This is a genomic window from Luteimonas galliterrae (genome assembly GCF_023374055.1).
GTDB lineage: Bacteria > Pseudomonadota > Gammaproteobacteria > Xanthomonadales > Xanthomonadaceae > Luteimonas_C > Luteimonas_C galliterrae.
The window spans coordinates 1,590,674-1,648,344 of sequence record NZ_JAMBEP010000001.1 but is presented as its reverse complement, the minus strand read 5'-3'; the positions used below and the strand labels follow the sequence as shown (position 1 = coordinate 1,648,344).

43 protein-coding genes and 1 pseudogene (2 of these 44 running past the window's edge) are annotated in these 57,671 nt (G+C 66.9%); 32 read left to right on the top strand and 12 right to left on the bottom strand.

The features are described from left to right. The 3 genes in view from M2650_RS07645 to M2650_RS07635 are tightly spaced (at most 6 nt apart) and all read left to right on the top strand, a layout consistent with a single transcriptional unit that may run on beyond the window. On the top strand, positions 1 to 1,347 hold the 3' portion of the coding sequence (locus M2650_RS07645; protein ID WP_249473029.1) for a DUF7927 domain-containing protein. 5,778 nt of this gene lie to the left of the window's left edge; only the last 1,347 of its 7,125 coding nucleotides appear in the window; its start codon lies beyond the left edge, outside the window; its stop codon occupies positions 1,345 to 1,347. Positions 1,348 to 1,353: 6 nt separating this feature from the next. Next, positions 1,354 to 5,064 carry a hypothetical protein gene (locus tag M2650_RS07640; RefSeq protein WP_249473026.1) on the top strand — a complete coding sequence of 1,237 codons (3,711 nt, stop codon included), beginning with the start codon at positions 1,354 to 1,356 and terminating at the stop codon, positions 5,062 to 5,064. Continuing rightward, a complete protein-coding gene (locus M2650_RS07635) occupies positions 5,064 to 6,977 on the top strand; it encodes an isopeptide-forming domain-containing fimbrial protein (protein ID WP_249473025.1) in 1,914 nt (637 codons plus the stop codon). The genes M2650_RS07640 and M2650_RS07635 overlap by 1 nt, the downstream gene beginning before the upstream one ends. Positions 6,978 to 7,044: 67 nt before the next feature. Here the strand turns inward: M2650_RS07635 and recQ are convergent, their stop codons facing one another. Then, entirely contained in the window at positions 7,045 to 8,850 is a 1,806-nt protein-coding gene (recQ, locus tag M2650_RS07630) for a DNA helicase RecQ (protein ID WP_249473023.1), read from the bottom strand. Between the two features lie 605 nt (positions 8,851 to 9,455). After that, a complete protein-coding gene (locus tag M2650_RS07625; RefSeq protein WP_249473021.1) occupies positions 9,456 to 10,016 on the bottom strand; it encodes a Dps family protein in 561 nt (186 codons plus the stop codon). Positions 10,017 to 10,099: 83 nt separating this feature from the next. Between M2650_RS07625 and hrpA the strand changes: the two genes are divergently transcribed. Continuing rightward, positions 10,100 to 14,218, top strand: coding sequence for an ATP-dependent RNA helicase HrpA (hrpA, locus tag M2650_RS07620; protein ID WP_249473018.1), 4,119 nt, complete (start codon positions 10,100 to 10,102; stop codon positions 14,216 to 14,218). Between the two features lie 179 nt (positions 14,219 to 14,397). Here hrpA and M2650_RS07615 read toward each other — a convergent pair whose 3' ends face one another. Beyond that, positions 14,398 to 14,898, bottom strand: coding sequence for a hypothetical protein (locus tag M2650_RS07615; protein ID WP_249473015.1), 501 nt, complete (start codon positions 14,896 to 14,898; stop codon positions 14,398 to 14,400). A 200-nt stretch (positions 14,899 to 15,098) separates the two neighbouring features. On the opposite strand from M2650_RS07615, the gene M2650_RS07610 reads away from it, so the two are divergent. Together M2650_RS07610 and M2650_RS07605 are read left to right on the top strand one after the other, a co-directional pair. Further along, the gene (locus tag M2650_RS07610) at positions 15,099 to 17,252 is read left to right on the top strand and encodes a RelA/SpoT family protein (RefSeq protein WP_249473012.1); all 2,154 of its coding nucleotides are present in this window, start codon (positions 15,099 to 15,101) and stop codon (positions 17,250 to 17,252) included. Between the two features lie 22 nt (positions 17,253 to 17,274). Next, positions 17,275 to 18,867, top strand: coding sequence for a tetratricopeptide repeat protein (locus M2650_RS07605; RefSeq protein ID WP_249473009.1), 1,593 nt, complete (start codon positions 17,275 to 17,277; stop codon positions 18,865 to 18,867). Here M2650_RS07605 and M2650_RS07600 read toward each other — a convergent pair. After that, positions 18,830 to 20,956 (bottom strand): glycosyltransferase, encoded by a 2,127-nt coding sequence (locus M2650_RS07600; RefSeq protein ID WP_249473007.1) that lies wholly within the window; start codon positions 20,954 to 20,956, stop codon positions 18,830 to 18,832. The genes M2650_RS07605 and M2650_RS07600 overlap by 38 nt on opposite strands. Positions 20,957 to 21,045: 89 nt before the next feature. Here M2650_RS07600 and mrcB point away from each other — a divergent pair, with 89 nt between their 5' ends. From mrcB to lepB, 5 genes are all read left to right on the top strand, one after another. Continuing rightward, positions 21,046 to 23,448, top strand: a complete 2,403-nt coding sequence (gene mrcB / locus M2650_RS07595; protein WP_425602536.1) for a penicillin-binding protein 1B — start codon at positions 21,046 to 21,048, stop codon at positions 23,446 to 23,448. Positions 23,449 to 23,453: 5 nt separating this feature from the next. Continuing rightward, positions 23,454 to 23,975 (top strand): tetratricopeptide repeat protein, encoded by a 522-nt coding sequence (locus M2650_RS07590; RefSeq protein WP_249473003.1) that lies wholly within the window; start codon positions 23,454 to 23,456, stop codon positions 23,973 to 23,975. A gap of 200 nt (positions 23,976 to 24,175) precedes the next feature. Beyond that, the gene (yoaA, locus tag M2650_RS07585; RefSeq protein ID WP_249474290.1) at positions 24,176 to 26,167 is read left to right on the top strand and encodes a DNA repair helicase YoaA; all 1,992 of its coding nucleotides are present in this window, start codon (positions 24,176 to 24,178) and stop codon (positions 26,165 to 26,167) included. A gap of 219 nt (positions 26,168 to 26,386) precedes the next feature. Next, on the top strand, positions 26,387 to 27,085 hold the full coding sequence (gene tsaB, locus M2650_RS07580) for a tRNA (adenosine(37)-N6)-threonylcarbamoyltransferase complex dimerization subunit type 1 TsaB (RefSeq protein ID WP_249473000.1): 699 nt from the start codon (positions 26,387 to 26,389) through the stop codon (positions 27,083 to 27,085). Positions 27,086 to 27,341: 256 nt separating this feature from the next. Beyond that, complete coding sequence (lepB, locus tag M2650_RS07575) at positions 27,342 to 27,968, top strand: signal peptidase I (RefSeq protein ID WP_249472998.1); 627 nt, start codon at positions 27,342 to 27,344, stop codon at positions 27,966 to 27,968. A 90-nt stretch (positions 27,969 to 28,058) separates the two neighbouring features. Here lepB and M2650_RS07570 read toward each other — a convergent pair whose 3' ends face one another. The 3 genes from M2650_RS07570 to gshB form a co-directional block, all read right to left on the bottom strand. Further along, positions 28,059 to 28,622: a hypothetical protein gene (locus tag M2650_RS07570; protein ID WP_249472996.1), complete on the bottom strand. Its 564-nt coding sequence runs from the start codon at positions 28,620 to 28,622 to the stop codon at positions 28,059 to 28,061. Positions 28,623 to 28,624: 2 nt separating this feature from the next. Then, positions 28,625 to 29,503 (bottom strand): energy transducer TonB, encoded by an 879-nt coding sequence (locus tag M2650_RS07565; RefSeq protein WP_249472994.1) that lies wholly within the window; start codon positions 29,501 to 29,503, stop codon positions 28,625 to 28,627. Positions 29,504 to 29,598: 95 nt separating this feature from the next. Further along, the gene (gene gshB, locus M2650_RS07560; protein ID WP_249472991.1) at positions 29,599 to 30,546 is read right to left on the bottom strand and encodes a glutathione synthase; all 948 of its coding nucleotides are present in this window, start codon (positions 30,544 to 30,546) and stop codon (positions 29,599 to 29,601) included. 181 nt (positions 30,547 to 30,727) lie between these two features. Here gshB and pilG point away from each other — a divergent pair, with 181 nt between their 5' ends. From pilG to M2650_RS16605, 5 genes and pseudogenes are all read left to right on the top strand, one after another. Then, positions 30,728 to 31,126 carry a twitching motility response regulator PilG gene (pilG, locus tag M2650_RS07555; protein ID WP_249472988.1) on the top strand — a complete coding sequence of 133 codons (399 nt, stop codon included), beginning with the start codon at positions 30,728 to 30,730 and terminating at the stop codon, positions 31,124 to 31,126. A 19-nt stretch (positions 31,127 to 31,145) separates the two neighbouring features. Beyond that, entirely contained in the window at positions 31,146 to 31,517 is a 372-nt protein-coding gene (locus M2650_RS07550) for a response regulator (protein WP_249472985.1), read from the top strand. Further along, positions 31,517 to 32,077 carry a chemotaxis protein CheW gene (locus tag M2650_RS07545; RefSeq protein WP_249474287.1) on the top strand — a complete coding sequence of 187 codons (561 nt, stop codon included), beginning with the start codon at positions 31,517 to 31,519 and terminating at the stop codon, positions 32,075 to 32,077. Before M2650_RS07550 ends, M2650_RS07545 begins: the two co-directional genes overlap by 1 nt. A 51-nt stretch (positions 32,078 to 32,128) precedes the next feature. Beyond that, positions 32,129 to 34,147 (top strand): methyl-accepting chemotaxis protein, encoded by a 2,019-nt coding sequence (locus tag M2650_RS07540; protein ID WP_249472983.1) that lies wholly within the window; start codon positions 32,129 to 32,131, stop codon positions 34,145 to 34,147. Positions 34,148 to 34,226: 79 nt separating this feature from the next. Further along, positions 34,227 to 36,875 (top strand): annotated as a pseudogene (locus M2650_RS16605) (Hpt domain-containing protein); the annotation flags it as partial. Here M2650_RS16605 and M2650_RS16600 read toward each other — a convergent pair. After that, the gene (locus M2650_RS16600) at positions 36,808 to 37,515 is read right to left on the bottom strand and encodes a pentapeptide repeat-containing protein (protein WP_425602535.1); all 708 of its coding nucleotides are present in this window, start codon (positions 37,513 to 37,515) and stop codon (positions 36,808 to 36,810) included. The pseudogene M2650_RS16605 and the gene M2650_RS16600 overlap by 68 nt on opposite strands. A 206-nt stretch (positions 37,516 to 37,721) precedes the next feature. On the opposite strand from M2650_RS16600, the gene M2650_RS16595 reads away from it, so the two are divergent. Genes M2650_RS16595 through M2650_RS07525 form a run of 3 tightly spaced genes read left to right on the top strand, consistent with a single transcriptional unit; the run spans position 37,722 to position 41,991 of the window. Continuing rightward, the gene (locus M2650_RS16595; protein WP_425602534.1) at positions 37,722 to 40,085 is read left to right on the top strand and encodes a response regulator; all 2,364 of its coding nucleotides are present in this window, start codon (positions 37,722 to 37,724) and stop codon (positions 40,083 to 40,085) included. Next, positions 40,072 to 41,469: a chemotaxis protein CheB gene (locus M2650_RS16540; protein ID WP_249472977.1), complete on the top strand. Its 1,398-nt coding sequence runs from the start codon at positions 40,072 to 40,074 to the stop codon at positions 41,467 to 41,469. Before M2650_RS16595 ends, M2650_RS16540 begins: the two co-directional genes overlap by 14 nt. A gap of 54 nt (positions 41,470 to 41,523) precedes the next feature. Continuing rightward, on the top strand, positions 41,524 to 41,991 hold the full coding sequence (locus M2650_RS07525) for a chemotaxis protein CheW (RefSeq protein WP_249472975.1): 468 nt from the start codon (positions 41,524 to 41,526) through the stop codon (positions 41,989 to 41,991). An 11-nt stretch (positions 41,992 to 42,002) separates the two neighbouring features. Here the strand turns inward: M2650_RS07525 and M2650_RS07520 are convergent, their stop codons facing one another. Together M2650_RS07520 and bioA are read right to left on the bottom strand one after the other, a co-directional pair. After that, on the bottom strand, positions 42,003 to 42,737 hold the full coding sequence (locus M2650_RS07520; RefSeq protein ID WP_249472972.1) for a 16S rRNA (uracil(1498)-N(3))-methyltransferase: 735 nt from the start codon (positions 42,735 to 42,737) through the stop codon (positions 42,003 to 42,005). Between the two features lie 184 nt (positions 42,738 to 42,921). Then, on the bottom strand, positions 42,922 to 44,319 hold the full coding sequence (gene bioA / locus M2650_RS07515) for an adenosylmethionine--8-amino-7-oxononanoate transaminase (protein ID WP_249472970.1): 1,398 nt from the start codon (positions 44,317 to 44,319) through the stop codon (positions 42,922 to 42,924). A gap of 53 nt (positions 44,320 to 44,372) precedes the next feature. Between bioA and nudE the strand changes: the two genes are divergently transcribed. The 4 genes from nudE to M2650_RS07495 all read left to right on the top strand — a co-directional run bounded on the left by nudE (position 44,373) and on the right by M2650_RS07495 (position 47,045). Then, positions 44,373 to 44,933, top strand: coding sequence for an ADP compounds hydrolase NudE (nudE, locus tag M2650_RS07510; RefSeq protein WP_249472968.1), 561 nt, complete (start codon positions 44,373 to 44,375; stop codon positions 44,931 to 44,933). Next, the gene (cysQ, locus tag M2650_RS07505; protein WP_249472966.1) at positions 44,917 to 45,726 is read left to right on the top strand and encodes a 3'(2'),5'-bisphosphate nucleotidase CysQ; all 810 of its coding nucleotides are present in this window, start codon (positions 44,917 to 44,919) and stop codon (positions 45,724 to 45,726) included. Before nudE ends, cysQ begins: the two co-directional genes overlap by 17 nt. 70 nt (positions 45,727 to 45,796) lie before the next feature. Further along, the gene (gene mazG, locus M2650_RS07500; RefSeq protein ID WP_345779844.1) at positions 45,797 to 46,624 is read left to right on the top strand and encodes a nucleoside triphosphate pyrophosphohydrolase; all 828 of its coding nucleotides are present in this window, start codon (positions 45,797 to 45,799) and stop codon (positions 46,622 to 46,624) included. Between the two features lie 118 nt (positions 46,625 to 46,742). Further along, entirely contained in the window at positions 46,743 to 47,045 is a 303-nt protein-coding gene (locus M2650_RS07495) for an Mpo1-like protein (protein WP_249472963.1), read from the top strand. 84 nt (positions 47,046 to 47,129) lie between these two features. On the opposite strand, the gene M2650_RS07490 is transcribed toward M2650_RS07495, so the two are convergent. Continuing rightward, on the bottom strand, positions 47,130 to 47,474 hold the full coding sequence (locus M2650_RS07490; RefSeq protein ID WP_249472962.1) for a DMT family protein: 345 nt from the start codon (positions 47,472 to 47,474) through the stop codon (positions 47,130 to 47,132). Between the two features lie 102 nt (positions 47,475 to 47,576). Here M2650_RS07490 and M2650_RS07485 point away from each other — a divergent pair, with 102 nt between their 5' ends. The 5 genes from M2650_RS07485 (at position 47,577) to M2650_RS07465 (ending at position 53,341) form a co-directional block, all read left to right on the top strand. Continuing rightward, positions 47,577 to 48,290: a response regulator transcription factor gene (locus tag M2650_RS07485; protein ID WP_249472960.1), complete on the top strand. Its 714-nt coding sequence runs from the start codon at positions 47,577 to 47,579 to the stop codon at positions 48,288 to 48,290. Between the two features lie 6 nt (positions 48,291 to 48,296). Further along, the gene (locus M2650_RS07480) at positions 48,297 to 49,568 is read left to right on the top strand and encodes a sensor histidine kinase (RefSeq protein ID WP_249472959.1); all 1,272 of its coding nucleotides are present in this window, start codon (positions 48,297 to 48,299) and stop codon (positions 49,566 to 49,568) included. Between the two features lie 274 nt (positions 49,569 to 49,842). Next, complete coding sequence (locus M2650_RS07475) at positions 49,843 to 51,405, top strand: efflux RND transporter periplasmic adaptor subunit (protein WP_249472957.1); 1,563 nt, start codon at positions 49,843 to 49,845, stop codon at positions 51,403 to 51,405. Then, on the top strand, positions 51,402 to 52,109 hold the full coding sequence (locus tag M2650_RS07470) for an ABC transporter ATP-binding protein (protein WP_249472955.1): 708 nt from the start codon (positions 51,402 to 51,404) through the stop codon (positions 52,107 to 52,109). Before M2650_RS07475 ends, M2650_RS07470 begins: the two co-directional genes overlap by 4 nt. Further along, positions 52,106 to 53,341 carry an ABC transporter permease gene (locus tag M2650_RS07465; protein ID WP_249472953.1) on the top strand — a complete coding sequence of 412 codons (1,236 nt, stop codon included), beginning with the start codon at positions 52,106 to 52,108 and terminating at the stop codon, positions 53,339 to 53,341. Before M2650_RS07470 ends, M2650_RS07465 begins: the two co-directional genes overlap by 4 nt. An 828-nt stretch (positions 53,342 to 54,169) precedes the next feature. Here M2650_RS07465 and M2650_RS07460 read toward each other — a convergent pair. Continuing rightward, positions 54,170 to 54,877: a GDSL-type esterase/lipase family protein gene (locus M2650_RS07460; protein ID WP_249472951.1), complete on the bottom strand. Its 708-nt coding sequence runs from the start codon at positions 54,875 to 54,877 to the stop codon at positions 54,170 to 54,172. A gap of 254 nt (positions 54,878 to 55,131) precedes the next feature. On the opposite strand from M2650_RS07460, the gene M2650_RS07455 reads away from it, so the two are divergent. The 4 genes from M2650_RS07455 to M2650_RS07440 all read left to right on the top strand — a co-directional run. Next, positions 55,132 to 55,515 (top strand): diacylglycerol kinase, encoded by a 384-nt coding sequence (locus M2650_RS07455; protein ID WP_249472949.1) that lies wholly within the window; start codon positions 55,132 to 55,134, stop codon positions 55,513 to 55,515. A gap of 12 nt (positions 55,516 to 55,527) precedes the next feature. Continuing rightward, on the top strand, positions 55,528 to 56,277 hold the full coding sequence (locus tag M2650_RS07450) for a TerC family protein (protein WP_249472947.1): 750 nt from the start codon (positions 55,528 to 55,530) through the stop codon (positions 56,275 to 56,277). A gap of 243 nt (positions 56,278 to 56,520) precedes the next feature. Beyond that, on the top strand, positions 56,521 to 57,153 hold the full coding sequence (locus tag M2650_RS07445; protein WP_249472945.1) for a LemA family protein: 633 nt from the start codon (positions 56,521 to 56,523) through the stop codon (positions 57,151 to 57,153). Between the two features lie 21 nt (positions 57,154 to 57,174). Next, positions 57,175 to 57,671, top strand: the 5' portion of a protein-coding gene (locus tag M2650_RS07440; RefSeq protein ID WP_249472944.1) for a TPM domain-containing protein. 421 nt of this gene lie beyond the right edge of the window; the window shows 497 of its 918 coding nt (coding positions 1-497); the start codon lies at positions 57,175 to 57,177; its stop codon lies off the right edge, out of view.

Below are 57,671 nucleotides of genomic sequence, written 5' to 3'. Positions count from 1 at the left end.
GATCCGCTACTCGACGAATCGCTGCTGATCGGCACCGTGTTCGACGACCGCGACGGCGATGGCTGGCAGGATCGCGCCAGCCTGAGCGGCGTGCGCGTGCAGGGCGGCTTCGCGCCGGGCGCCTACGTGGCTGGTTCGACCACGGTCGACCGCGGCGACGGTCCGGTAACGCAGGCCGATGCCAGCGCGCCGCTGCTGCACGGCATCGATATCGGCGAGATCGCGGGACGCCAGTCCGACGCCGAGCCGCTCGACGCGCATACCGTCGTGATCGGCCAGACCTTGAACGCGCTCGCCTTCAGCGACGACTTCGTGCTGACCAACAAGCAAGGCGTGACCGTGCGCATGGATGCGGCCGGCAACACCCGCGTCGAACGCAGCAGCGATGCGGCTAAGGGCCTGAGCGGCGCCGATCCCAAGGTCGAGCGTCGCGTCAGCCAGGTCGGCGACGGTTATCGCGTCGACTACGTCATCCGCAATGCCGGCGTCGACGAACGCGGCATACCGGGCGTGCGCATCGCATCGGTGGAAGGCTTGCTGATAGAGACCGATCAGTTCGGCCGCTACCACCTGGAAGGCGTGGCTGGCGGTCCGTGGGAGCGCGGCCGCAACTTCATCCTCAAGCTAGATCCGGCCACGTTGCCGCCGGGCAGCGTGCTCACCAGCGACAACCCGCTGGTGCGTCGCCTCACGCCGGGCATTCCGGTGCGCTTCGACTTCGGCGTCAAGCTGCCGTCAGGCCTGATCGAAGGAGGCGAACAGGCCGTCGAGATGGAGCTCGGTGAGGTGATGTTCGATGCCGGCAGCGCCGCGTTGCGCAGCCAGTACGCGCCGGTGATCGACAAGATGGCCGAGCAGGTGCGAGCGCACGGCGGCGGCCAGGTCGTCATCGCCGCGAATGGCGAAACGCAGGCCCTGGCCTACGACCGCGCCAAGGCGGTGCGTGCCGCGCTGCTAGAAAAACTCACGCCGGAACAGGCGCAAGCGCTGAGCGTGGATCTGCGCGCCGATGTCGAAGACCCGGACAGCTCGCTGCTGGCGCTCGGCGAATCGGCGGTGCTGGGCACGCTGCTGTTCGACACCGACCAAGCGGCGATCAAGCCCGAGTACGCGCCGTTGATCGACAAGCTCGCGGCCGATATCGAAAGCCGAAAGGGCGGTGCGATCGCAATAGTCGGCCATGCCGACCGGCGCGGCGCCGACAGCTACAACGCCGCGCTCGGCCTACGCCGCGCCAAGGCGGTGTACGAGGCGATCGCCGCCAAGCTCAGTCCGGAGGCGCGCGGAAAACTGCGCGTAGACATCAGCGACAAACCGACAGCCCCTGTCGGCACACGTGGCCAATAAGGGGCGATGACGACCATGAAAATGAAACTGCTCGATTACACCCTGATCTGCCTGCTGGCCGGCGTTTCGCCGCTGGCGGCCGCACAGGAATCGTCATCGCCGCAAGGCGCCAACGGCAAGGCCGACGCATCGCAGAACGCGAACAAGGTCGATTGCACTGGCGTGACCTGCGTGTCCGACGAAGGCGTGCTGCTGCGCGTGCGCACGCGCGGCGAACGCCAGCCGGTCGCGCCGGATAACACGGCATCGTCGCAGGCCTTGCAGCCGGACCGCCGCGTCACCGTGCAGGCCGAAGCGCCGGGCAAAGCGGTCGCGATCGGCAAATGGTCGGTGCAGCTGCCCAATGGCGGCGTGATCTGGGCGACCGAAGATCCCAGCCTGGGCCAGCCGGAACTCAGCGTCTCCGCGCCGAGTTTCGTCGCCTTCGACGGCAGCCGCGTCGCGCAGCCGGTGCAGTTCTATGTCTACAACAACTATCCGGATTTCATCAAACGCGCCGAGATCGCGATCTTCCGCGCGACCGATGCGGACCTGGTGACGCCGCTAGCCGTTGTGCCGCTGCAAGCGGGTGCGGTCAGCAGCGCCGAATGGGACGGCGCCCTGCCGCAAGGGCTGGCGTTGCGCGCCGGCGACGAACTGCAATACATCGTCCGCGCTTACGGCCAGGACGAGAAAGCGGTGGACGAGACCTATCCGCGCCGGCTGCAACTGGTCCGTCCGGAAGAAGCCGAGCGCGGCGCGCAGCAATTGCGCGGCGAGATCGAAAGCAAGTTCGGCACCGCTTTCAGCCTGGCGCAGGCGGAGCAGCAGAGCCTGATCGACGGCGCGTTCGGCGAAAACAGCCTGCGCCAGCAGAATATCGGCATTTACGGCTCGCGCATTCGCATCCAGGGCCGCAATATTCCGGACGGCTATTCGCTGACCATCGACGGGCAGAGCCAGCCGGTAGACCTGGAACGCAAGCTGGTGGCCGAGTATCTGGTGCCGATCGGCCGTCACCGTTTCGATATCGAAATGCAGGGCCCCGACCAGCGCAAGATCGAACACACGCTGGATATCGACGTCAGCGGCCGCTACATGTTCGCGGTCGCCATCGCCGATCTCACCGCCTCGCAGAACGACGTCAGCGGCTCGGTGGAACCGTTGGCCGCGGACGACCGCTTCGACGACAGCTTCCTGCTCGAGGGCCGCCTCGCCTTCTACCTGAAGGGCAAGGTCAAGGGCAAATACCTGATCACCGCGCAGGCCGATACGCAGGAACGCGAAGTCAGCGAATTGTTCAGCGGCTTCTGGGATGCCGACCCGCAGGACATCTTCCGTCGCCTGGATCCGGATTTGTACTACCCGGTGTACGGCGACGATTCCACCACCTACCGCGACGTCGACACCCAGGGCCGCCTGTACGTGCGCGTCGACTGGGACAAGAACCAGGCGCTGTGGGGCAACTTCAATACCGGCATCACCGGCACCGAATACGGCCAGTATTCGCGCGCGCTGTACGGCGGCGCCTTCAGTTGGCGTTCGCAGCGCAATACCGTGTTCGGCGCGCCGGGCAGCGAGTTCCGGGCGTTCGGCTCGGAAGCGCAGACCGCGCCCGGGCATAGCGAGTTCATCGGCACCGGCGGCAGCCTGTATTACCTGAAGCATACCGACGTCCTGCCCGGCTCGGACCGGCTGGTGCTCGAGATCCGCGATGCCGGCACCGGCCGCGTCGAGAACCGCGTCGAGCTGCTGCGCGGCGCCGATTACGAAATCGACGAACTGCAAGGCCGTGTGCTGCTGACGCGTCCGCTGGCCCAGGTGACGCGCGAGAACATCCCCACGCTGACCCGTGACGCGCCGCTCGACGGCTTCACCCAGGTGCTCCTGGCCGATTACGAATACGTGCCCACCGGTTTCGATCCGGATGAACTGACTGCGGGCTTCCGCGGCAGGCACTGGTTCGGCGACCACGTCGCGGTAGGCGCGACCTATGTCGACGAAAACCGCGCCGGCGAGGATTATTCGCTGAAAGGCGCCGACATCACGCTGCAGGCAGGGCGCGGCACGTATCTCAAGTTGGAGCAGGCCAAGTCCGAATCGACCAGCGTGCCGGTGTTCTTCTCCGACAACGGCGGCCTCAGCTTCACCGAAATCAACTCGGGCCTGGGCGCCCGCGACGGCGATGCCAGCAGCGTGGAAGGGCGCGTCAACCTGAAAGAACTGGGCTGGACGAAGCGCGACTGGTCCGCCGGCGCATGGTGGCGCCAAGCCGATGCCGGCTTTTCGGTAGCGCGCTTCGACCAGGGTTACGACATCGAAGAGCACGGCGCCGAAGTGCTGGGCCTGGTTACCGACGATTTCCAGGTCTATTCGCGCTACAGCCGCGCCGAACGCGGCCTGGAATCGCTGACCCAGGCGCAGTTCACGGGCGAATGGCGCATCGATGGCGGCAGCACGCTCAGCGGCGAATTGCGCAGGATCGACGAGGACCAGAATGCCGGCGACGCGATCGGCACGCTGGCCGCGATACGATACCTGCGACGCATCGGCAGCAAGCTGGAACTATACGGCACTGCGCAGGTGACGATCGACGACGACAACGGCAAATACGCCGACAACGATGCGTTCACGCTCGGCGGCAAATACCTGTTCGGCGACCTGTCGACGGTCGGCGCCGAAGTCACCAGCGGCGATCGCGGCGACGCGGCGCAAGTGAATGCCGAATATCGCCTGTCACCGGAGCATTCGCTGTACGGCGCCTACACGTATTCCACCGATACCACCGAATACGACCCGCTGTTCAACAACCGGCTCAATCCCGGCTGGACATTGGGCCAGCGTTGGCGCTTGTCGAACCAGGTCAACCTGTTCAACGAAAGCCAGTACCTGAAAGCACCGAACGAATCCGGTCTGGCGCATACCTTCGGCATGGATTTCTATCCGGGCCAAGGCTGGAACACGGGTTTCACGCTCCAGACCGCCGAGCTCGACAACGGCGCCGGCCAAGTCGATCGCAACGCGATCAGCGTCAACGGCGGCCGCACCTCGGTCGACACGCAGTGGCAGAGCAAGCTGGAATGGCGCCGCGACACCGGCGCCGAGCGCCGCGAGCAGTGGGTCACCACCAACCGTTTGCTGCACAAGGTCAACGAAAGCTTCCGCGTCGCCGCACGCGTGAACTATTCCGAGACCGAGGACCAGCTGCTGGCCGCGGCCGGCGCCAAGTTCGTCGAAGGCAACCTCGGTTTCGCCTGGCGTCCGTTCGACACCACGCGCTGGGCGCTGCTCGGCAAATACACGTACTTATACGACGTGTCTTCGCTGCAGCAGGTCGGCGACAACGTGGCGTTTTACGACCAGCGCAGCCAGGTGCTGTCGCTGGAAGGCGTGTACAACCCCGACAACCGCTGGGAATTGGCCACCAAGCTGATGCGCCGCGAAGGCGAGGTGCGTTTCGGCCGCTTGAGCGGACAATGGGCCGACGCGGCTGCGACGTTCGCCGCAGGCCAGGTCCGCTACGAATTCGGTGACGATTGGCACGGTCTGGCAGAGTACCGTTGGCTCGATGTGACCAGCGGCGGCAGCCGGCAGGGCTTCCTGGTGGGGATCGACCGCGACATCGGCGGCAATTTCCGCATCGGCGTGGGCTACAACTTCACCGATTTCAGCGATGATCTCACCGATTTCGATTACGACCACAAAGGGTTCTTCCTCAACATCGTAGGAAAGTACTGATGTCCGGGCACGCAATGCAGAACACGATCTCCGAAACCGTCTCGCGCCGGCGGCGCTGGCGCACGCTGGTTGCGTGCTTGCTCTTGGCCGCATTGTGGGCGGCGGCCGCGCCGGTCTTTGCCCAGGCGCGCAGCTTCGCGCGACGCTTCCCGGCGCCCATGGCGCAGCCGGTGACGGTGCGTGGCAATATTGCACTGATCGGCAATACCAGCTTGAGCTGCCCCGGCACCTGTACCGCGCAGAACGGCGCGGGCCGCAACAACGGTACCAACATGACCGCGGTCGACGTCGATACGGACGGCACCACGACCAACTCAAGCACCGCCACGCTGAATCTGCCGGCCGGCTCCACGGTGCTGTTCGCCGGCCTCTATTGGGCGGGGCAGACCAGCACTGCGGCCGCTCGCAACAGCGTGCTGTTGCGGACGCCGGCCAGCGCCGGCTATGCCACGGTTTCGGCCACGAACACGGACGTCATCAGCAACGCTTATCAGTCATTTATCGACGTTACAACAACCGTCGCCGCGAGCGGCAATGGCGCCTACACCGTCGCCAATGTCGGCCTGACCCCCGGGGATGGGCAGTGGGCCGGCTGGACGCTAGTGGTCGCCTATCAGAACGCCAGCGGCGATCTGCGCAACCTGTCGGTCTTCGACGGCTTCCAGCTCGCCGACGGCGTCAACTCGACTATCGACGTTGAGGTCAGCGGCTTCATTACGCCGCGTGCACCAAATCCGGTCAACAGCGACATCGGCCTGGTGACCTACGACGGCGACCGCGGCCAGAACGATGCCGGATCGAGTACGGCGTCGCTGCAGTTCGGTCCGAACGATACCAGTCTCACGCCGGTGTCCAACGCGGTCAATACGGTGTTCGACGTTTTCAACAGTACGATCAGCGTTGACGGAACGAACGTGACCGCCGGACGCGTGCCTAGTTACACGAATACGCTCGGCATCGACATCGATGTGTTCCGGCCGAACACGCCGTTGCCGAACGAATCGTCTAGCTTAGTCGCGCGCATCCGAGGCTCGAGCGGCGACGTCAACTATCCCGGCATCATGACCATCGCCACCGACGTGTTCGAGCCGGAAGTGGTCACCAACTTCAGCAAATCCGCGACCGACGCCAACGGCGCGCCGTTCCGTCCAGGCGACGAAGTCACCTATTCGGTCAACGTCGCCAATACCGGCAACGACGACGCCGAGATCGTCGTCGTCACAGATCCGTTGCCCGCCGGCGTGACTTTCGTGCCTGGTTCGATCGTGGTGACCAACGGGCCCAACGCAGGTCCCAAGACCGACGCCGCCGGCGACGACCAGGTCGAGTTCAACGGCAGCCAGATCGTGTTCCGTGCTGGCGTCGGTGCCAATAGCGCCGACGGCGGCGTCTTGGAGCCGTCGCCCACGCCCACACCGACCTCTGCGACCACTATCGAGTTCAAGGTCACGATCAACCCAGATGTGGCCAACGGCACTTCGATTGCGAACGTCGCCAGCATCGGCTACAGGTCGAAGAGCACCGGAATACCGCGCACCGGCAACACGCCGCCGGCGTCGTTCACCGTGGTGAACGAAGCCAACTTGCAGATCACCAAGACCAACACGCCGGCTAACGGCCCTGCCGACGGCAGCGCCGATACGGTCGCGGCCGGGTCGAGCGTGGACTACAGCATCGTGGTCACCAATTTGGGCCCCAGCGCGGCGAACGGCGCGGTCGTGCGCGATCCGGCACCGACGGGTTTGACGTGCGCAACCGCCGTTTGCGGTTCGGCAACGAACGGTGCGGTTTGCCCGAGCGCTACCGGCGCCGCATTGGTTTCCGAACTGCAATCCGCAGCCGGCACCGTTATTCCGACCATGCCGTTGAACGGTGCCGTGACCTTCACGCTGACCTGCACCGTGGCGCCTTAATCGGCCAGCATCTGGATCGCCGAATGCGGGTGAAGCTTCCGGGCGGCAATGCCGCCCGGAACCATGTCTAAGCCTGTGCCATGACTATCGCGAGCACCTGCTCGCCGTAACGAGCCAGCTTGGTGCCGCCGATGCCGCCGATCGTCGCCAGTTCATCCAGCGACGACGGCCGCTGTTCGGCGATATTGCGCAACGTGCTGTCGTGGAAGATCACATAAGCAGGCACGTTCTGTTCACGCGCCAATTGCGCGCGCAGTTCGCGCAGCGCCTCGAATAGCGGCTGGTCCGCCGGTTGCAGCACCGCGGCGGTGGCGGGCGTGCGCGCGTTGCGCTCGCGTTCGGGTTTGCGCGGCAGTTCCTTGCGCAGCATCACCGGGTGTTCGCCGCGCAGCACGGCGCGGCTGGCCTCGGCCAGGCGCAGCCCGCCGAAGCCTTCGGCATCCACTTCGAGCAATCCGGACCCCACCAATTGGCGGAATACGCCGCGCCAAGCCCTGACGTCCAAGTCCTGGCCGACGCCGAACGTGCTGAGCCGGTCGTGTCCGAACTGCCGCACGCGTTCGTTGTCCACGCCGCGAAGGATATCGATCAGGTGCATCGCGCCGAAGCGCTGGCCGCTGCGGTAGACGCAGCTCAAGGCTTTCTGCGCGGCGACGGTGGCGTCCCAGGTTTCGGCCGGCTGCAGGCAGTTGTCGCAATTGCCGCAGGGCCTCGGATAGTCTTCGCCGAAATTGGCCAGCAGCACCTGGCGCCGGCAGCGCATCGTCTCGCAATAGCCGACCAGCGAATCCAGCTTGCGCCGCTCCAGGCGTTTGCGTTCCTCGCCCGCCTCGGAGTTTTCGATCATCTGCTTGAGCAGCACCACGTCGCCCAGGCCATGGCATAGCCAGGCCTCGGCAGGCTCGCCGTCGCGGCCGGCGCGGCCGGTTTCCTGGTAGTAGCCTTCGATCGATTTGGGCAGGTCCATGTGCGCCACGAAGCGCACGTCGGGCTTGTCGATGCCCATGCCGAACGCGATGGTGGCGACCATCACCACGCCGTCTTCGCGCAGGAAACGGCGCTGGTTCTGAGCGCGGATGCCGGCATCCAGGCCGGCGTGATAGGGCAGGGCCGTGACGCCGAGCCCGACCAGCGCCTCGGCGGTCTTCTCGACCTTCTTGCGCGACAGGCAGTAGACGATGCCCGATTCGCCGACGTGCGTGGCGATGAAATCGCGCAGCTGCCGGCTGCCGTTGTCCTTCTGCACCACGTTGTAGCGGATGTTGGGGCGGTCGAACGAACTGACGAAACGACGCGCCTCCTCCAGCTGCAGGCGCTCGGCGATCTCGCGCTGCGTGGGCGGGTCGGCGGTGGCGGTCAACGCGATGCGCGGGATGCCGGGCCAGCGCTCGTGCAGGATGGTCAGTTCGCGGTATTCGCGGCGGAAATCGTGGCCCCATTGCGATACGCAGTGCGCCTCGTCGATCGCGAACAGTGCGATGCGGCTGCGTTCCAGCAACGACAGGAAGTACGGCGTGAGCAGCCGCTCGGGCGCCACGTACAGCAAGTCGAGTTCGCCGCGCAGCAGGGCCTGTTCGATCTGCGTCGCGGCGCCGGCGTCGAGCGTCGAATTGAGATAGGCCGCGCGCACGCCGAGCTGGCGCAGGGCCTCCACCTGGTCCTGCATCAGCGCGATCAGCGGCGAAACCACCACGGCGCAGCCGTCGCGCAGCAGCGCGGGCACCTGATAGCACAGCGACTTGCCGCCGCCGGTGGGCATCAGCACCAGCGCGTCGTTGCCCTGGGCGACATGCTCGACGATCGCTTCCTGTTCGCCGCGGAAATCGGAGAATCCGAAGACGGTTTGCAGTATTTCGCGGGCGCGGGTGGTCATTGCCGAAGAATAGCGGGGCCGGTGCCCCCGCGGTAAGGAATAATCCGATTACGGTCTAAGGGTTATTCTGAAGGAAATGCGGTTTCGACGCTTGAGCCCTACGATCGACCAGAACGCCTCCTTAGCGTGCAAATCCGCAAAAGCCACGTCACCCATGCGCTACGAATCAAAATCTAGTACCTGCGTAAGAAGGTCACCCACGACGAAAGCAGGTCTGCTGGCGAACTTTCAGGCGCGACGCATCGCACCGCAGTTCAGGCCCTTTCTTGGGTTACTTTCTTTGGGCCAGCAAAGAAAGTGACCCGGCGCAGCCGGAAGCTTTTGTCCATGGCGCGAGTCGCAGCGAGACCCCACAAGCACGCGAGCCTGGATCCCGGCCTTCGCCGGGATGACGGCTTAAGGGCAAGAGCAAGAGCAAGATGGATCCCAGCGTTCGCTGGGATGACGGCTTAAGAGCAACGGCTTAAGAGCGAAGGGCTTAAGAGCAAGAACAGCGGGGCAAGCCCTGCTCTACAAAGCCGGGGCGAGGGCATCGGAGCGAGCTCCGCTCTACAGAGCGGGAGGCGGGACCGCTGTACGGAAATGGCAGTCCCGGATCGTCGCTGCTACTGCAGCAGCGAGCGCAGCATCCACGCGTTCTTTTCGTGGATCTGCAGCCGCTGGATCATCAAATCCTCGGTCGGATCGTCGTCGGCGTCGTCGGCCACCTCCAGCACCTTGCGGGCGGTGCGGCAGACCGCTTCGTTGCCGACCACCAACTGCCTCACCATCTCGCGCCAATCCTGGGCTTGGGTGAGCCCGGGCTCTTCCTTGATGGACGACAGCCCGATGAACTCCGCATACGAGCCCGGCGCGTTGAAACCCAGCGCGCGGATGCGCTCGGCGACATCGTCCAGCGCGTTCCACTGCTCGGTGTACTGCATCTCGAACATGTTGTGCAGGGCGTTGAACATCGGCCCGGTCACGTTCCAGTGGAAATTGTGGGTCTTCAGATAAAGCGTGTAGGCATCGGCGAGGAAAACGGACAGGCCTTGCGCGATCTTCTTGCGATCGCGGGCGTCGATCCCGATATCGATGGCCGGGCCGCGGTCGTCGGGACCGGGCGACGCGGCGGGATCGGCGGCGGACTTGGTTTTGCTGGATTTCGCGGCTTTGGGCTTGGCCATCGGGTTTCTCCTGGGAAGGTATGACGTCACAATAGAGGGTGGCGGCGGATGTGTGAAATGCAATGTCGCTGTCGGAACGATCAATGAAGCCTATCGAACCCCTTGCAAGCGCCGCGTCAACGCAGGCGCGGCGCGCCATCGACGGTGCCCGCAGCCGCGACGCCGCGCGCCTGCACGGGCTGTGGCGGCGCTGGCAGGCGCAGCCGGCCGACGACAAGGCGCGCGACGCGTTCGCGGCGGCGCTGGCGCAATCGGTGGCCGAGCGCGAGGCGCGCGCATCGCGGCTGCCGCGCGGCGAAGTCGATACCGGCCTGCCGATCGCGAGCGAGGCCGGGCGCATCGTCGAGCTGATCCGCAAGCATCCGGTGGTGGTGATCGCGGGCGAAACCGGCTCGGGCAAGACGACCCAACTGCCGAAATTGTGCCTCGCCGCCGGCCGCGGCGCCGCCGGCATGATCGGCTGCACCCAGCCGCGCCGCATCGCCGCACGCGCGGTCGCGCGCCGCGTCGCCGAAGAACTGCAGGTGCCGCTGGGGGGCGCGGTCGGCTACCAGGTGCGCTTCAACGACAACGTCGGAGCCGACGCGGCGATCAAGTTCATGACCGACGGCATCCTGCTGGCCGAGATCCAATCGGACCGCTGGCTGTCGGCCTACGACACGATCATCGTCGACGAGGCGCACGAGCGCAGCCTCAACATCGATTTTCTGCTCGGCTACCTGAAGCAGCTGCTGCGCAAGCGCTCCGACCTGAAGATCATCGTCACCTCGGCGACCATCGATACCGAGCGTTTCTCGGCACATTTCGATGGCGCACCGGTGGTCGACGTGGAAGGCCGCGGTTTTCCTGTCGAAGTGCGCTATCGGCCCTTGGAAGGGGAGGGCGACGAAGCCGGCGGGCGCAGCGTGCTCGACGGCATCGTGGCCGCATGCGATGAAATCTCGCGCGACCGCAGCATGGGCGACACGCTCGTCTTCCTGCCCGGCGAACGCGAGATCCGCGACGCGCACCAGGCGCTGGAAAGGCGCAAATACCGCCATACCGAAGTGCTGCCGCTGTACGCGCGGCTTTCGGTGCGCGACCAGGACCGCGTGTTCAATCCCGGGCCGCAGCGGCGGATCGTGCTGGCGACCAACGTCGCCGAAACTTCGCTTACGGTGCCGCGCATCCATTACGTGGTCGATCCCGGCTTGGCGCGGGTGAAGCGCTACAGCCCGCGGCAGAAACTCGATCGCCTGCACATCGAACCGATTTCGCAGGCCAGCGCCGACCAGCGCAAGGGCCGGTGCGGCCGCATCGCGCCCGGCACCTGTTTCCGCATCTATTCGCAAGCGGATTTCGAATCGCGGCCGCCATATACCGATCCGGAAATCCGCCGCGCCGCATTGGCCGGCGTGATCCTGCGCATGCTGTCGCTGGGGCTGGGCCGCATCGAGGACTTCCCGTTCCTGGAACCGCCCGATCCGCGCGCGATCGCCGACGGCTGGCAACAGCTGCAGGAACTCGGCGCCGTCGATGCGGAGCGCAAGCTCACGGCGATCGGCCGCACCATGTCGCGGCTGCCTGTCGACGTGAAGCTGGCGCGGATGCTGGTCGCGGCGCAGGCGCACGGTTGCCTGCCGGACATGTTGGCGATCGCCTCGTTCCTGGGCATTCAGGACCCGCGCGAACGGCCGGCCGACCAGCGTGCGGCGGCCGACAACGCGCATGCGTTGTTCGCCGATGCCAAGTCCGAGTTCGTGGGCATCTTGAAATTATGGGAAGCCTATCGGGAAGCGCACGAGGCGATGACCCAGTCGCAGCTGCGCAAATGGTGCGAGAAGCATTTCCTGGGCTTCTTGCGGATGCGCGAGTGGCGCGAGTTGCATCGCCAGCTCAAATTGCAGTGCGAGGAGATCGGCTGGACCGACGCCGCTCCAAAAGCCAGCGACACCAACCCCCCTTTGAAAAAGGGGGGCAGGGGGGATTTGCGCGTCGCCGCAACAACGACGAAACAGCCAAAGCAAATCGCTGCGCGATTCCCGGCCCTCGCTCACGCGAGGGCGCTCGGCCAGCCGCAAGCCTCCGGCTTGCAAGCGGCTGTCCTCGCCCCCCTCAATCCCCCTTTTTCAAAGGGGGAGGAACAGCGGACAGCAAACGCCTACGCCACCCTTCACCGCGCCCTGCTCGCAGGCCTGCCCACCCAAATCGGCCAACGCACCGAGCGCGGCCAATACGACGGCCCGCGCAGCCGCAAATTCCTGTTGTTTCCAGGCTCGCCACTGGCGAAAAAACCGCCGCCGTGGGTGCTGTCGGCGACTTTGCTCGATACCGAAAAAGTCTGGTCCCTCACCAATGCCGCGATCGAACCCGAATGGGCGATCGACGAACTCGCGCATCTGCTGGCAAGGCGCCGGCACGACCCGCGCTGGTCGCGTTCGCAGGGCCGGGTCGTGGGCAGCGAGCAGATCAGCCTGTTCGGACTGGTGCTCGCGCCCAAGCGGCCCATCCACTACGGCGCGCTATTCCCCGAGGAAAGCCGCGCCATCTTCGCCCGCGATGCGCTCGTGACCGGCGAGATCAACACCCGCAGCGCATTCCTTGCGCGCAACCTGAAAGTCCTGGCGCTGGCGCGCGACGAGGAAGCCAAGCAGCGCCGCAGCGGCCTGGTCGTGGACGAGGACTGGATGGCGCAGTGGTATCTCGACCGGCTGCCGCCACAGGTGCACAACGCGCAGGCGCTGGATGCGTGGTACGCGAAACTGCCGGCCGCGGATAAGGCCGCGCTGGAATGGTCGCGCCAGGATCTGCTGGTCGGCGACGAGAGCGAGGCGGCACGCTTTCCGCCTTATTTCGCCGTCGGCGACGCGCGGCTGGCGGTGCGTTACCGCTTCCAGCCCGGCGAGCCGGACGACGGCATGACCGTGGTGGTGCCGCTGCACCTGCTCAACGCGTTGGACGCGGCGCGTCTTTCCTGGCTGGCGCCGGGCTTCGTCGCCGATAAGGCGGCGGCGATGATCAAGTCGCTGCCCAAGGCGCTGCGGCGCAATTTCGTGCCCGCTCCGGATTTCGCGCGCGCCTTCGTCGAGGCGCATCGCACGGCGGACGCGGATGCCTTCGCCGGCTCGTTGGCGCGCTTCCTGCGCAAACTGACCGGCGTCGAGATCGCAGCGGTCGATTTCGACGAAGCCTCGCTCGATCCGCACCTGCGCATGAATCTGCGCTTGTTGGACAGCGATGGGCGGATGATATTGGCCGAATCGCGCGATCTGGACGAGTTGCGCCAACACTTCGGCGCGCGCGCGACGCAGGCGTTCGCGGCGCAAGCCGCCCGCGGCTTCGCGCAGCGCGGTTTGACGGCGTTTCCCGCCGAGCCGATTCCGGAATCGGTGCCGGGCGCGGCCGGCGTGCCCGCCTATCCGGCGCTCGACGACGAAGGCGATACGGCATCGCTCGGCGTGCACGCGACGCGCGAGGAAGCGCAGCGCCGGCATCCGCGCGGCGTGCGCCGCCTGCTGTCGCTCGCGTTGGCGGACAAACTGAAGCAGGCCCGCAAGCAATTGCCGGTGCCGCCCAAAGCGGCGTTGCTGTATGCGGCGATCGAATCGGCCGCACCGCGGCCGGGCGGCGGCAGCGACGGCGACTGGCTGCGCGCGGACCTGGTCGACGGCGCCTTTGCGGCGCTCGCTGCGGAAGGTTTGGACGGCATCCGCGACGCGGCGGCTTTCCAACGGCGCCTGGATGCCATCGCCAAAGCGCTGTTTCCCGAAGCAGTCGCGCGGCTGCAGCAGGCCGAAACCATCCTTGGGCTGGTCGCCGAAGTGCGGGCCAAGCTCGATTCGAAATTGATCGGCTGGGCCAGCGGCAACCTCGACGATATGCGCGCGCATCTCGCGTCGCTGACGCCGCCCGGCTTCCTGCGCGACGTGCCGGCCGAAGCGCTGCGCGAATACCCGCGTTACCTGAAGGCGCTGGCCTTGCGCGGCGAGCGCGCCTTGCGCGATCCGACCCGCGACCAGGCGCGCATGCTCGAGGTCAAGCCGTTCGCCGATGCGATTGAGGAAGCGTTCGTCGAGAGCGGGGCGTCGCCCGAGTGGAACGCGGTACGCTGGGAATTGGAAGAGTTGCGAGTGTCGTTGTTCGCCCAAGAATTGGGCGCGCGCGGTGGCGTATCGCCGAAGAAAATGGCGCAAAAAATAGCGAGTCTCCGCGACGCGACCTGAGCGCGCCGCGACTTTTTCCCTCTCCCGCTTGCTGGAGAGGGACAGGCCGAAGGCCATGGAGAGGATCCGGCTTTTCGCGCCATGGCGCAATTAAGAGCGATAGCACGCTCGCTACGCTTGCGCCGCCCTCTCCTTTCCCTTCGGGCATCCTCTCCCGCGAAGGAGGGAAGCCACAGCCCTTACTCGATCCTTTCGACGCGCGCCCGCGGCGCATCTTCATGGACCTGCAGGAACCAACGCCCCATCAATCCAGGCGCGACTTCGATCTCCGGCGCCTGCAGCGCCTCGGGCAATGTCATGCTGCCTTTCAGCACGCGCCAACGCTGGCCGTTCTCCAGCTCGAAAACGGTGCCGGGCGCCCATTGCTGCACCGAGCCCTTCAAACGGCTGCGAACCGGTTGATCGCTGGCGCCGGCGAACGAGTCGCGGGGGCGTTCGGCCGCCGGCGGACGCGTTTCGCCGCTTTCGGAAGCCACCGGCTGCGCATCACCGCGCTCGAGCCAGGTATTGAGGCTCGCCAATTCGTCAGGCGAAAGTTTTTCCAATCCGGCGGCCTTGAACTGCTCGGGCGTCATTCGCTGTTCGATCGGAGTTCGTTGCGCGGCGGCGCTGGCGCAGAGGCATAGCAAGACCGCCATCAAAGGCAGTCGGAGCGCAGACAGGCGAGGGCGTCGATTCATGTTCTGTTTCCTTTTTTGCACTTTGTAGGAGCGGCTTCAGCCGCGAGCTTTTCTTGCCGATCCGCCGCCATCCACAAAGCTTGCGGCTGAAGCCGCTCCCACAAAAAGCAGGGCCTTGCAACGAGCGGCAGCTTCAAATGGAAAACAGGCGTTCCATCAGGGGCATTGCGCCATTTTCCGGGTGCTGTAGCCTCTCTGTCATGTCCCCCGCGCATGATCGGCAAGACCCGATAAGCACGTTGCTGGCCCTGCCGGCGGCGTCCATTATTGCGCCCGATTTACAGGCGGCTCTACGCGAAGCCGCATCCGCAACCGCCGATACCGGACCGGGATTGCGCGATCCGCTGCCGGTGCTGACCGATACGCTGTCGTCGCTGGCGCTGTTGGGCGGCGACGGCGAAGTGATGGCCGCCGCGATCCTGCACGTGGCGACGAACTGGCGCGAACATCTGGAGCCGTCGCTGCAACGCCAACAGCCCGCGGTCGCCGCGCTGCTGGAAGGCCAACGTGCCGCCAACCAGGTCTGGGCGCTGCATGCCGAGCATGCGGGCGGCGCCAATACCGAAGGCTTGCGCAGGCTGCTGCTGGCGATCGTGCGCGACCTGCGCGTGGTGCCGATCCTGCTGGCACGGCAACTGGCGCGTTTGCGCGCGGCCAACGCGCTGCCGGAACCGGAACGAAGGGCGCTGGCGCAGCTCACCCGCGACATCCACGCGCCGCTCGCCAACCGCCTGGGCATCTGGCAGCTGAAGTGGGAGTTGGAGGACCTGGCCTTCCGGCACTTGGAGCCGGACACCTACCAACGCATCGCGCGCCTGCTGGACGAGAAGCGCAACGATCGCCAGCGTTATATCGAACAAGTCCAGGCGCAACTGGGCGAAGCGATGCGCGCGCAGGGACTGGCCGTCGAGATCGCCGGCCGGCCCAAGCACATCTACAGCATCTGGAAGAAGATGCAGAAGAAGAACGTGCCCTTCGGCGAGCTCTACGATCTGCGTGCGGTGCGCGTGCTGGTCGACGATATTCCCGGCTGCTACGCCGCGCTCGGCGTGGTGCATGCCTTGTGGACGCCGGTACCCAGCGAATTCGACGACTACATCGCGCGGCCCAAGCGCAACGATTACCGCTCGCTGCACACCGCCGTGCTCGGCCCCGACGGCAAGACCCTGGAAGTGCAGATCCGCACCCGCGAAATGCACGCCCAGGCCGAATTGGGCGTGGCCGCGCACTGGCGCTACAAGGAAGGCCGCAGCGCAGCCGGCGACGCGGCGCTGGACCGCAAGATCGGCTGGATGCGCCGGCTGCTGGAGCAACGCGACGACAATACCGACTTGCTCGGCGAAATCGACGCCGAACTGGCCGAGGACCGGATCTACGCGCTCACTCCGCGCGGCGAGGTGATCGACCTGCCGCAAGGCGCCACCCCGCTGGATTTCGCCTATCACGTGCACACCGAAGTCGGCCACCGCTGCCGCGGCGCCAAGGTCGACGGCCGCATCGTGCCGCTGGACTACAACCTGCAGACCGGCGATCGCGTGGAAATCCTCACCGCCAAGACTGGCGAGCCGCGCCGCGACTGGCTGGTGGCGGCCAATGGTTTCCTCGCCAGCGCGCGTTCCCGCGAGAAGGTGCGCAACTGGTTCCACAAGCTCGACCGCGCGCGCAACGTACAGGCGGGGCGCGAATTGCTCGAGAAGGAACTGAAACGGCTCGGCCTGCAGAATGCCGAACTCGCGCCGGTGCTGGCCAAGTTCAATGCGGCGACGGCGGACGATCTGTACGTGCTGGTCGCGCTCGGCGACGTCGGCCCGCACCAGGTCGGCCGCGCCTTGCACGATCTGGAACGTCCCGAACCGGAAACGCCGACGCTGCCGCCCGCGCCGCGCAAGGCGCGCAAGGCAGGCGCCACGTCCGGCCTCACCGTGCAGGGCGTCGGCAACCTGCTGGTGCAGATCGCACGCTGCTGCCAGCCACTGCCGGGCGAGCCGATCGTGGGTTATCTCACGCGTGCCCGCGGCGTGTCCGTGCACCGGCCCGATTGCGCCGCGTTCCTGCGCCTGTCGGCGCGGCACCCGCAGCGCGTATTGCCGGTCGAATGGGGCGGAACGAGCGGCGGCTACGAAGCCGATGTCCAACTGCTGGCCTTGGATCGCAAATGGCTGCTGAAGGACATCACCAACCTGATCGCGCAGGAAAACGCGCATGTCGCCGACATCCACAGCCAGACCGAGCGTGGCAGCGGCCGCATCCGGATGCGGCTGCGGCTGCGCGTAGCCGATTTCGGCCAGCTGTCGACCCTGCTCGGCAAGCTCTCCGGCCTGCCGGGCGTCGAGGAAGCGCGAAGGGCCGGCTGAGCGGCGCTGCTATGCTCGGCACGTGAGCGATCCCCGCGACGACGACCCTTCGGAAAGCCCCGGTTCACGCATCGAACCGCGCCTGGGCTGGCTCGAGGGCCTGCGTTTTCGCGACCCTTCGCAAGCCTACGAACCGCGGGAACGGAAAAAATCCAGGATCGGATGGTGGGCGCTGGCCGTCGCCATCGCGCTGGCGGCCGGCGTGCTGTCGTTCCGGCAGACGCTGGCGGACTGGTTATGGCCCGAAACGCGCGCTCAAGTGCTGCGCGAGCGCGCCGCGGCGGCCTTGGCGGTCGGGCACCTGACCGCTCCAGAAGACGGCAGCGGCGCGCGCGAACTGTACGAGGCGGCGCTAGCGCTGGATCCCGACCGCAACGAGGCCCGCGAAGGCCTCATGCGCGTCGCCGATGCGGCCATGCAACAGGCGCGCGAAGCGATCGCGCAAAACCGCTACGCCGACGCGCACGAAGCCTTGCAGCTGGCGCGTGCGCTGTCGGCGCCGCGCGCGAAAAGCGACGCGGTCGCCGTATTGATGCGGAAACAGGAGGCCGAGCACGCTGGCATCGACGGCCTGCTCGCACGCGCGGCCGCAGCGCGCGAGGCCGGCAAGCTGGACGAAGGACCGGACAGCGCGCTGCCGTTATACCAACGCGTGCTGGCGCTGCAGCCGGCGCGCACCGAGGCGCTGGAAGCGCGCGAAGATACGCTGGCCGATTTGCTGCAGCAGGCCAAGGCGGCCATGGACGGCGGGCGTTTGGCCGACGCCGCGAAGATCGTAGGACGCGTGGCCGAATACGATGCGGGCCATGTCGCCCTGCCCGAAGCGCGGGCGCAGTTGGCACGCGCCGTCGAACGGCAACGCCAGCGAGCCGACCGCGACTTGCGCGGCGGCAGGCTGGAAGCGGCGATGGCCGGCTATCGCAAGCTGCTCGACATCGACGCGGAGGACGGCGCGGCGCTGGCTGGCATCGAGCGCGTCGGCAACGCCTACGCGCAGCGCGCCGAACAGCGCGCGGCGGATTTCCGTTTCGCCGAAGCCCAGGCCGACCTGCGCGCCGCGAGCGGGATCTCGCCGGGTTCGGCCGCGGTGCGCGATGCCGCGCGCCATGTCGAACGGATCCGCAAGGCGCAGTCGCGGGTCGCGCCGACGATGCCGCCGCGCGAACGCGCCGGCAAGGTGAGCGCGCTGCTCGCCGAATCCGACCGCGCCGCAGCGCGCGGCGACTGGTTGACCCCGCCAGGCGACAGCGCTTACGACAAGCTGCGCGCTGCGCAGGCGCTGGCGCCGAACGACGCGGCCGTGAAACGCGCCGCCGCGCGCGCGCTGCCCAGCGTGCGCCGTTGTTACGAGGACGAATTGCGCGGCAACAGCCTGAAGCGCGCTCAAGCTTGTCTGGATGCCTGGCAACAGCTGGCGCCGAACGACCGCGCCACGGGCGCCGCGCGGTCGCGTTTGGCGCAGCGCTGGATCGCGGTCGGCAACGAGCGGCTGGGCGCCGGGGAAGTCGCTTTCGCCGAGCAGGCCCTGGCCTCGGCCCGCGCGCTGGATGCCGGCGCGCCCGGGCTCGACGAATTCGCTACGCGGGTGAAGACGGCGGCTGGGTCCGGCCGCTGAAGAACACGCGCCGCACCACATCGCGGGCGGCATCGGCCGAAAAATGCCGTGCGACGTTGTCCAAGCCGTTGCGCGACAATGCCTGCCAAAGGGCTTCGTCGCCGTACAGGCGCACGACCGCATCGGCGAAAGCCTGCGCGGATCCGGCCACCAGCACGTCGTGGCCGTCGCGCAAGTGCATGCCTTCCACCGCACAGGGCGTGGCGACCACCGGCTGGCCGTGCGCCATGCTCAGATTGACCTTGCCCTTGACGCCTGCGCCGTAACGCAGCGGCGCCAGCCCGATCCGGGCGCCGTCCATGAAAGAGGTGATGTCCGGCACATGGCCATGCACGACCACGCCTTCGCGGCGGCCGAGCGCCAGGATGCTTTCCGGCGCGTGGCTGCCGATGCAATGGAACACGACGCCGGGCAATCGCGCGCGCACCAGCGGGAACACGTCGTCGACGAACCAAGACACCGCATCGACATTCGGCGGATGGCGGAAACCGCCGACGAAAACCAAGTCGCGGCGTTCGCCGAAGGGCAGGCCCGGGCCTGCGGCGCGATGCACATTGGACAGCAGTTCGACCTGCGCTTTGGGCGCGTCCTGTGCCAATAGCGCCCGCTCGGCTTCGCTGACCACCAGCGTGGTGTCGGTTTGCGCGACGATTTCCAACTCGCGTTTGCGCGTGGCCTGGGCGTTGCGCATCAGGCTTGCGTCGCCTGCCAGTTCCGCGCCGCGCGTTTCGCGCAAGTAGTGCAGGTCGACCGTGTCGAACACCAGCTTGGCCTGCGGCGCGTACTTGCGCAGCAGCGGCAGGAACTCGCGCGCCACATAATGGCGGCTGAGCATCACCGCATCGAAACGGCGGCCGTGCCGGTGCAGCCAGGACGGCGCACGGCCCGCGAACGGCGCATACCAGGCTTCCACGCCGATCTGCTGCAAGGCTTCCGTATAGGCGCCGGCGTGAGCCCGGTTGGCCGGATAAAAAACCACGTGCGCGCCTTCGTCGACCAGCAGGCGCATCAGATTGAACAGGCGCAGCGAGCCGGAATCCTGGTCCGGCGTGGGGGTGAGCGCGTCGACGACGAGTATCTGTTTTCCGTACAGGTGCCGGGTGGCGTCCTCGACTGCGGTTTCGTGGTCGGGATGGCCGGCCATGCGCGGCCTCCAACGCTCGACGAAGCGTTCCTGGTTGCGCACCTGATAGGTCTTGACCCCTTTGCGCGTATCGGTGCCGGCGGTCGCGCCTTCGGCGTGGACCACGCGCGCCGCCGGCTGGCAGACGACGTCGAAGCCTGCTTCGCGCAATGCGAAGCCGAGGTCCGTGTCTTCGTAGTACGCGGGCGCGTAATGCGCATCGAAGCCGTTCACCGTTTTGAACGTCGACGTCCTGATCGCGATGGCCGCGCCGGAGCAGTAGTCGACCTTGCGCAGGTACGCGAACCTGGGATCGAACGGCGAATGGAAACGGCCCAGGTTGTCGGCGCGGCCGTCGTTGCGCACGATGGCGCCCGCTTCCTGCAGCCGTCCGTCCGGATACAGCAGTTGCGCGCCGACCAGGCCGGTCCGCGGCCGCTCGTCGAAGGTGCGCAGCAACGCCTCCAGCCAGCCCGGCTGCGGCACGGTGTCGTTGTTGAGGAAGACCAGGTACTCGCCGCGCGCGATCGCCGCGCCGTCGTTGCATGCGGCGATGAAGCCGCCGTTCTCGGGGCGCCTGTGGTAGCGCAAACCCGCGACCTGGGGCAGGGCCATGGGGGTTTCGTCGCTCGAGCCGTCGTCGACCACGATGATTTCGCAGGCGGCCTGCGGCGGGTGTTCGGCCAATGCCAGCAGGCAGGTGTGGGTATGCGCGAACTGGTTGTAGACCGGAATCACGATGCTGGCCCGCGGCGCTTGGCTATACGGCACGGCGAACGGCGCGAACGGCCGCGGCGCAGGCAGATAGAGTTCGGCACGGCGTTGCGCCGGCACATGGTGGAACTGCGCCTTCACCCGCGCCCAGCTGGCGCCCCAGCCGCGGGTGCGCAAGCTGGTCCAGCCCCGGCGAGCCAGGCCGAGCGCGCGATCGATCAGAAAGCGCGCTTCGGCCAACGAAAACGACATGCTTGTGGAACTCCGGCTGACTGGTCGGTAAAGCGGTCGGACGAGGCCTGGGACGGCTACGCTAGACTGCGCGTTCCGCCCATTGTCGCATCCCCGTGGCCCGCATCGAATACGACGAAGACGACTACGACGACGAGGACCAGGCGCCGGATTGGCGCCGCCGCCTGTTCATTTGGGCGCTCGCGGCGGTGGGCCTGGGACTGGGTTTCCTGATCCCGTACACGCTGTATCTGAACTACCAGGTCGGGCAGCGCTTCGGCCAATTCCAGTGGCAGATCCCGACCCGCGTGTTCGCCCGCCCGCTGCAACTGCGGCCCGGCCTGGCGATGGATGCGCAGACGTTGAAGACCGAACTGGATGCCGCCGCGTACCGCGACGACGGCGCCGGCGTGCGTCCCGGCACGTACTCGCGCAACGGCGGGCGCTGGCTGATCGCCAGCCGCGGCTTCCAGGACGTGGACCGCGCGGTCGCGCCCGGACGCATCGAACTGACGCTGTCCGGCGGCCGCGTCGCCGGCTTGCGCGACGCCACCCGCAAGCGCGCGCTCAAGTCCGCGCTGCTCGACCCGGCACGGATCGCCACGCTCTACGGCCAGCAGCAGGAAGAGCGCCGCCTGGTGCGCATCGCCGAAGTGCCGCAATTGCTGACCGATACGCTGCAGGCGGTGGAAGACCGCGACTTCGCCCACCACTACGGCATCGACCTCAGCGGCATGGCGCGCGCGCTGTTCGTCAACGTGCGTTCCGGCGAAACCAAGCAGGGCGCCAGCACGCTGACCCAGCAGTTGGCGCGCAGCGGCCTGCTCGGCATCGGCCGCGAGCAGACGCTGACCCGAAAATTCAACGAGATCCTGTACGCGCTGCTGATGGAGGCGCGCTACGACAAGGGCACCATCCTCGAGGCCTATCTCAACCAGGTCTACCTGGGCCAGCGCGGCGCGCAGGCGATCCACGGCGTCGCCGCCGGCGCCGAATTCTGGTTCGCGCGCGATCTGCGCGACCTGTCCACCGAGCAGGTCGCGCTGCTGGTCGGCATCATCCGCGGCCCTTCCTACTACGATCCGCGGCGCAATCCCGAGCGCGCCAAGCAACGCCGCGATTTCGTGCTCGGCGAGATGCTGGAAACCGAGCTGATCAACAAGGCCGAGTACGATCGCGCGTTGAAGGCGCCGCTGGGCATCACCCAGGCGCCCGGCAGCGTCGCCGCCAATCGTTTTCCGGCTTATGTCGATCTGGTACGCCGCCAGCTGGCGCGAGACTATCCGGCGGATGCGCTGCAGGGCGCCGGTCTGAGCGTGCTCACCGGCATGTCGCCGTCGGCGCAGGCCTATGCCGAAGGCGCGGTGACGCGCACGCTGAAATCGCTGGACAGCAAGCGTCGGCCGGCGCTGCAGGCCGGGCTGGTGGTCACCGACGTGCACGACGGCGAAGTCGTCGCCGTGGTCGGCAGCCGCAATTTCGCGCAACCCGGTTTCAATCGCGCGGTGGAAGCCAAGCGGCCGGTCGGTTCGCTGTTGAAGCCTTTCGTCTATCTGCGCGCATTGGCCTTGCTCGACCGCTATTCGCTGGCGACCTGGGTCGACGACTCGCCGGTGACGGTCACGCTCGGCAAGGGCCGCCGCTGGACGCCCGGCAATTCCGACGGCCGCAGCCACGGCACCGTGCGCCTGATCGATGCGCTGGCGCAGTCCTACAACCAGGCGACGGTACGCGTAGGCATGGCGGTCGATCCGGCGGTCATCGCCGATTTGATCCATACGCTGGCCAGCATCCAGGTCGAGCCCAATCCCTCGTTGATCCTGGGCTCGATCGACCTGAGCCCGTACGCGATGGCGCAGCTGTACCAATTCCTGGCCAGCGGCGGCGAATTGCAATCGCTGCACGCGGTGCGCGGCGTGCTCGACCGCGAAGGCAAGCCGGTCAAGCGCTACGACAAGGCGCCGGTGCCGGCGCAGGAAGGCGACTCGATCGCCGTGCGCCTGATCACGCTCGCCTTGCAGCAGGCCGTGTCCAACGGCACCGGGCGGCAATTGGTCAACGACGGCTTGGGCCGCCTGCAGCCGGCCGGCAAGACCGGCACCAGCAACGACAGCCGCGACAGCTGGTTCGCGGGCTGGACCGGCGACCACCTGGCCGTGGTATGGGTCGGCAACGACCAGAACGAGCCGACCGGCCTGTATGGCGCGACCGGCGCGATGCGCGTGTGGTCGGGCATCTTCTCGCGCCTGCCGACGGCGCCGCTGCAGGTGTCGGACAAGGGCCTGGAATGGCAGTGGGTGGCGCAGTCCAACAGCACCGATGCCGGTTGCCCGGGCGCGCGCCGTTTCGCCTTCGTCGCCGGTTATGCCCCCGCCTACCAGCCTTGCCAGATCGCCGCGCCGGAAGAAGAGCAGAGCGGCGGATGGCGCGAATGGTTCGGTTGGGGCAAGGACGAGGAGCGTCCGCAACAGGATCCCGACGAGGCCCCGACATCCGAGACACCGGAGCAATGACGTTGATGAGTTTTTCGTTTCGAACCTGCCTGCTGATGTCTTCGATCGCGCTGTTGACCGCCTGCGCCTCACCGCCGGTGATCCAGGTGCAGTCGCTGACCCAGGCGACGCCGGAGCAGATGGTCGCCGAAGTGCGCGCCGCGGCCGGCGACGACGATCGCGAGCTGGCCGTACAGCCGCTGCGTGATTCCGAAGTCGAAGATTTGCGCCAGACCGCCGCGCGGCTCGAACAGCAGAAGCATTACCAGGATGCCGCCGCTGCGCTCGACAAGGCCTTGTCGATCACGCCCGACGACCCGGCCGTGCTGCAAGAGCGCGCCGAAGTCGCGTTGCTGCTGCGCGATACCGGCAAGGCGGAAACGCTGGCACGGCGCGGTTTCGAGTTGGGCGCCAAGGTCGGGCCGCTGTGTCGCAAGCACTGGGCCACCGTGCGCCAGGCGCGACTGGTGGCGGGCGATGCCGCGGGCGCGGGGTCGGCCAAGACCCAGATGGACAGCTGCAAGGTCGCCGGCCTCGACCGCTTCTAGTCTTTAGTAGAGCCGGGCTTGCCCCGCCGCCTTGGCGTCGGCTCTTGTAGGAGCGGCTTCAGCCGCGAGCTTTCCCGCCCAAAGGCAAAGAATCAAGAGCTCGCGGCTGAAGCCGCTCCTACAAGAGCAAGAAAGCGAAAGCAGCGGGGCAAGCTCCGCTATACAAAGCTCGACGTGCGAAACTGCGTACCGTGAACCCGATGTCCCCGCTCGCCCAAGCCAGCCGCGCCGCATTGTCCGAAGGCGGTTCGCTGGCCAACAATATTCCCGCCTTCCAGCCGCGGCCCTCGCAGCAGCGGCTGGCGGAGGCGGTGGCGCATGCGTTCGAACATCGCGACGTGCTGCTGGCCGAAGCCGGCACCGGCACGGGCAAGACTTACGCTTATCTGGTGCCGGCGCTGTTGTCGGGTTTGAAGACCATCGTCTCCACCGGCACGCGCGCGTTGCAGGACCAGCTCTATCACCGCGACCTGCCGCGGGTGCGCGATGCGCTGGGCACCGGTCTGAAGACCGCGCTGCTGAAAGGTCGCGCCAATTATCTCTGCCGTTATCGGCTGGAGAAAGCCAAGGGCGAACCGCGTTTCGCTTCGCGCGAACAGGTCGCGCAGTTCCAGCGCGTGGTGGCGTGGAGCGGCCGCACCAAGATGGGCGATCTGGCCGAAATAGACGCCTTGCCCGAAGATTCGCCGCTGATCCCGCTGGTCACCTCGACCGCCGAGAATTGCCTGGGCAGCGAATGTCCGATGTGGGGCGATTGTTTCGTCGTGCAGGCGCGGCAACGCGCGCAGGCGGCCGACATCGTGGTGGTCAATCACCATCTGCTGCTGGCCGACCTGGCGCTCAAGCAGGAAGGCTTCGGCGAAATCCTGCCCGGCGCGCAGGCGTTCGTGGTCGACGAAGCGCACCAGTTGCCGGAGTTGGCCGCGCAGTTCTTCGGCGAAGGCCTGGGCGCGCGTCCGCTAGTCGAACTCGCGCGCGACGCGTTGGCCGAAACCAAGGAAGCACAGGGCTCGCTGGCGCTGCTGCAGCAGCCGGCGCAGGCGCTGGAGCAGGCCGCGCGCACGTTGCGCGCCGCGATGGAAACCCTGCCGTCGCGCGGCACGCGCCAGCGCGCGATGCACGATGCCGGCGTGGGCGAGGCTTTCGACGGCCTGGCCGATGCGCTGGCCGGCCTCGCCGCCGCGCTCGAGCCGCTGCGCGAATCGTCGCCGGGCTTCGACGCCTGCCACGCCCGTGCGCAGGATTTCGCCGCGCGGCTGGAACGCTGGCGCGCGGTGCGCGACTACGACGACGAATTCGCCGCGCCCGACGACGACGTGCGCTGGTACGAGCTGTCGCCGCGCGGCTTCCGCTTGCAGCGCACGCCGCTGGACGTCTCCGGGCCGCTGCGCGCGCATCGCGAGCGTTCGCAGGCGTCGTGGGTGTTCACCTCGGCGACGTTGGCGGTCGAAGGCCGTTTCGACCATGTCGCGACGCGGCTCGGCCTGGACCAGCCGGAAACGCTGCTGGAACCCAGTCCCTTCGACTGGGCGACACAGGCCTTGTGCTATCTGCCGCCGAACCTGCCCGAGCCGATGTCGCGCGACTACAACGGCGCCCTGATCGAGGCGCTGCGGCCGGTGCTGGAAGCCTCCAGCGGCCGCGCTTTCGTGCTGTTCGCCTCGCACCGCGCGCTGCGCGAAGCCGCCGAATCGCTGCGCGACGGCCCTTGGCCGCTGTTCGTGCAAGGCGAGGCGCCGCGGCACGTGCTGCTGCAGCGTTTCCGGGAATCGGGGCACGGGGTGCTGTTGGGCGCCGCCAGTTTTCGCGAAGGCGTCGACGTGGTCGGCGCCGCGTTGAGCGTGGTGGTGATCGACAAGCTGCCGTTCGCCGCGCCCGACGATCCGGTGTTCGAGGCGCGCCTGGACGCGATCCGCCGCGCCGGCGGCAACCCGTTCCGCGACGAGCAGTTGCCGCAGGCGGTGATCGCGCTCAAGCAGGGCGCCGGCCGCCTGATCCGCAGCGAATCCGATCGCGGCGTGCTGGTGCTATGCGATCCGCGGTTGCTCGGCAAGTCCTACGGCCGCATCTTCCTGGATTCGCTGCCGCCGTTGCCGAGGTCGCGGCGGATCGACGACGTCATGGCGTTCTTCAGTGAAGCTGAGGCAGGCGCCGACGCGTGTGAAGAGAGCCGCGAGTTCCTGCCTCTTTGAAAAAGGGGACGCTTTGTTGCTGCTTTTCGTAAGAGCGGCTTCAGCCGCGAGCTTTTCGACGGCCGAGAAGCCAACATCAAGAGCTCGCGGCTGAAGCCGCTCTTACGAAAGGCCAGCAAATTCCCGACCCCCTTTTTCAAAGGGGGCAAAAGCATCAAGCTATCCCGATTCCCGATTCCCGATTCCCGATTCCCGATTCCGATTCCGATTCCCGAGACCATGAAACTGCTCGCCTTCGAAACCGCCACCGAAGCCTGTTCGGTCGCCGTCTGGATCGACGGCGAAGCGCGCGAGCGTTTCGAGATCGCGCCGCGGCGGCACGCCGAATTGGCTTTGCCTTGGGCGGAAGCGATGCTGGCCGAAGCCGGCATCGCGCGGTCGCAACTCGACGCGATCGCCGTCGGCCGCGGCCCCGGCGCGTTCACCGGCGTGCGCCTGGCGATCGCCATCGCGCAGGGCATCGCGCTCGCGTTGGACAAACCGGTAGTGCCGGTGTCGACCTTGGCCGCGCTGGCGATGCAGGCGCAAGGCGAGCGCATCCTGGCGGCGATCGATGCACGGATGGGCGAAGTCTATGCGGCCGCATTCCGCCGCGAGAGCGGGGAAGTGTTGACCATGTCGCAGGAAACCGTCGGCGCGCCCGATAGCGTGCGGCTTCCCGGCGACGAGGCGGGGTGGCAGGGCGTCGGGACCGGTTTCGCTGCCGCCGACGGGGTCTTGCATCAGCGTTTGCAATTACGCTTGGACAGTGTGGATGCCGCCGCGCTACCGCATGCGGCCGACGTCGCCCGCCTGGCCGCGCTCGCATTCGCCCGCGGCGAAGGCGTGGCGCCGGAACGTCTCGAGCCAGCTTATTTGCGCGACAACGTGGCGTTGACGTTGGAACAGCAGAAAGCGCTGCGCGCCGGACGCGCCTGATTTTAAGCCGTCGTTCCCGCGAAGGCGGGAACCAGTAACTTTGCTCCTCCAGATCGTGCCGTCGCGATTTACGATATCGCGCGCCCTCACCCAACCCTCTCCCGCAAGCGGGAGAGGGCTAGAGCGTAAGTCGCTGGGTTCCCGCCTTCGCGGGAATGACGGCTTAAAAACCGCTGGCCTCCAGGAATGGGGATTTCCGTACAGGAACTAAGAACCGTTCGCCGCGGTCGATGCATCGGCCACCCTGGAAAACCTCATGAAAATCAGCAAGCAGCGCGAACCCAACTCGGGAATCCTCGGCTGGATCCAGGCGGAAGCGCGTCCGTTATTGGTCATGGTGCTGCTGCTGGCCGTTGCGCGCACTTCGTTCGCCAACCACTACAGCGTGCCCAGCGGATCGATGGAGGACACGTTGATGACCGGCGACCGCGTGTTCGTCGACATGACGGCCTACGGGGTGCGCGTTCCGTTCACCGACATCGACATCGTGCCGCGCGGCGTCCCCCAGCGGGGCGACATCGCGGTGTTCAAGTCGCCGCTCGACGGCACGCGGCTGATCAAGCGCGTGGTCGCCGTCGGCGGGGACGAGGTGAGCCTGGTCGACGGGCGGCTGACGATCAACGGCAGGCCGCTGGCCTCGGCCAGCGAGCGCGATGTCGAATGGTTCGGGCCGCATCGGGCCGACTTGAATCTCGACTACGGCGGCGGGCCGGACATTCCCTATCTGGTCGTTCCGCGAGGCAAGGTGCTGATGGTGGGCGACCATCGCGGCAACAGCCGGGACGGCCGCGTCTTCGGCCTGGTCGATAGTCGCGAGTTGTATGCGCGCGCGGTGAGCGTCTACTACCGTCGCGGCGAAGGCCTCGTCTGGAAAAAGCTGTAGGGTGGGCCTTGGCCCACCATTGCGATCCAGCACGTTCGCAGCGATCGTCCGACGGAGCGATAGCGGGCCAAGGCCCGCCCTTGGCGGCGATCAGGCCAGTTGCAGGAACAGCGTCGAGACGTAAGCCACAAAACCCGCAAGCACGAACAGCGCATTCCAGAAATGGAAGCGCGCACTGCGGATGCTGACGGCGACGACGCACAGCGCTACGAACACGATCCGGAACGCCGCGTCGGTATCCAGCGGGACGGCGCCGTATTTTACCCATTCTTCGATCAGGCTCACCCCAGGCACCAGCGCGAGCAGGCCGAAGAACCAGACCCGGTTGCCTTCGAAATTCGCCGGCAGATCTACGGCATCTTCGTCGCCCAAATCCGGCAGCACCAGGTAGCTGACCAGGAACATCGCGATCGGCATCATCAGGTAGAGCAGGAAGGCGAAGAACGAGAATTCCCGTGCCTCGCGCCGCTCGAACGCCACCCACCAGACTTGGATGTTGCCCAGGAACAGCATGGCCATCCAGCACAGCGTGGTCGCGTGCGGCCGCACCCGCGCGCGCAACTGGATCAACCGCGCCGCACCCGACAGCAGGTTCGCCAACGCCAAACCGATGATGATCGACGTGAGTACCGAGAGGTATTCGAACTTGGTCATGGCTATTGGTCGATCAGCTCGCCGCCGGGCATGAACTGCCAGGTACGCGTCACATGGAGGATATCGACGTTCTCCTCAGTCTTGGGCAGCGCCTCGAAAGGTTCGGACAAACGCACGATGCGCAATGCGGCGGCGTCGAGCATCGGGATGTGGCTGGATTGGATCACGTCGGCGCGTTCGACGCTGCCGTCGCGGCGGATCGCCACGGTGATCACCACCACGCCGCCGATGTGGCGACGGCGCGCTTCCTCGGGATAGTTGAGGTTGCCGACGCGCTCGACCCGATCGACCCAGCCGCGCAGGTAAGTGGCGTAGACGTATTCGCGCGTGCTGGCCGACACGAACTTGCGCTTGGGCCGTTTGGCGTAGCGTTGCGAACGCAAGTGGATCTCGGCCGCCAGCCGCGCCATGGCCAGGTCGCGTTCGACTTTCTGCTGGCCTTGGGGCAGCGAGGTTTCCGGCGGCGTGGGCGTAGCTTCGGGCGCGGGCAGCTGGGTTTCGGCGCTGCGCGTGCTGACCACGCGCGCCTCCGGTGGAGGCTGCGGCGCGGGCGCCTGGGCGCGCAGCTCACGCGGGGCCACGCCGGCTTCGGGCTGCGGCACCTGGCCGATTTCGGCTTCGCGCGGGCGCAGGCTCTTGTCGTGTTCGCCGCCGCCCTGATTGTTGGCCTGGGCCAGGAAGTCGGCCTGTTTCGGCGTCAGCGGGGTCTGCGCCTGGGTCAGGATCACGTCCAGTGTCGGCAGGATCGGCGCGGCATCGTCCAAGGCGAAGCCCAAGCCAAGGATCAACATGCCGTGCAGCAGCAGGGACAGCGCCAGCGAGGCCGTTAGGCGCTGGTTCTCTCCGATCTGGGGAACGGCGGGGGCTGGAATGGCCGACATCAAAACCTTTCTGGGCGCGGATCGAATCTGACGGACACGGAAGCTTCTCGAATTTATCTGCTTTTATCGGACCCGATCCGTGTCCAAGCGCTCTTTCACCGCATACCCGCTTCGATGGCATCGAACAGCAGCCCAGCGATATTGATCCCGAACTGTGCGTCGAGCTCGCGGATGCAGGTGGGGCTGGTGACGTTGACCTCGGTCAGGTAGTCGCCGATCACGTCCAATCCAACGAAACGCATGCCGCGGCGCTTCATTTCCGGCCCGACCTGGGCCGCGATCCAGCGGTCGCGTTCGCTCAGCGGGCGGCCCTCGCCGCGGCCGCCGGCGGCCAGGTTGCCGCGGAATTCGTCGCCCTGCGGGATCCTGGCCAGGCAGTAGTCGACCGGGACGCCGTCGACCAGCAGGATGCGTTTGTCGCCGTCGACGATCTCCGGCAGGTAGCGCTGGGCCATGGCCAGGTGCCGGCCGCCCTCGGTCAGGGTTTCCAGGATCACGTTGAGGTTGGCGTCGCCGGCCTTGATCCGGAAGATCGAGCGCCCGCCCATGCCGTCCAGCGGCTTGAGCACCGCATCGCCATGCTCGGCCACGAAAGCCTTGAGGGCGGCTGCGTCGCGGCTGACCAGGGTCGGGGGACAGCACTGCGGGAATTCCTGCGCGGCCAGCTTCTCGTTGAAGTCGCGCAGGCCCTGCGGATCGTTGACCACCTGCGCTCCGGCACGCTGGGCGAAGCCGAGCAGGTGGGTGTCGTGCAGGTAATCGGCATCCACCGGCGGGTCCTTGCGCATCAGGATCACGTGGCCCGGACCCGGCTCGATTTGTGACGCAGTTCCCAGTTCGTGCCAGCCTTTGGGATCGTCGCGGACGCTCAGGGCAGCCGTACGGGCGCTGCACCGGCCATCCCGCAGCGACAGGCCGCCCGGCAACACGTAATGCAGCCGATGGCCCCGCCGCTGCGCTTCCAGCAGCATCGCGAAAGTGGAATCCTTGGCGATCTTGATCGACCCGATCGGGTCCATCACGACAACGATATCGAGCGGCATGGATGGTCGCTTTTTCCCCAATTTGGGCAGTGATGTTACCAGTCGTGCCAAACCCTACCTCGGGCTCGCTCCGTTCAGCGAAAATTCCTATAACGAAAACTTGACAGTGCGCACCGGGGCTGGGATATAGGTAGTTTCGCGGCACGCCTATTCTTCGCGTGCGCACAGGGGATACAGAAAAATGCAGGACCAGGGCAGCGCACCCAGCCTCAACGGCTTGAAGGTGATGGTGATCGACGACTCCAAGACGATCCGTCGCACCGCCGAGACCTTGCTCAAGCGCGAAGGCTATGCCGTCGTCACCGCCAACGACGGTTTCGAGGCGCTGGCCAAGATCGCCGACGAGCAGCCCCAGATCATCTTCGTCGACATCATGATGCCGCGCCTGGACGGCTACCAGACCTGCGCGCTGATCAAGAACAACCAACTATTCAAGTCCACCCCCGTGGTCATGCTGTCCTCCAAGGACGGCCTGTTCGACAAGGCGCGCGGCCGCATCGTCGGTTCCGAGCAATACCTGACCAAACCTTTCACGCGCGAGGAGCTCCTCGGCGCTATCCGTACTCACGTCAACGCCTGACCAGGGGGTAAGGCAACGCATGGCCCGCATTCTTTTGATCGAGGATTCGCCGACCGACACGGCGGTCCTCACCCAGCTGCTCGAACGCAACGGCCACGAGGTACTGTCTTCGGGCAGCGCCGAGGACGGCATCGAGATGTGCCGCCGCGAAAAGCCCGACCTGGTGCTGATGGACCTGGTGCTGCCGGGCATGAACGGCTTCCAGGCGACCCGCGCCCTGTCCAAGGACGCCGACACCAGCGCCATTCCGGTGCTGATCGTCAGCACCAAGGGCATGGAGACCGACCGCGCCTGGGGCCTGCGCCAGGGCGCCAAGGACTACATCGTCAAGCCGCCGCGCGAGGACGCCCTGATCGCCCGCATCAACGAGTTGATCGGCGCCAAAGCATGATGGCCAAGCAACGCAGCCACGAGCCTTTCGAGATCCTGGCCGAGTACGAGCGGAAAAGCCTGGCGCACGTCGTCGGCTTGCCCGAGCAGCTCGACGCGCCCGGCTTGTGGCGCGGCGTGGCCTATCGCATCGGTGCGCACCGCCTGGCGTCGGGTTTCGACGAAGTGGTGGAAATCCTGCCGGTGCCCGCCATCACCCCCGTGCCCGGCGCACAGCCGTGGATGCTGGGCGTGGCCAACGTGCGCGGCAACCTGTTGCCGATCATCGACCTCAAGCAGTTCCTGGAAGGCGCGCGCACCGTGATGCACGAAGGCCAGCGCATGCTGCTGATGCGCCAGCAGGGCGGCGACGTGGCGGTGCTGATCGACGAGCTCTACGGCCAGCGCGGCTTCAACGATTCGCAACAGATCCAGCAGGAAGACCTGGCGGCGGCGCAGTTGGCGGAAGGGCGCTACGCGCACTTCGTCGAGCGCGGCTACCGCCTGGGCGACGACGCATGGGGGATCTTCAGCCTGGAACGGCTGTCGCGCACCCCCGAATTCAGACAAGCCGCGGCCTGACCGCGCCGTAACCACCGAAGTACTGCAGAACACGAGAGATCGAGGTCGAACATGAGCACTGTGATGGATAGCGTTGCCGGCAAGGGCCGCAACATCGGCACCAACGCCTGGCTTCTGATCCTGGTGGCGGCCATTTTGGTGTTCGGCGCCAATACCGGCTACGCGATCTGGAAGGCCTCCCGGTTGGGCGGCGCCAGTACCGCGGCTTCGAGCCTGCAGGTGAACTCGCAGAAGCTCGCCAACCAGGGCCGAGAGGCGGTGGGCGGCAACGCGCAGTCGTTCGCCGCGTTCCGGGCGACCAAGACGCAGATCGAGAGCGACGTCAAATTGCTCCGCGACCGCTTTGGCGCGACCACCGGCGTCTCCGGCCCGATCGACACCGTGGCCCAGACCTGGGCGCCGCTGGGCAAGAGCGCGGACCAGGTGCTGGCCAGCCAGACCGCCGTGCTGGGCCTGGCCGGCAATGCCGACCGTTTCAATCAGCGCGTGCCGCAGCTGCAGGCGCAGCTGGACGAAGTGGTGCGCGCGATGTCGGCCAGCGGTTCGCCGGCCTCGCAGGTCTACCTGGCGCTGCGCCAGAACGTGCTGGCCGGTAACCTGGCCCGCCGCGTGACCGAAGTGCGCGCAGGCGGCCCGACCGCATCGCTCGCCGGCGACGCGCTCACCCGGGACGTGGGCGTGTTCGACAACGTGCTTACCGGCCTGCGCCAGGGCGGCAGCGGCGAAGTGCAGCGCGTAACCGCGCCGGCCGCGGTCGCCGCGCTCAACCAGGCCAACACGCTGTGGGTCGAGATGAAGAAGGACCTCGACGCCATCCTCGGCACCTCGCAGAACCTGTTCACCGCACAGTCCGCGGCGGCCTCGCTGACCACCGGCTCGAACAAGCTGCTGGCCGACAGCGAAAGCCTGTTCCGCGCGCTGAACTCGTTCGGTTCGCTGCGCGACACTTCGATCCTGGGCGGCGTGTGGGTATCGATTATTTCCGGTGTGGCGGTGCTGCTGGCCATCGCCGGCTTGCTGTTCAGCCTCAACAGCGCGCAACGCAAGCGCTACCAGAGCACTAAGGAACTCAACGACCGCAACCAGGAGGCGATCATGCGCCTGCTGGACGAAATGGGTTCGCTCGCAGAAGGCGACCTGACCGTGAAGGCGACCGTGACCGAGGACATGACCGGCGCGATCGCGGACTCGATCAACTTCGCCGTCGAACAGCTGCGCAGCCTGGTGCAGACGATCACCGACACCTCGGTGCAGGTCGCATCGAGCGCGCAGGAAACGCAAGCCACCGCCATGCACCTGGCCGAGGCGGCCGAACACCAGGCGCAGGAAATCTCCTCCGCCTCCGACCGCATCAGCGAAATCGCGGCCAGCATCGACCAGGTGTCCAAGAACTCCGCCGAGTCGGCCGACGTGGCGCAACGCTCCGTGCAGATCGCGACCAAGGGCGCGGGCGTGGTGCGCGAAACGATCGCCGGCATGGACTCGATCCGCGACCAGATCCAGGAAACCTCGAAGCGAATCAAGCGCCTGGGCGAAAGCTCGCAGGAAATCGGCTCGATCGTGGAACTCATCAACGACATCTCCGAACAAACGAACATCCTGGCGCTGAACGCGGCGATTCAGGCCGCATCGGCCGGCGAGGCGGGCCGCGGCTTCGCGGTGGTGGCGGACGAAGTGCAGCGACTGGCCGAACGCGCGTCCAACGCGACCAAGCGAATCGAAACGCTGGTGCAGACGATTCAGTCCGACACCAACGAAGCGGTCAGTTCGATGGAACAGACGACCGCCGAGGTGGTGAGCGGTGCGCGCCTGGCCGAAGACGCCGGTACCGCGCTGGGCGAGATCGAACGCGTGTCGAACGATTTGTCGAGCCTGATTCAAGGCATCTCGTCGGCTGCGCAGCAGCAGTCCAGCGCGGCGTCCAACATCACCCAGACGATGAACACGATCCAGTCGATCACCGCGCAGACCTCGCAGGGCGCCAACCAGACGGCCGAGTCGATCGGAAATCTGGCGCAACTCGCGGCGGATCTGCGTCGTTCGGTCGCCGACTTCAAGCTGCCGGCCTGAGCCGAGGGATCGACGAAGGCATGAACGGTAATGGACCCACCGCGGTCGTGACGCGCGCGCTCGCCTGGAGGCATAGGCGATGACGGCTTTGCGCGACGCGATCGACTACACCACGCTGGGCTGGGTCAAACCCGAGCTCGACGAGACGCTGCGCCAGACGCAGCACGAGATCGAAGGCTACGCCGAAGATCCCGCCGACCCCAGCCGCATGCGCTTCGCCGCCGGCTTCCTGCACCAGGTGCAGGGCACGCTGCGGATGGTAGAGCTGTATGCGCCGGCGATGGTGGCCGAAGAGATGGAAGCGCTGGCCAAGGCGATCGCCTCCGGCCAGGTAAGCAACCGCGACGAGGCCTGCACCAGTCTGATGCGCGGCGTGGTGCTGCTGCCCGATTATCTGGAACGCCTGCAGGGCGGGCACAAGGACATCCCGATCGTCCTGCTGCCGCTGCTCAACGAACTGCGCGGCGCGCGCGGCGAGAAGGGGTTGAGCGAAAGCGTGCTGTTCGCGCCCGATCTCGACCGCCCGCTGCCGGTCACGCTGCCGGCGCCGATCGACGCGCCGGGACGGCAGCGCGAAACCGACGCGCAACCGCTGCTCGCCGACCTGCGCGAATCGCTCGCGGGCTGGACGGAAGGCACGCCGGGCGATTACGCCACGCTGGCGCAATCGCTGCAGGGCCTGCTCGGCCTGGCCAGCGAGCCGGCCGCGCGCCGCATGCTGTGGGTGGCCACCGAAACCGCGGCCGCGTTGCGCGACGGCGGCCTCGGCGGCGCCTATTCGCTGCGCGAGGCTTTCGGAAGCGTGGAACGCGAAGCCCGCCGCGAATTCGGCGACGGCGACGGCGGCGCACGCGCGCCGAACTCGCAGCTCGAATCCACGCGCCAGCTGCTCTATCACGTCGCTCAAGCCACCGAACCGCACCCGGCGCTGGATGCGCTGCGCGCCACGTTCGGCCTGGTCGGCGAAACGCCGAGCGAGTCCGAACTCGCGCACGCGCGCGGCAGCCTGAGCGGACGCAACCGCGCGCTGCTGGACACCGTCGCCGGTGCGATCAAAGAAGACCTGCTGCGCATCAAGGATGCGCTCGACCTGCACCTGCGCACCAACCGCAGCGATGCGGGCGAGCTGCAGCCGCAAGTCGTCGCCCTGGACCGCGTCGCCGATACGCTCGGCATGCTCGGCCTGGGCGTCGCCCGCGACGTGGTGCTGCAGCAGCGCGATGCGCTGCGCGAACTGACTTCGGGCGAGCGCCCCACCGATGAGGACGCCTTGCTCGACGTCGCCGGCGCGCTGCTGTACGTCGACGCCTCGCTCGACGACCAGGTCGCGCGCCTGGGCCAGTCGGGCATGGGCGGCGAGCAGGACGACCTGATCGCCAACGAATCGCACAAGGTGCTGGAAGTGCTGGTGCGCGAGGCGATCGCCAATTTCGCCGACGCGCGCCAGGGATTCGTCGCCTTCGTCGAAACCAATTGGGACCACGCGCAGCTGGGCGAAGTGCCGCGCCTGCTCGCCGAAGTGTCCGGCGCGCTGCGCATGCTCGAGTTGCCCGAGCCCGCGAACTACCTGGAAGGCGTGCGCCGCTACACCGAGGCCGAACTGCTGTCGCGCAAGCGCGTGCCCAACGGCCGCCAGCTCGACACGCTGGCCGATGCGCTGGCCAGCCTGGAGTACTACCTCGAAGCGATCCGCGACCGCCGCCAGAATTCCGACGAGATCCTCGCGATCACCCGTCAGAGCCTGGAATCGCTGCGTTACTGGCCGCTGCCGCAGGAAGAATCGGTGGCCGTGGTGCAGGACGAGACCATGGACCGGATCGACGAGATCGTCGCCGGCGATGCCGCTCCGGCCGATGTCGCCGCAGCCATGCCGGACCGCCAGGGGGTCGAGGCCGGCAGCGGCGGTTTCGATTTCAGCAACGACGAGATCGACGACGAGATCCGCGAAGTCTTCTTGGAAGAATTCGAGGAAGAGATCGCCAACCTGGGCCAGTTGCTGCCGCAATGGCGCGAGCAGCCCGACCAGCTCGACCGGCTGCGTCCGATCCGGCGCGTTTTCCACACGCTCAAGGGCAGCGGCCGCCTGGTCGGCGCGCGCGTGCTGGGCGAATTCAGCTGGAAAGTGGAGAACATGCTCAACCGCGTGCTCGACGGCTCGCGCCCGGCGACGCCGGCGGTGCTGGCGCTGGTCGACCACGCTTTCAACACGCTGCCGCAATTGCATGCTGCGCTGAGCGGCGCCGCGCCGCTGGCTGCGAACCTGGCCGGCATCGAAGCCGTCGCCGATCGCCTGGCGGCGGGCGAGGAAGCGCACTACACGCCTTCCGCGGCCGATGCCGCGCCCAAGGCCGCGCCGCCCGTATTCGACGAGGACGCGATCGAAGAGATCGTGCTGGAAAGCTCGGAAGAAGAATCCGCAGCGCTGGGCGCCGCTCCAGTCGAGCACCGCGCGGTAAAAGTGGATCCGGTGTTGCTGGAGATCCTCGCCGTCGAAGTGGACGGCCATCTGCAGACAGTCGATGCCTGGCTGGAACGCTCGCGCGTATCGCCGCAGCCGGCCGATGATGCCCTGCTGCGTGCGATCCACACCATGAACGGCGCCTTCGCGATGACCGAAGTGCCGGAAATCGTCGATGCGACGCTGCCGGCCGAGGCCTACATCAAGCGCCTGCTGGCCGCGGGCAGCGTGCCGGAAGCCGAGGGCGTCGCCGCCTTGTCGGAACTGTCGGCGCAAATCCGCGCGACCGTCGACGGCCTGACCAGTCCGGCTTCGACGGTGCCGGTGCAGACCCTGCTGGCCGTACGCCTGATCGACCTGCGCGACAGCTTGCCCGAACCGAGCGTCTCCATCTTCGGGCTCGACGAGGAAATCCCCGCCGTCGACATGAGCGAGGAGGCGGATGCCGTCGCTGGCGAGGCAGAGCGCATCGCCGTCGAACAGATCGAGGCCGAACGCGCCGAGCTGGCGCAGATCGAAGCCGCGCTGCTGGAGGCCGAACGCATCGAGGCCGAGCGCTTGGAAGCCGCGCGCGTCGCCGCCGAGCAGACGGAGGCCGAGCGCCATGCCGCCGAGCGCGCCGAAGCAGAACGGCTCGAAGCGGCGCGCATCGCCGAGGAAGAAGCCGAATACGCTCGCCTTGAAGCCGAGTACGCCGAAGCCGACCGGATCGCGAACGAGCAGAAATTGGAAGCCGAACGCGCGGAGGCCGCTCGCATCGAAGCCGATCGCCTCGAAGCCGATCGCCTCGAAGCCGAGCGCCTCGAAGCCGAGCGCCTCGAAGCCGAGCGCCTCGAAGCCGAGCGCGCCGAAGCGGCCCGCATCGAAGCCGAACGTCTGGAAGCCGAGCGTGCCGAAGCGGCCCGTGCAGAGGCCGAGCGCCTCGAAGCCGAACGTCTTGCCGCCGAAGCGGCGGAAGCCGAAAGCGCCGAAGCGGCTCGCATCGAAGCCGAGCGTGCCGAAGCGGCCCGTGCAGAGGCCGAGCGCCTCGAGGCCGAACGTCTTGCCGCCGAAGCGGCGGAAGCCGAATCGGAGACGGAAGACGACACTGCGGTTGCGAATCTGCTGGCGGGCGTCATGGCCGCGGCCGAAGATCCGGACGAGGCCTTGGATCTCACCGATCTGGATCCGGAGCTGGTCGACATCTTCGTCGAAGAAGGCGGAGACATCCTCGATCACGCCGACGGCCTGCTCGCCAAGCTGCGCGAAGCGCCGGAAGACCGCGAACCGCTGGTCGGCCTGCAGCGCGATCTGCATACGCTGAAAGGCGGCGCGCGCATGGCCGGCATCATGGCCGTGGGCGAACTCGGCCATGCGATGGAAACGTTGCTCGAGGCCGTGGCCGAACACCGCTGCGAACTCGGCCGCGACGGTGTGCCGCTGCTCGAGCGCGGCTTCGACCGCCTGCACGCCATGATCGGCCGCGTCGCCGCGCGCCGCGCGGTGGCCACGCCCACCGGGCTGATCGAAGAATTCGACGCCCGCGCCCGCGGCGAAACCCTCGTCGTCGCGCAGAGCGCCGCCGCGTCCAGGAATTCCGCGCCCGCGTCCGAACCCGCAGTCGACCTCAAGCCGTTGTCGGCCCCGATCGATACCACGCAGAGCGACGAAGACGACATCGCGGTGCGCGCGCCGCAAGAACAAGTGCGCATCCGCGCCGACCTGCTCGACCGCCTGGTGAACTACGCCGGCGAGGTCGCGATCTATCGCGCCCGCCTGGAACAGCAGCTCGGCGCGTTCCGCGCGGCGATGGGCGAAATGGAGCAGACCAACGCGCGCCTGCGCGACCAGCTGCGCCGCCTGGACATCGAAACCGAAGCGCAGATCATCGCCCGCTACCAGCGCGAGCACGAGGCTTCGGACCAGACCTTCGATCCGCTCGAGCTCGACCGCTTCTCGACCCTGCAACAGCTGTCGCGCGGCCTCGGCGAGTCCGCGGCCGACTTGGCGAGCCTGCAGCAGTCGATGGAGGACCTGACCCGCCAGTACGAAACGCTGCTGCTGCAACAGTCGCGCGTGAGCTCGGAATTGCAGGAAGGCCTGATGCGCACGCGCATGGTGCCTTTCGATGCGCTGGTGCCGCGCCTGCGCCGCGTGATCCGCCAGGCGGCGAGCGAAACCGGCAAGCAGGTGCAACTCAAGCTGGAAGGCGCGCAGGGCGAACTCGACCGCAACGTGCTCGAGCGCATGACCGCGCCGCTGGAGCACATGCTGCGCAACGCCGTCGCGCACGGGCTGGAAACGCCGCAGCAACGCCGCAAGGCCGGCAAGCCGGAAGAAGGCACGGTGCGCATCTCGATGCGCCGCGAAGGTTCCGAAGTCGTGCTGGAAGTGGCCGACGACGGCGCCGGCCTCAACCGCCAGGCGATCCGCAAGCGCGCGGAAGAGCGCGGCTTGGTACGCGCGGACGCGATATTGGCCGATGCCGACCTCGACACGTTGATCCTGGAATCTGGCTTCTCCACCGCCGATGCGGTCAGCCATCTGGCCGGCCGCGGCGTCGGCATGGACGTGGTGCACAGCGAAGTGCGCCAGCTCGGCGGCGCGCTCGATATCGCCTCCCGGCCCAAGCAGGGCGTCACCTTCACGATGCGCCTGCCGCAGACGCTGGCGGTGACGCAGGCGGTGTTCGTGCGCATCGGCGAAACCAGCTTCGCGGTGCCGATCGCTTCGGTGCGCGGCGTGGGCCGCATCGAGCGCGAACAGCTCGGCGCCGCCGACGCGAGCTACCGCTACGGCGGCGAAGATTACGTGCTGCACGACCTGGGCAGCTTGCTCGGCCACGCTCCGGCCAAGGCCGAGGGCCAGATGCAGGTGCCGCTGCTGCTGATCCGCTCCGGCGATCTGCGCGCGGCGGTGAGCATCGACCAGGTGCTGGGCAACCGCGAAATCGTGGTGAAGCCGGTCGGTCCGCAGGTCGCATCGGTGCCGGGCATTTTCGGCGCCACGATCATGGGCGACGGCAGCGTGGTGGTGATCCTGGACATCGCGCCGTTGGTGCGCCGCCATGTCGCTGCGCCGCGCGAACCGGTCGCCATGCCCGCAGCGCCCGAACGCGGCGTGCCGCTGGTGATGGTGGTCGACGACTCGGTGACCATGCGCAAGGTGACCGGCCGCGTGCTGGAACGCCACAACTTCGAAGTGATCACCGCCAAGGACGGCCTGGACGCGCTGGAACGCATGACCGAGCGCGTGCCCGACCTGATGCTGCTCGACATCGAAATGCCGCGCATGGACGGCTACGAGCTGGCGACCACGATGAAGCTCGATCCGCGCCTGCGCAACGTCCCGATCGCGATGATCACTTCGCGCACCGGCGAGAAGCACCGCCAGCGCGCCTTCGACATCGGCGTGGAGCGCTACCTGGGCAAGCCGTATCAGGAACAGGAACTGATGCGCAACGTGTTCGACCTGCTGGGGCTGACCCGTGACCACGCCTAAACCATCGGTTGCGCGCGGCGCGCAACGGCGCGCGGTACTGCTGGCGCAGCCGGGCGCGGCCAGCGATCGCCTGCGCGACGCCCTGCAGCAAGCCGGCGCCGAAGTGGTGCTGATCGCCGACCCGTCCAGCATCGCGGTCGATGCGGTGATCGCAGCGCAGCCCGACAGCCTGCTGGTCGCGCTCGACCCGGCGACCGAGGCGCAGTTGGAACGTTTCGATGCGGTGCTCGGCGACCCCGCCATCACCGTCATCTTCGACGAAGCCGAACTTGCCGCGCGCCGCGAAGGCTGGGACGCGGCGCGCTGGTCGCGGCATCTGCAGGCCAAGCTGTACGGCCATGACGACGTATTGCCGCCGGGCCAGACCGAGGCCGACGACATCTACCCGCAGCCGGGCCTGCCGACCACGCCGCAACAGCATCATGCCGAGGCGTCTTTCGGCGAATACGTCGGCGATGCCGGCACGCACGCCGAGGCGTTGCCGGTCGACGCGGTCGGCATCGGCCTGGCCGAAGTCGACCAGGTGGATGCCGAGCTGCTGGAAACGGATGCCGGCGATTTCGGCGCCATCGATTTCAACAGCTTCGACATGGGCGGCGAGTCCCGCGCGCCGCGCGATGCGACGCAGGACACGATCATCGGCCTCGACGAATTCCTCAGCAGCACCGGTAGCGGCGACGCTCCGGCGGAGATTCCCGCCGCCGTGGCGCCGCGCACCATCAAGGCCGGCGAATGGAGCCTGGACGACGGCGAAACGAGGGTTGGCGCCAGCCGTTCCGCGTCCGTCGCAACCACGAACATCGAAGAACTCGAGCGCCGCATCGCCGGCTTGTCGCTGGCCGACACCGACAGCTACGGACACGGGCCGCAACGCGGCGCGGTGCTGCTGCTGGCAGGCCTGGGCGGACCCGATGCGGTGCGGCAATTGCTAAAAGGCCTGCCCGAAGGTTTTCCGCGCCCGGTGCTGATCCTGCAACGCCTCGATGGCGGCCAATACGACAAGCTGGTCGGCCAGATGGCGCGCGCGTCGGCGATGCCGGTGCAACTGGCCGCGGCGGACACGGTGCTCGAAGCGGGCAATGTCTATGTCGTGCCGCCCTCGCTGGGCCTGGCCAGGAAGGCCGCCGATCTGGTGTTCAGCGGTTCGGCCGACGTGTTCGGCGCATTGCCGGCCAACGACAGCGCGATCGTCGTGCTCAGCGGCGGCGATGTCGCCACGGTCGACCCGATCATGCGCCTGGCGGCCGCAGGCGCGTTGGTGGCCGGGCAGTCGGCGGAAGGCTGTTTCGAACCCGCCGCCGCCAACGACGTGGTAGCGCGCGGCGGCGAAGCGGGATTGCCGGCGGCGCTGGCCGAGCGCCTGGCCGAGCGCTGGCCGGCCTGATGCGTAGGAGCGGCTTCGGCCGCAAGCTCTTGATCTGCGGCACGAGGAAGAACGATGGCCAGCACCACTAACGACATCCGCGGCGTCTTGATCCAGGTAGCGGGCGCGCGGCTGCTGCTGCCCAACGCCACCATCGCCGAAGTGTTGTCGTACGCCGAGCCCGAACGGGTCGAGAACGCGCCGGAATGGTTGCTGGGCCGCATCCGCTGGCGCGGCTGGCGCTTGCCGCTGATCGCATTCGCGCGCATGGCCGGCATTTCCGACGAATCGGCGGCGCTGGGCAACAAGGTGCTGGTGCTCAAAGCGCTCGGCGGCGATCCGAAGATGCCCTATTTCGCATTGTTGACGCAGGGCTTCCCGCGCCTGGTCACGGTGGCGCGCGACGAGTTGATCGCAGACGCCGTCGGCGGCGACCTGCCGCCCGGCGTGCAGGCGCGCGTGCTGCTGCGCGAGGATCCGGCGCTGTTGCCGGACCTGTCCGCAGTGGAAAGCCGTATCGGCGAGGCCTTGCAAGCGGCCTGAAACGGGCGGCGTTACAGGTCGCCGAAACGCGCCTGCAACGCAGCGATGGCGGCCAAACCGGCGGTTTCGGTGCGCAGAACGCGCGGACCCAGACGCAGGCCTGCGAAGCCGGCCGCACGCAGCGTTTCGCGGTCGCGCGGCGACCAGCCGCCTTCCGGGCCGATCGCGATCGCGACGGTGCGCGAAGCGGGCGGCTGCAAACTGCGCGATTCGTTTTCGCCGGCGGGATCGAGGCTGAGCTTGAGCGCATCGCCGGGCAGCGCCGCCGCGGCTTCGGCCAGCGAAACCGGCGCCGCCAGCGGCGGCACCCGCGCGCGCCCGGATTGTTCGCAAGCCGACACGATCACGCTGCGCCAATGCGCGACGCGTTTTTCGGCGCGTTGCGCGTCCAACTTCACTTCGGTGCGCTCAGCCCATACCGGCGCGATCGAAGCGACGCCCAGTTCGGTCGCCTTCTGCAGGATCAGATCCATCTTCTCGCCGCGCGCGACGCCCTGCACCAGCACGATGCGTAGCGGCGACTCGTTGTCGACCTCGCGTGCGGCGACGATTTCGGCTTCCGCGCCGCGTTTGCCCGCCGACAACAGCCGCGCGTCGTAATCGCGGCCGTCGCCGTTGAACAGCACGCAGGCGGCGCCTTCGACCAGGCGCAGAACCCGCACAAGATGCAGGGCCGCCGATTCGGGCAGCGCTACGCGGCGACCGGTTGCTAGCGGCATATCGACGAAAGCGCGGGTCAGGCGCATGGACCCCACCACCGCGTAGAACCCTGCAGTTCCCCCCTTTGAAAAAGGGGGGCAGGGGGGATTTGCTTTTGACGCTGCGCTTGCTTCGAAAACAACGGCAAAATCAAAAGCAAATCCCGCGGTCCGCTGCGCGGCCCGCCCCCTTTTTCAAAGGGGGCAACAGCGGGGTCGCGAATCGCGGAAGTCATGCAGTCGCCTCGCCGATGGCCGCGCGCGTTACTTGGGCCAGCAGTTCGAGCTGGGAATCGTCGATGCAATACGGCGGCATCCAGTACAGCACATCGCCGAGCGGGCGCAGCAACACGCCACCGTCCAGCGCGGCCCGATAGGCGCGCAGGCCGACGCGTTGCGCGGCGTCGAAAGGAATGCGTTTGCCGCCGTCGTGGGCGAGTTCGAAGGCTACGATCGTGCCGGCCTGGCGCACGTCGGCGACATGCGGATGGTTCGCGAAAGGCGCCGCCAACGCGGCCATCTTCGCGGCGGTCGTGCGGTTGCGTGCAAGCACGCCGTCGGTTTCGAAAATGCGCAGCGACGCCAATGCGGCCGCGCATGCGAGCGGGTTGCCGGTATAGCTGTGCGAATGCAGGAAGGCGCGTTCGCGCGAATCGTCGAGGAAGCCGTCGTAGATCTCCTGCGTGGCAAGCACCGCCGCCAGCGGCAGGAAGCCGCCGGTCAGGCCCTTGGACAGACACAAGAGATCAGGCATTACGCCGCTTTGCTCGCTGGCGAACATCGTTCCGGTGCGGCCGAAACCGACCGCGATCTCGTCGGCGATCAGGAACGCGCCGTGCACGTCGCATAGCTCGCGCGCGCGGCGCAGGTAGGCGGGATCGTGCATGCGCATGCCGCCGGCGCATTGCACGCGCGGCTCCAGGATCACCGCGCAGACCTCGCCGACATGGTCGTCGAGCAGGCGGGCGAGGGCATCGGCGGCGTCTTCGGCATGTCCGGCCGCGCTCTGGCCCGGCTGCGCCAGGTAAGCGTCGGGCGACGGCGCGAACAAGGCTTCCGCCAGCAGCGGCGCATAGACGCGGCGGTACAGCGGAATGTCGCCGACCGCCAGCGCGCCCAGCGTTTCGCCGTGATAGCCGTTTTCCAGCGCGATGAACTTGGTGCGCCGCGGTTCTCCGCGGTTGAGGTGCCAGTGGAAGGCCATCTTCAGCGCCACTTCCACGCCGGCCGAACCGTTGTCGGCGTAGAACACCTTGGCCAGCGGCGCGCGTCCGGGCTGGCGCGGCGCCAGCGCCAGCAGTTTCTCGGCCAGTTCCACCGCCGGTTCGTGCGAACAGCCGGCCAGGATCACCTGTTCCAGCGTCCGCGCCTGCTTGGCGATGGCCTCGGCGATGCGCGGTTCGGCATGGCCGAACAGGTTGGTCCACCAACTGCTGATCGCGTCGAGATAACGGCGCCCGTCGTGCCCGACCAGCCATGCGCCGTCGCCGCGGGCGACCGGCAGCAACGGCAGCGTGTCCGGATGCTCGCGCATCTGCGTGCACGGGTGCCACAGCACCGCGAGGTCGCGCGTACGCCAGTGCTCGGCGTCCGCTATCATCGCTGGATCATGGATTCTGTTTTCGCCCATTCCCGCATTATCGCTTGCCGGGCCGCCGCTTGCCGAACCGCAGGAAGGCCGCGATGACGCGCCGCCTGCCCACCATCCACGGCATCACCGAACACGACGCCGGGCCGTACCGCATGGAGCGGCTGGACCTCGAGTTCGGCAACGGCGAGCGCCGTAGCTTCGAGCGCCTGCACGGCCGCGGCCATGGCGCGGTGGCGGTGGTGCCGATGCTCGACGACGAGACCGTGCTGCTGGTGCGCGAGTACGCGGCCGGCGTGCATCGTTACGAACTGGGCCTGGTCAAGGGCCGGATCGACGCCGGCGAGACGCCGGAGCAGGCGGCCGACCGCGAACTGAAAGAGGAAGCCGGCTACGGCGCGCGTTCGCTCGTCGTGCTGCGCTCGCTGTCGCTGGCGCCGACCTATATGAGCCACCAGACCGCGCTCGTCGTCGCGCGCGACCTGTATCCCGAACGCCTGCCCGGCGACGAACCGGAGGAACTGGAAGTGGTGCCGTGGAAGCTCGACGATTTGCACCAACTGATCTTGCGCGAGGATTTTTCCGAAGGCCGCTCGATCGCCGCGTTGTTCATCGCCCGCGAATGGCTGAGGCAGGGCGATGCCGGCGAACGCTGACCGGATCGGTGACAGCCTGCGCGAAGGCGTGATCGCGCTCGCGCGCGAAGCCGCTGCGGCCATACTCGAAGTCTACGAAAGCGCTTTCGATGTGGAGCGCAAATCCGATGCGAGCCCGCTGACCGCCGCCGACCTGGCCGCGCACCGTTGCATCGTCGCCGGACTGGCGCGGCTTGCGCCGGACATTCCGACGCTCTCCGAAGAGGCCGCCGAAGAGACGCCGACCGCCGAGCGCCGCGCGTGGCGCCGGCTCTGGCTGGTCGATCCGCTCGACGGCACCCGCGAGTTCGTCAAGCGCAACGGCGAATTCACCGTCAACATCGCGTTGATCGACGAAGGCGTTCCCGTCTTCGGCGTGATCCAGGCGCCGGTCACCGGCCAGCTGTGGCATGCGCAGCTCGGGCGCGGCGCTTTCCGCCGCGATGGCGATAACGAAACGCCGGTCGCCGTACGCATGCCGGCCACGGCGCCGCTGCGCGTGGCAGCCAGCCGCTCGCACCGCGACCTGCGCACCGAGGCGCTGATGTCGCGCATCGGCGAGGTCGAAACGGTGGCGCTGGGCTCCTCGCTCAAATTCTGCCGGCTCGCAGAAGGCGGCATGGATGTCTATCCGCGTTTCGGGCCGACCAGCGAGTGGGATACCGCGGCGGGGCAGTGCATCCTGGAAGCGGCCGGCGGCTGCGTGATCGATCCCAAGGGAAGGCCCTTGCGCTACAACCAGCGCGATACCATTCTCAATGGCGATTTTTTGGCGTTGGGCGATACCGCGTTGCCGTGGCGGGACTGGCTCTGAAAAGCCGTCATTCCCGCCTTCGCGGGAATGACGGCTTGAAAGCAAAGCGCAAGCCTTCGGAGCAGCAAACGTGACCGAGCGAATACACGACATCCAACGCCTGCTCGACATCATGGCCCGCCTGCGCGACCCGGAGAACGGCTGTCCCTGGGACGTCGAACAGACCTTCGCCACGATCGCGCCATACACCATCGAGGAAGCCTACGAAGTCGCCGACGCGATCGACCGCAACGATCTGCATGCGCTGAAGGACGAACTCGGCGACCTGTTGCTGCAGGTCGTGTTCCATGCGCGCATGGCGGAAGAGCAGGGCGCGTTCGCGTTCGCCGATGTGGCGGCCGCGATCGGCGACAAGATGACCCGGCGCCATCCGCATGTCTTCGGTGACGAAGCGGTCGCTGATGCCGCGGCGCAAACGTTGGCCTGGGAAGAGCACAAACGCCGCGAGCGCGAAGCCAAGGGCGACGAAGACGCTTCCGCGCTGGCCGGCATCGCGCGCGGCATGCCGGAATGGCAGCGCGCGGTGAAGCTGCAAAACCGTGCGGCGAAAGTCGGGTTCGATTGGCCGGGCCCCGCGCCGGTGATCGAGAAGCTGCACGAGGAGATCGAGGAAGTCCGCGCCGAGTTCGCCGCGCTGGCCGAACATCCGGGCGACGCCAGCGCGCAGTACCGGCTGGAAGACGAAATCGGCGATCTGCTGTTCGTCTGCGCCAATCTGGCCCGCCATGCGAAGGTCGACGTCGGCACCGCGCTGCGCCGCGCCAACCTCAAATTCGAGCGCCGTTTCCGCGCCATGGAGGCCCTCGCGCAGGCCGACGGCACGCCGCTTGCGGGTTTGCCGCTGGAGATGCAGGATCGCTATTGGGGCCGGGCCAAGGCCGCCGAAAAATCGAGCTGAGGTACCAGGCTTTTTGTGGGAGCGGCTTTAGCCGCGAGCTCTTGGTTCCTGGTCTGCGATTCTTGAAAAGCTCGCGGCCAAAGCCGCTCCCACAGAGTCGCCGCATCGGAGGAGGGATATGAGCCGCTTCACCAGTTTCCGCGAGTTCTATCCGTTCTATCTCAGCGAACACCGCAACACCGTCAGCCGCCGCTTGCACTTCATCGGCAGTTGCGGCGTGCTTGCGCTGGTGGCGGTCGCCATCGTGCAGCGCAATGGCTGGTGGCTGCTGGCGGCTTTGTTTTGCGGCTACGGTTTCGCCTGGATCGGCCATTTCTTCTTCGAGAAGAACCGGCCGGCTACCTTCAAGCATCCGCTGTATTCGTTCATGGGCGACTGGGTGATGTTCAAGGACATCATTGCCGGAAAGATTAAATTCTGACGTAGGGTGGGCCTTGGCCCACCGTCGTTCCGCCGGATGATCGCGGCGAATGTGCGAAGTTGCGATGGTCGGCCAAGGCCCACCCTACGGTTCCATGAAGATCAGCCAGGCCGCTACCGCGATCAGCGCAAAACCGGCCCAATGGTTCCACTTCAACGGCTGGCCCAGATAGCCGGCCGAGAACGCCGCGAAGACCAGCAGCGTGATCACCTCCTGCATGCCTTTGAGCTGCGGCGCCGAATAGATCGCGCTGCCCATGCGGTTGGCCGGCACCTGCAGGCAGTATTCGAAGAAGGCGATGCCCCAGCTGGCCAGGATCGCCCAGAACAGGGGCGTGGTCTTGTATTTCAGGTGCCCATACCAGGCGAAAGTCATGAAGATGTTCGAGCCCAGCAGCAGCAGGACAGGCAGCAGTCGTTCGGGGGACATGGCGGGTTCCTTCAGGGTCATGAATAGCGTAGCGGGTACGTCTTCACGTCGTCTCGACCGGGCCATTGGCACCTTTCACAAAGCTGAAGGAACGGGGGCGGTATGAGGAACCCACAAGAGCCTGCCGGGCTCGTATTGATCGTCGAAGACAACCGCAATATTTCGGAAATGGTCGGCGAGTATCTGGAAGGCCGCGGTTTCGAGGTCGACTATGCGGCGGACGGCCTCGATGGCTATCGCCTGGCCACCGAAAACAACTACGACGTGGTCGTGCTGGACCTGATGCTGCCGCGGCTGGACGGCATCGAAGTCTGCCGCCGCCTGCGCGAAGAAGCGCGCAAATCGACGCCGGTGCTGATGCTGACCGCGCGCGACACGCTCGACGAGAAGCTCACCGGCCTGGGCGCCGGCGCCGACGATTACCTGACCAAGCCGTTCGCGATCCAGGAGCTCGAAGCGCGCCTGCGCGCGCTGATCCGGCGCGAGCGTCGCCAGGTGGGCGCCGAAGTGCTCAAGGTCGCCGACCTGGTGCTCGATCCGGCCAGCCTGCGCGCCACCCGCGGCGGCACCGAGCTGCAGCTGTCGCCGATCGGCCTGAAGCTGCTGACGATCCTGATGCGCGAATCGCCGCGCGTGGTCAGCCGCCAGGAGATCGAGCGCGAAATCTGGGGCAACGGCCTGCCGGATTCGGACACCTTGCGCAGCCATCTGTACAACCTGCGCAAGACCATCGACAAGCCGTTCGACCGGCCGTTGCTGCATACCGTGCAAAGCGCCGGCTATCGCATCGCGGACATCGAACACCCGCCCGCCTGATCCGCCATGCCGCAGGCGCTGTCCCGCAAGTTCAAGCGCGCCTTCGTGCTGCAGGCGGTCATCGCCAGCGTGGTGATCGTGATCGGCGTGTTCGCGATCAACGCGGTGCTCAAGCGCAACCTGCTGGAGCGGCGGCTGCAGTCGCAGTCCGCCGAATACTGGCAGTCGTGGGAACGCGATCCGCAGCGGGCGCAGCCGCTGGGCATCGTGGTCAAGGGTTACGTGGTGCCGCGCGGCGCGAACGCCGACACGTTGCCATCGGAGATAAAGGGATTCGGCGCCGGTTTCCACGAAATGCCCGGGCGCAACCAGGCGGTGTACGTGGACGAGCGTCCCGCGGGCCGTCTGTACCTGGTTTACAACGAAGGCTTCGTCGACGAGCTCACTTTGTGGCTGGGCGTGGTGCCGACCGGGCTGGCGTTGCTGGTGCTCTATGCGGTGACCTGGCTGACGTATCGCACGTCGCGCAAGTTGGTCGAACCCGTGTCATGGCTTGCGCGCGAGGTCGCGCGCTGGGATCCGCGCCAACCCGATGCCGGCCGGCTCGCGCCCGAACGGCTGCCCGCCGCGCTCGAAGGCGAAGTCAGGCAGCTGGCCAATGCGCTGCACGACCTGGCGGTGCGCGTCGGCGCCTTCGTCGCGCGCGAGCGCGCGTTCACGCGCGACGCCAGCCACGAACTGCGCACGCCGCTGACCGTGATCCGCGTGGCTTCGGACCTGCTGCTGGCCGATCCCGACCTGCCGCCGCGCACGCACCGCTCGCTGCAGCGCGTGCAATTCGCCGGACGCGATATGGAAGCGGTGATCGACGCGTTCCTGGTGCTCGCGCGCGAAGCCGACGTGGCGCCGCAGAGCGAGGACTTCAGCGTCCGCGACGTGGTCTACGAGGAAGTGGTCAACGTGCGCCCGCTGCTGGCCGGCAAGTCGGTGCAATTGGACGTGATCGAGGACGCATCGCCGCGGCTGCATGCGCCGCCGCGCGTGCTCGGGGTGATGGTCGGCAACCTGCTCGGCAACGCCTGCCAGTTCACCGACGAGGGACGCATCGAGGTGCGGATCGGAAGCGACCGCATCGTGGTGCGCGACACCGGCATCGGCATGAGCCGCGAAGAACTGGACAAGGCGTTCGAGCCGTTCTACCGCGCCGACCAGCAGCATCCGGTCGGCAAAGGCATTGGCCTGTCGATCGTGCGTCGGCTCGGCGAGCGCTTCGGCTGGCCGGTCACCCTGGTCAGCGCGCCTGGCGAAGGCACCACGGCGACCATCGCCTTCGCGTAGGTGGGCCTTGGCCCACCATCCTGATCTCCAAAGTCGATAACGAATATCGGCGCAGGGCGCTTCGGACTCGCCTGCGAACATCCGCTCGGCGTGTTGTGCTGCGATGGTGGGCCAAGGCCCGCCGATCCGTTGCTTTCGTCGGTCGTGCGACCCTTCCTCTCGTCAGTGCATCTACGGCCGGACGCGCCGGAACTATCGGCTCCCGTTAAGCTCTACTGTCAACCCATTCAGGACGGGCGCGTTAGCGTCCGTCGACTCCCTGCGACCGGAAAGCATGAGCGCACCCCGTAAAGCCCCCCATTCCCGTCTAGGCCGCCGCATCGGCATCGCCGTGGCCCTGCTGGCGTTGCTTGCGGCCGGACTCTGGTTCTGGAACCAGCGCAAGGCCGGCGCGGCCGAAAGCGGCTATCGCACCAGCGCGGTCGAGCGCGGCGACATCCGGGTGGCGATTTCCGCCACCGGCACGCTCAGCGCGATTTCCACGGTCACGGTCGGCAGCCAGATTTCCGGGCAGGTGACCGATGTGCTGGTCGACTTCAACGACCGGGTCAAGAAGGACCAAATCATCGCCAAGATCGATCCGGCCAGCTACGAGGCGCAGATCCAGCAGGGCAATGCCGCCATCGCCAGCGCGCAAGCGTCCTTGCGGCAAATGCAGGCCACGCTGCGCAACGCGGAACTCGACTACCAGCGCAAGGCCGACCTGGGCAAGCAGAAACTGGTCGCGCAGAGCGACGTGGATCTGGCCCGCGCCGCGCGCGATCAGGCGCAGGCACAGGTCAATTCGGCGCAGGCCCAGATCCGCCAGCAGACCGCATCGACGCAAACCACGCGCATCAACCTGGGCCGCACCGTGATCCGCTCGCCGGTGGACGGCGTGGTGCTGACCCGTACGATCGAGCCCGGGCAGACGGTCGCGGCCAGCCTGCAGGCGCCGGAGTTGTTCAAGATCGCCGAAGACCTGGCCAAGATGAAGATCGAGCTGGCCGTAGACGAAGCCGACATCGGCCAGGTCAAGGTCGGCCAGGCCGTGTCGTTCACCGCCGACGCATTCGCCGACCGCCAGTTCAAAGGCGTGGTCGACCAGGTGCGGCTATCGGCGACCACCACCAACAACGTGGTCACGTATCCGGTCGTCGTCACTGTCGACAATAGCGATGGTACGTTGCTGCCGGGCTTGACCGTCAATGCCGAAATCGAGGTCAGCCGCCGCAATAACGTATTGAAGGTGTCCAACGCGGCGTTGCGCTACAAGCCGGCCAGCGAAGAGGGCAGCAATGCGGCGGCTCCGCAAACGGTGACGATGCGCGGTGGCGGCATGGCCGACGACCTCGTCCGCGTCGCCGCGGGGCTCAAGCTCAATGCCGAGCAACAGGCCACGTTCGATACCGCGATCGAGGCGATGCGCCAACGCCAGGCCGCGCGCATGGCGCCGCAGGCCGGCAACGGCGGCAGCAGCCTGTTCGGCCGCGGCGGCAGCGGTGGCGGCATGCGCATCGTGATGGGCGGTGCCGGCGGCGATATCCAGGCGCAGATCCGCCAGCGCATGATCGAACGCACAAACCAGCAGTTCGCGCCGTTCCGCGCCACCCTGACGCCAGGCCAGCAGAAGCAATGGGATGCGCAGATCTCCGAACTGGTCGGCGCCAAGCGCGCGCCGCTGTACAAATTGGTCGACGGCAAGCCGCAGATGACGATGGTCCGTGTCGGCGCCAGCGACGGCACCAGCACCGAAGTGTCGGGCGACATCAAGCAGGACGACCTGGTGGTGACCGGCGAACGCGCCGCGGCGAGCGGGCAGTCTTCCGCTCGCGCGGCACCGGGAGGCGGTGGATGAACGATGCCAACGCCGTCGCGGTGATCCGCACCCACGCGCTGGGCAAGGTCTACTCGCCCGGCACCGAAGCCGAAGTCGTGGCGCTGAAGGGCGTGGAGCTGCGGATCGATCGCGGCGATTTCGTCGCGATCATGGGTCCGTCCGGTTCGGGCAAATCGACGCTGATGAACCTGATCGGCTGCCTGGACACGCCCAGCAGCGGAAGCTACGAGTGCGATGGCGTCGACGTGTCCACGCTCGACGCGGAAGACCTCGCGGTGCTGCGCCGGGACAAGATCGGATTCGTGTTCCAGGGCTTCAACCTGCTGCCGCGGATGAGCGCGCTGGAGAACGTGGCGATGCCGCTGGGCTACGCGCAGGTGCCGCCGGCCGAACGCCTGCGCCTGGCGCAGGAAGCGCTGGCCGCGGTCGGCCTGTCCGACCGTGCCGGGCACCGCCCGACCGAACTGTCCGGCGGCCAGCAGCAGCGCGTGGCGATTGCCCGCGCGCTGATCAACAAACCGCCGATCATCCTGGCCGACGAACCCACCGGGGCGCTCGATTCCAAGACCGGCGAGGAGATCCTGGCCCTGTTCAAGCGCCTGCGCGACGAGGACCATACGGTGGTGCTGATCACCCACGACGCCGAAGTGGCCGCGCACGCCGACCGCATCTACCTGATGCACGACGGCGAGCTGCACGCGCAGGAGCGGGCGGCGGCATGAACTTCGCGGACATCCTGCGCACAGCGATTTTCGCCTTGCGGGGCAACTGGATGCGCAGCGCGTTGACCTCGCTCGGCGTGATCATCGGCATCGCAGCGGTGATCGTGATGGTGTCGGTGGGCCAGGGCACGCAGGCCGAAATCGACAAGCTGGTGTCGGGCCTGGGCTCGCAGCGGCTCGACATCTCGCCCGGTTCCAACCGCGGCGCCGGCGGCGTGCGCATGAGCGCGAGCAGCTTCTTCACCCTCAGCGAAGGCGACGTCGACGCGATCCGCAACGAGATCCCGGAAGTGCAGTACGTGGCCGGAGCGCTGCGCGGCGGGACCCAGGTGGTGTTCGCCGAGAACAACTGGTCCAGCAACTGGCAGGGCGTGCAGCCGGATTTCTTCGAGATCAACGGCTGGGCGATCGCCAACGGCGAGTTGTTCGACGCGCAGGATTACAGCAGCGCGGCCAAGGAAGTGATTCTGGGCGAAACGGTGCGCCGCGAGCTGTTCGGAGAGGACAGCGGCATCGGCCAGACGATCCGCCTGGGCCGGGTGCCGTTCACCGTGATCGGCACGCTGGCTCCGAAAGGGCAGGGCGGCTTCGGCCAGGACCAGGACGATGTGATCATGGTGCCGCTGGAAACCGGCCGGCGCCGCTTGATGGGCATGATGGGCCTGCCGCCCAGCGCGGTGATGCAGATCGCGCTGACCGTGACCGACGCCAAGGACCTCACTTACGCGCAGACCGAGGTCGAGGCCTTGCTGCGCCAGCGCCACAAGATCAAGCCCGGCGACGACGACGACTTCACCGTGCGCAACATCTCCGAGATCGTGGCCACGCGCACGCAGACCACGCGGCTGATGTCGCTGCTGCTGGGCGCGGTGGCCACTATCTCGCTGATCGTGGGCGGCATCGGCATCATGAACATCATGCTGGTGTCGGTGACCGAGCGCATCCGCGAAATCGGCCTGCGCATGGCGGTCGGCGCGGGGCCCAGCGATGTGCGCCGGCAGTTCCTGGCCGAAGCGATGCTGATTTCGCTGATCGGAGGCGTGATCGGCATCGTGCTGGGCATCGTCGGCGCGTTGGCCGTGGGCCAGTTCAGCGAATTGCCGGTCGCGTTGAACGAGAAGGTGATCGGACTGGCGGCGGGTTTCTCGATCGCTACGGGCTTGTTCTTCGGCTATTACCCGGCGCGCAAGGCGTCGCAGCTCGATCCGATCGAGGCGTTGCGCCAGCAGTAATCCCGTCGTTTGTAGAGCGGAGCTTGCTCCGCTGCTTTTGCTGTTGGGTTTGTCGGCTCTGCCGGCCGTTCCGGCCGGGGTTTCGTCCGCTAAAACCGCGGCCGAGTTACTTTCTTTTTGTGGGGCCCAAAAAGAGAAGTAACCAAAGAAAAAGGGCCTTTGGAAGGTATCCCGGCGATGGGATTACCTCGTGTTCTTGGCCACCGCTCGCCAGCCCTCGGGATTCCTCCGTCGCTTCGACATTCAGATTCGGGGCGATCGACCAGAACGCCTCCTTAGCGCAACTCCGCAAAAGCCACGTCACCACAATCGCGGCGAATCAAAATCTAGTACCTGCGTAAGAAGGTCACCCACGACGAAAGCAGGTCCGCTGGCGGACTTACAGGTGCGACGCATCGCACCGCAGTTCAGGCCCTTTCTTGGGTTACTTTCTTTGGGCCAGCAAAGAAAGTGACCCGGGCGCAGCCCGGAAGCCTTTTTCCATGGCGCGAGTCGCAGCGCAACCCGCAAGGACGCGGGCCTGGATCCCGGCCTTCGCCGGGATGACGGCTTAGGGGCAAGGGCAAGAGCAACATGGGTCCCAGCGTTCGCTGGGATGACGTCTTTAAGACCGAACGGCCTAAGAGCAACGACTTAGGAGCGAGGGACTTAAGAGCGAACGGCTTAAGAGCGAACGGCTTAAGAGCGAACGGCTTAAGAACGAGGGCAGCGGACCAAGCTCCGCTCTACGCAGCCGAAGCGAGAGCAGCGGGCAAGCCCTGCTCTACAAAAAATCGGAGCAAGACAGCGGGCAAGCCCCGCTCTACGACGCAGCGGCAAAGAACCGTACTATTTCAGGTGAGGCGCAACGATTCGCCGCCATAGCGCGTAGCCGTCGCGATTCATATGCAGGCGATCCTCGACGAACAACTCCGGACGAGGCCTGCCGCCGGCGTCCAGCATCGGCGTAGCCACGTCGACGAATTCGACCCGAGGCCACCTAGCCGCTTCGGCGCGTATCGCGGCATTGGCCTCCCGTTGCGTCGCCAGCTGCGATTCGCGAGACGGACTGGGCTTGATCGACAGATAGACGATGGGCACATCGGGCAAATCGCTGCGGATGCGCGCGACCACCGCGCGGAAATCGGACAGCACCTGCTGCGCATCGCGGCCGGCGTTGATGTCGTTGTCGCCGCCGTAGATCACGATCATGCGCGGCCGGTACTGGATCGCCAGGGTGTCCGCGTAGTGCGCCACATCGCGCAGTTGCGAACCGCCGAAGCCGCGGTTGAGCGTCGGCACGCCGGGGAAATCCTCGGCCAGGGTCTGCCATAGCCGGATCGAGGAACTGCCGGTGAACACGACCGGCCGCTGAGGAGGCGGATCGGCGGCATCCTGGGCCGCGAATGCGGCCAGATCAACGGTCCAGTCGGCCGATGGCGGATCGAGCGGGGGCGGGGATGGCGTTGTGGCCGACGGATTGGCCGCACAGCCGGCGGCCAGCGTCAGGACCGCGAACAGGGCGACAAAAATCAGCTGTGCGGCACGCGCTCGCATGGTCGGTTTCCGGTGGGGTTCGCGTCAGTGAAACAGCCCGGTCATCGCATTGCAAACCGGCGGGCACAGGTCGAAGGGGCTCGTCGTATGGCAAAATCGCCGGGTTCTGCACACGCCAGCCCGAGACCCTACATGCTCGACCCGACGCGGCTCGCCCTCGAGCCATCACCGCACGATCGCAGCAGTGTCGTTCCCGTAACCCCCGCCATTCCGTTTCTCCATCGCATTGCGCGGCAGGAGGCTTGAGCGCAGCCATGGCGGACGAATTCGGCCATCTGCCGCGCGGCCCGGTGCGGATCATGAAAGCGGCGGTCTGGTCGCTGCAGGGCCTGCGCGCGGCGTGGCTGCACGAATCCTCGTTCCGGCTCGAGGTCTACCTGTTCGCGATCCTGGCGCCGATCGGCTGGTGGCTCGGCACGGGCGGCGTGGAGCGTGCGCTGCTGATCGGTTCGATGCTGTTGGTGCTGAGCATAGAGTTGCTGAATTCCGCGGTCGAAGCGGTGATCGAACGCTACGGCCCCGAGCACCACGAATTGGCCGGACGCGCCAAGGACATGGGCTCGGCCGCGGTGTTCGTGCTGATGATGAACGTTCTGCTGGTCTGGGGCGCGATCCTCGGCCCGCGCTACCTCTTTTGACGTGAGATACGAATGGATCTGAGTTTCCTGGCTTCTCCCGATGCATGGCTGACGCTGGTCACCTTGAGCGCGCTGGAAATCGTGCTCGGCATCGACAACCTGGTGTTCATCTCGATCGCGGTCGGGCGCCTGCCCGAACACCGCCGCCCGGTGGCGCGCAAGATCGGCATCGCGGTGGCGTGCATCACGCGCATCCTGCTGTTGATCATGCTGGCGTTCCTGGCGCGGATGGAGCGGGACCTGTTCATGCTGTTCGGCATGGGCATCTCGATCCGCGACCTGGTGCTGATCCTGGGCGGCATATTCCTGGTGGTGAAAGGCACGCTGGAGATCCGCGACCTGATCAGCGGCGGCGAGGACGAGGATCCGCGGACCACCAAGGCGTCGCAGGTGTTTTGGGTGGTGATCGCGCAGATCGCGGTCATCGACATCGTGTTCTCGCTGGATTCGGTGATCACCGCGGTCGGCATGGCCCAGCACATTCCGATCATGGTGTTCGCGATCCTGCTGGCGGTGGCAATCATGCTGCTGGCCGCCAACCCGCTGGGCAAGTTCATCGACGAGAACCCGACGGTGAAGATGCTGGCATTGGCCTTCATCCTGCTGATCGGCGCGGTGCTGATCCTGGACGGCCTGTCGGTGCACGTGCCCAAGCCCTACATCTACTTCGCGATGGGCTTCTCGGTGCTGGTCGAATGGCTCAACCTGCTGATGCGCCGCCGCGCGGCTTCGCACAGGATCCCCGGCGCCGGGCAGTGGTAGGCGTCCCGCTGTTCCTCCCCCTATGAAAAAGGGGGACCGAGGGGGATTTGCCCTCCGCTCTTCGTAGGAGCGGCTTTAGCCGCGAGCTCTTGATTCGACAAGATCAAGAGCTCGCGGCTAAAGCCGCTCCTACGAAAAACTACAGCAAGGGCAATCCTCCCTTTTTCAAAGGGGGAAATAACAAAGGCGCCCCCTTCACAGGGATACGGCACAATGCGCCGGTCTTCCCCCAGGAGCCGTGCCATGCGTGCCGTTTCCCCTTTCCGCCTGATCCTGCTGACCCTGCTCGCGGTATTGCTGTCCGGCTGCGGCTACAACCAGATCCAGCAGAAGGACGAAGCGGTCAAGGCCGGCTGGTCCGAAGTGCTCAACCAGTACAAGCGCCGCGCCGACCTGATCCCCAACCTGGTCAGCACGGTGAAGGGCTATGCGGCGCACGAACAGCAGGTCCTCACCGCCGTGACCGAGGCCCGCGCCAAGGTCAGCCAGATCAACGTCAATGCGGACGATGCCGAATCGTTGGCCAAGTTCCAACAGGCGCAGGGCGAACTGTCCAGCGCGCTGTCGCGGCTGATGGTGGTGACCGAAAACTATCCCAACCTGAAGGCCGACCAGTCGTTCCTCGGCCTGCAGACGCAACTGGAAGGCACCGAGAACCGGATCACCGTCGCGCGCGGCCGTTACATCCAGGTGGTGCAGGACTACAACACCTATATCCGCTCGTTCCCGCAGAACCTGGTCGCGATGATGTTCGGCTACAAGCCCAAGCCGAATTTCACCGTCGAGAACGAGCGCGCGATCCAGGAAGCGCCTGCGGTCGATTTCGGCCAGCCGCAACAACCCGCGCAGCCGCAGCAACCGCAGCCGGCGCAGTGATCTGAGCCGCGGTTGAAGACGATGGCTTCGCGCAAGCCCGCGCTCGCATGGGCGGCAGCGTTCGCGCTGTTGCTCGCGTGCGTGGCGCCGTCGCTCGCGTTCGCGCAGCAGGCCGCGATCCCGCCGCTGACCTCGCCGGCGATCGACACCACCGGCACGCTCACCGCCGAACAGAAGCAGCAGATCGAACAACAGGCGCTGGCCCTGCAGCAACGCAAAGGCAGCCAGCTGCAGGTGCTGATGGTGCCGACCACGCAGCCCGAAACGATCGAGCAATACGCGGTGCGCGCGTTCGAGCAGTACAAGATCGGCCGCAAGGGTGTCGACGACGCGGTGCTGCTGGTCGTGGCCAAGGACGACCGCAAGGTCAAGATCGAAGTAGGCTACGGCTTGGAAGGCGCGATCCCGGACATCACAGCCGGCCGTGTCATCCAGGAGTATCTCGCGCCGAAATTCCGGGCCGGCGATTACGGTGGCGGCCTCATCGATGCGACCGCCGTGCTCGCCAAACTGATCGA

Excerpts from the sequence above, each read along its gene's own strand:
- M2650_RS07550 (WP_249472985.1), top strand. The coding sequence starts at position 31,146 with ATGGCCCGCATTCTTTTGATCGAGGATTCGCCGACCGACACGGCGGTC.
- recQ (WP_249473023.1), bottom strand. The coding sequence starts at position 8,850 with ATGACCACCCGCGCCCGCGAAATACTGCAAACCGTCTTCGGATTCTCC.
- gshB (WP_249472991.1), bottom strand. The coding sequence starts at position 30,546 with ATGCCGCTCGATATCGTTGTCGTGATGGACCCGATCGGGTCGATCAAG.
- M2650_RS07450 (WP_249472947.1), top strand. The coding sequence starts at position 55,528 with ATGGATCTGAGTTTCCTGGCTTCTCCCGATGCATGGCTGACGCTGGTC.
- bioA (WP_249472970.1), bottom strand. The coding sequence starts at position 44,319 with ATGGGCGAAAACAGAATCCATGATCCAGCGATGATAGCGGACGCCGAG.
- lepB (WP_249472998.1), top strand. The coding sequence starts at position 27,342 with ATGAAAATCAGCAAGCAGCGCGAACCCAACTCGGGAATCCTCGGCTGG.
- M2650_RS07490 (WP_249472962.1), bottom strand. The coding sequence starts at position 47,474 with ATGTCCCCCGAACGACTGCTGCCTGTCCTGCTGCTGCTGGGCTCGAAC.
- M2650_RS07520 (WP_249472972.1), bottom strand. The coding sequence starts at position 42,737 with ATGCGCCTGACCCGCGCTTTCGTCGATATGCCGCTAGCAACCGGTCGC.
- M2650_RS07495 (WP_249472963.1), top strand. The coding sequence starts at position 46,743 with ATGAGCCGCTTCACCAGTTTCCGCGAGTTCTATCCGTTCTATCTCAGC.
- cysQ (WP_249472966.1), top strand. The coding sequence starts at position 44,917 with ATGCCGGCGAACGCTGACCGGATCGGTGACAGCCTGCGCGAAGGCGTG.
- tsaB (WP_249473000.1), top strand. The coding sequence starts at position 26,387 with ATGAAACTGCTCGCCTTCGAAACCGCCACCGAAGCCTGTTCGGTCGCC.
- M2650_RS07480 (WP_249472959.1), top strand. The coding sequence starts at position 48,297 with ATGCCGCAGGCGCTGTCCCGCAAGTTCAAGCGCGCCTTCGTGCTGCAG.
- pilG (WP_249472988.1), top strand. The coding sequence starts at position 30,728 with ATGCAGGACCAGGGCAGCGCACCCAGCCTCAACGGCTTGAAGGTGATG.
- M2650_RS07565 (WP_249472994.1), bottom strand. The coding sequence starts at position 29,503 with ATGTCGGCCATTCCAGCCCCCGCCGTTCCCCAGATCGGAGAGAACCAG.
- M2650_RS07640 (WP_249473026.1), top strand. The coding sequence starts at position 1,354 with ATGACGACCATGAAAATGAAACTGCTCGATTACACCCTGATCTGCCTG.
- M2650_RS07600 (WP_249473007.1), bottom strand. The coding sequence starts at position 20,956 with ATGTCGTTTTCGTTGGCCGAAGCGCGCTTTCTGATCGATCGCGCGCTC.
- M2650_RS07525 (WP_249472975.1), top strand. The coding sequence starts at position 41,524 with ATGGCCAGCACCACTAACGACATCCGCGGCGTCTTGATCCAGGTAGCG.
- M2650_RS07465 (WP_249472953.1), top strand. The coding sequence starts at position 52,106 with ATGAACTTCGCGGACATCCTGCGCACAGCGATTTTCGCCTTGCGGGGC.
- M2650_RS07635 (WP_249473025.1), top strand. The coding sequence starts at position 5,064 with ATGTCCGGGCACGCAATGCAGAACACGATCTCCGAAACCGTCTCGCGC.
- M2650_RS07445 (WP_249472945.1), top strand. The coding sequence starts at position 56,521 with ATGCGTGCCGTTTCCCCTTTCCGCCTGATCCTGCTGACCCTGCTCGCG.
- M2650_RS07470 (WP_249472955.1), top strand. The coding sequence starts at position 51,402 with ATGAACGATGCCAACGCCGTCGCGGTGATCCGCACCCACGCGCTGGGC.
- M2650_RS07615 (WP_249473015.1), bottom strand. The coding sequence starts at position 14,898 with ATGAATCGACGCCCTCGCCTGTCTGCGCTCCGACTGCCTTTGATGGCG.
- M2650_RS07590 (WP_249473003.1), top strand. The coding sequence starts at position 23,454 with ATGAGTTTTTCGTTTCGAACCTGCCTGCTGATGTCTTCGATCGCGCTG.
- hrpA (WP_249473018.1), top strand. The coding sequence starts at position 10,100 with ATGAAGCCTATCGAACCCCTTGCAAGCGCCGCGTCAACGCAGGCGCGG.
- M2650_RS07460 (WP_249472951.1), bottom strand. The coding sequence starts at position 54,877 with ATGCGAGCGCGTGCCGCACAGCTGATTTTTGTCGCCCTGTTCGCGGTC.
- M2650_RS07545 (WP_249474287.1), top strand. The coding sequence starts at position 31,517 with ATGGCCAAGCAACGCAGCCACGAGCCTTTCGAGATCCTGGCCGAGTAC.
- M2650_RS07455 (WP_249472949.1), top strand. The coding sequence starts at position 55,132 with ATGGCGGACGAATTCGGCCATCTGCCGCGCGGCCCGGTGCGGATCATG.
- M2650_RS16595 (WP_425602534.1), top strand. The coding sequence starts at position 37,722 with ATGGCCGCGGCCGAAGATCCGGACGAGGCCTTGGATCTCACCGATCTG.
- M2650_RS07540 (WP_249472983.1), top strand. The coding sequence starts at position 32,129 with ATGAGCACTGTGATGGATAGCGTTGCCGGCAAGGGCCGCAACATCGGC.
- M2650_RS07570 (WP_249472996.1), bottom strand. The coding sequence starts at position 28,622 with ATGACCAAGTTCGAATACCTCTCGGTACTCACGTCGATCATCATCGGT.
- M2650_RS07485 (WP_249472960.1), top strand. The coding sequence starts at position 47,577 with ATGAGGAACCCACAAGAGCCTGCCGGGCTCGTATTGATCGTCGAAGAC.
- yoaA (WP_249474290.1), top strand. The coding sequence starts at position 24,176 with ATGTCCCCGCTCGCCCAAGCCAGCCGCGCCGCATTGTCCGAAGGCGGT.
- nudE (WP_249472968.1), top strand. The coding sequence starts at position 44,373 with ATGACGCGCCGCCTGCCCACCATCCACGGCATCACCGAACACGACGCC.
- M2650_RS07625 (WP_249473021.1), bottom strand. The coding sequence starts at position 10,016 with ATGGCCAAGCCCAAAGCCGCGAAATCCAGCAAAACCAAGTCCGCCGCC.
- M2650_RS07475 (WP_249472957.1), top strand. The coding sequence starts at position 49,843 with ATGAGCGCACCCCGTAAAGCCCCCCATTCCCGTCTAGGCCGCCGCATC.
- M2650_RS07610 (WP_249473012.1), top strand. The coding sequence starts at position 15,099 with ATGTCCCCCGCGCATGATCGGCAAGACCCGATAAGCACGTTGCTGGCC.